The 57,339-nt window shown below is 49.4% G+C and carries 59 protein-coding genes (2 of these 59 only partly in view); 36 read left to right on the forward strand and 23 right to left on the reverse strand.

From position 1 onward, the window contains the following. The 5 genes from WN59_RS05665 to WN59_RS05685 all read right to left on the reverse strand — a co-directional run. Positions 1–558, reverse strand: the start of a protein-coding gene (locus WN59_RS05665) for a catalase (protein WP_046513965.1). It extends 1,434 nt beyond the left edge of the window; the window shows 558 of its 1,992 coding nt (coding positions 1–558); the start codon lies at positions 556–558; its stop codon lies beyond the left edge, outside the window. Between the two features lie 160 nt (positions 559–718). Further along, on the reverse strand, positions 719–1,828 hold the full coding sequence (locus tag WN59_RS05670) for a mannitol-1-phosphate 5-dehydrogenase (protein ID WP_046513968.1): 1,110 nt from the start codon (positions 1,826–1,828) through the stop codon (positions 719–721). A 2-nt stretch (positions 1,829–1,830) separates the two neighbouring features. Continuing rightward, positions 1,831–2,256: a PTS sugar transporter subunit IIA gene (locus WN59_RS05675; RefSeq protein WP_046513971.1), complete on the reverse strand. Its 426-nt coding sequence runs from the start codon at positions 2,254–2,256 to the stop codon at positions 1,831–1,833. Between the two features lie 6 nt (positions 2,257–2,262). Further along, on the reverse strand, positions 2,263–4,278 hold the full coding sequence (locus WN59_RS05680; protein WP_046513976.1) for a BglG family transcription antiterminator: 2,016 nt from the start codon (positions 4,276–4,278) through the stop codon (positions 2,263–2,265). A gap of 30 nt (positions 4,279–4,308) precedes the next feature. After that, a complete protein-coding gene (locus WN59_RS05685) occupies positions 4,309–6,084 on the reverse strand; it encodes a PTS mannitol-specific transporter subunit IIBC (RefSeq protein ID WP_046513979.1) in 1,776 nt (591 codons plus the stop codon). A gap of 183 nt (positions 6,085–6,267) precedes the next feature. Between WN59_RS05685 and WN59_RS05690 the strand changes: the two genes are divergently transcribed. The 4 genes from WN59_RS05690 (at position 6,268) to WN59_RS05705 (ending at position 9,764) form a co-directional block, all read left to right on the forward strand. Then, positions 6,268–7,278: a hypothetical protein gene (locus WN59_RS05690; protein WP_046513983.1), complete on the forward strand. Its 1,011-nt coding sequence runs from the start codon at positions 6,268–6,270 to the stop codon at positions 7,276–7,278. Between the two features lie 121 nt (positions 7,279–7,399). Continuing rightward, positions 7,400–8,317, forward strand: a complete 918-nt coding sequence (gene rarD / locus WN59_RS05695; protein ID WP_046513986.1) for an EamA family transporter RarD — start codon at positions 7,400–7,402, stop codon at positions 8,315–8,317. Positions 8,318–8,390: 73 nt separating this feature from the next. After that, positions 8,391–9,203: a hypothetical protein gene (locus tag WN59_RS05700; RefSeq protein WP_046513989.1), complete on the forward strand. Its 813-nt coding sequence runs from the start codon at positions 8,391–8,393 to the stop codon at positions 9,201–9,203. Positions 9,204–9,329: 126 nt separating this feature from the next. Beyond that, positions 9,330–9,764, forward strand: coding sequence for a MarR family winged helix-turn-helix transcriptional regulator (locus tag WN59_RS05705; protein ID WP_046513992.1), 435 nt, complete (start codon positions 9,330–9,332; stop codon positions 9,762–9,764). 40 nt (positions 9,765–9,804) lie between these two features. Here the strand turns inward: WN59_RS05705 and WN59_RS05710 are convergent, their stop codons facing one another. Genes WN59_RS05710 through WN59_RS05720 form a run of 3 tightly spaced genes read right to left on the reverse strand, consistent with a single transcriptional unit; the run spans position 9,805 to position 12,909 of the window. Then, positions 9,805–10,938 carry an ABC transporter permease gene (locus tag WN59_RS05710; protein WP_046513995.1) on the reverse strand — a complete coding sequence of 378 codons (1,134 nt, stop codon included), beginning with the start codon at positions 10,936–10,938 and terminating at the stop codon, positions 9,805–9,807. Beyond that, on the reverse strand, positions 10,925–11,980 hold the full coding sequence (locus tag WN59_RS05715; RefSeq protein WP_046513999.1) for an ABC transporter permease: 1,056 nt from the start codon (positions 11,978–11,980) through the stop codon (positions 10,925–10,927). The genes WN59_RS05710 and WN59_RS05715 overlap by 14 nt, the downstream gene beginning before the upstream one ends. Then, positions 11,980–12,909: an ABC transporter ATP-binding protein gene (locus WN59_RS05720; RefSeq protein ID WP_156172396.1), complete on the reverse strand. Its 930-nt coding sequence runs from the start codon at positions 12,907–12,909 to the stop codon at positions 11,980–11,982. Before WN59_RS05720 ends, WN59_RS05715 begins: the two co-directional genes overlap by 1 nt. A 116-nt stretch (positions 12,910–13,025) precedes the next feature. Here WN59_RS05720 and WN59_RS05725 point away from each other — a divergent pair, with 116 nt between their 5' ends. Both WN59_RS05725 and WN59_RS05730 read left to right on the forward strand, forming a co-directional pair. After that, positions 13,026–14,066, forward strand: coding sequence for a sensor histidine kinase (locus WN59_RS05725; protein WP_046514006.1), 1,041 nt, complete (start codon positions 13,026–13,028; stop codon positions 14,064–14,066). Then, a complete protein-coding gene (locus WN59_RS05730) occupies positions 14,067–14,666 on the forward strand; it encodes a response regulator (RefSeq protein WP_046514009.1) in 600 nt (199 codons plus the stop codon). Between the two features lie 39 nt (positions 14,667–14,705). Here WN59_RS05730 and WN59_RS05735 read toward each other — a convergent pair whose 3' ends face one another. Further along, the gene (locus WN59_RS05735) at positions 14,706–16,031 is read right to left on the reverse strand and encodes a 6-phospho-alpha-glucosidase (protein WP_046514012.1); all 1,326 of its coding nucleotides are present in this window, start codon (positions 16,029–16,031) and stop codon (positions 14,706–14,708) included. Positions 16,032–16,065: 34 nt separating this feature from the next. Further along, entirely contained in the window at positions 16,066–17,643 is a 1,578-nt protein-coding gene (locus WN59_RS05740; protein ID WP_046514015.1) for an alpha-glucoside-specific PTS transporter subunit IIBC, read from the reverse strand. Positions 17,644–17,795: 152 nt separating this feature from the next. Between WN59_RS05740 and WN59_RS05745 the strand changes: the two genes are divergently transcribed. Beyond that, complete coding sequence (locus tag WN59_RS05745) at positions 17,796–18,554, forward strand: MurR/RpiR family transcriptional regulator (protein ID WP_046514019.1); 759 nt, start codon at positions 17,796–17,798, stop codon at positions 18,552–18,554. A gap of 85 nt (positions 18,555–18,639) precedes the next feature. On the opposite strand, the gene WN59_RS05750 is transcribed toward WN59_RS05745, so the two are convergent. After that, positions 18,640–19,566 (reverse strand): VOC family protein, encoded by a 927-nt coding sequence (locus WN59_RS05750; protein ID WP_046514023.1) that lies wholly within the window; start codon positions 19,564–19,566, stop codon positions 18,640–18,642. A gap of 79 nt (positions 19,567–19,645) precedes the next feature. On the opposite strand from WN59_RS05750, the gene WN59_RS05755 reads away from it, so the two are divergent. Next, a complete protein-coding gene (locus tag WN59_RS05755) occupies positions 19,646–20,269 on the forward strand; it encodes an alpha/beta hydrolase (RefSeq protein ID WP_046514027.1) in 624 nt (207 codons plus the stop codon). On the opposite strand, the gene WN59_RS05760 is transcribed toward WN59_RS05755, so the two are convergent. Then, positions 20,264–21,103 (reverse strand): Cof-type HAD-IIB family hydrolase, encoded by an 840-nt coding sequence (locus WN59_RS05760; protein WP_046514030.1) that lies wholly within the window; start codon positions 21,101–21,103, stop codon positions 20,264–20,266. The two genes, WN59_RS05755 and WN59_RS05760, sit on opposite strands and share 6 nt — an antisense overlap. Positions 21,104–21,457: 354 nt before the next feature. Between WN59_RS05760 and WN59_RS05765 the strand changes: the two genes are divergently transcribed. The 8 genes from WN59_RS05765 to WN59_RS05795 all read left to right on the forward strand — a co-directional run bounded on the left by WN59_RS05765 (position 21,458) and on the right by WN59_RS05795 (position 28,448). Then, positions 21,458–22,381 (forward strand): AEC family transporter, encoded by a 924-nt coding sequence (locus tag WN59_RS05765; RefSeq protein WP_046514035.1) that lies wholly within the window; start codon positions 21,458–21,460, stop codon positions 22,379–22,381. Positions 22,382–22,451: 70 nt separating this feature from the next. Then, complete coding sequence (locus WN59_RS05770; RefSeq protein ID WP_046514038.1) at positions 22,452–23,483, forward strand: Rho termination factor N-terminal domain-containing protein; 1,032 nt, start codon at positions 22,452–22,454, stop codon at positions 23,481–23,483. 82 nt (positions 23,484–23,565) lie between these two features. After that, a complete protein-coding gene (locus WN59_RS05775; RefSeq protein WP_046514041.1) occupies positions 23,566–25,155 on the forward strand; it encodes a gamma-glutamyltransferase family protein in 1,590 nt (529 codons plus the stop codon). 9 nt (positions 25,156–25,164) lie between these two features. Next, the gene (locus WN59_RS05780; RefSeq protein WP_046514046.1) at positions 25,165–25,701 is read left to right on the forward strand and encodes a chromate transporter; all 537 of its coding nucleotides are present in this window, start codon (positions 25,165–25,167) and stop codon (positions 25,699–25,701) included. After that, positions 25,698–26,225, forward strand: coding sequence for a chromate transporter (locus WN59_RS05785; protein WP_046514049.1), 528 nt, complete (start codon positions 25,698–25,700; stop codon positions 26,223–26,225). Before WN59_RS05780 ends, WN59_RS05785 begins: the two co-directional genes overlap by 4 nt. Before the next feature lie 32 nt (positions 26,226–26,257). Then, positions 26,258–27,415 carry an aminotransferase class I/II-fold pyridoxal phosphate-dependent enzyme gene (locus tag WN59_RS05790; protein ID WP_082099181.1) on the forward strand — a complete coding sequence of 386 codons (1,158 nt, stop codon included), beginning with the start codon at positions 26,258–26,260 and terminating at the stop codon, positions 27,413–27,415. A 34-nt stretch (positions 27,416–27,449) separates the two neighbouring features. Further along, the gene (locus WN59_RS13605) at positions 27,450–27,593 is read left to right on the forward strand and encodes a hypothetical protein (protein ID WP_156172397.1); all 144 of its coding nucleotides are present in this window, start codon (positions 27,450–27,452) and stop codon (positions 27,591–27,593) included. Positions 27,594–27,614: 21 nt separating this feature from the next. Continuing rightward, positions 27,615–28,448 carry an aldo/keto reductase gene (locus WN59_RS05795; RefSeq protein WP_046514055.1) on the forward strand — a complete coding sequence of 278 codons (834 nt, stop codon included), beginning with the start codon at positions 27,615–27,617 and terminating at the stop codon, positions 28,446–28,448. A 56-nt stretch (positions 28,449–28,504) separates the two neighbouring features. On the opposite strand, the gene WN59_RS05800 is transcribed toward WN59_RS05795, so the two are convergent. From WN59_RS05800 to WN59_RS05825, 6 genes are all read right to left on the reverse strand, one after another. Next, positions 28,505–29,581, reverse strand: a complete 1,077-nt coding sequence (locus tag WN59_RS05800) for a glycerate kinase (RefSeq protein ID WP_046514060.1) — start codon at positions 29,579–29,581, stop codon at positions 28,505–28,507. Beyond that, entirely contained in the window at positions 29,578–30,498 is a 921-nt protein-coding gene (locus WN59_RS05805) for an acetamidase/formamidase family protein (protein ID WP_052747296.1), read from the reverse strand. The genes WN59_RS05800 and WN59_RS05805 overlap by 4 nt, the downstream gene beginning before the upstream one ends. A gap of 12 nt (positions 30,499–30,510) precedes the next feature. After that, the gene (locus WN59_RS05810; protein ID WP_046514063.1) at positions 30,511–31,542 is read right to left on the reverse strand and encodes an NADH:flavin oxidoreductase/NADH oxidase; all 1,032 of its coding nucleotides are present in this window, start codon (positions 31,540–31,542) and stop codon (positions 30,511–30,513) included. A 110-nt stretch (positions 31,543–31,652) separates the two neighbouring features. After that, positions 31,653–32,072 carry an arsenate reductase (thioredoxin) gene (gene arsC / locus WN59_RS05815; protein WP_046514066.1) on the reverse strand — a complete coding sequence of 140 codons (420 nt, stop codon included), beginning with the start codon at positions 32,070–32,072 and terminating at the stop codon, positions 31,653–31,655. 16 nt (positions 32,073–32,088) lie between these two features. Beyond that, positions 32,089–33,402 (reverse strand): arsenic transporter, encoded by a 1,314-nt coding sequence (locus WN59_RS05820; RefSeq protein WP_082099183.1) that lies wholly within the window; start codon positions 33,400–33,402, stop codon positions 32,089–32,091. After that, positions 33,393–33,737 (reverse strand): ArsR/SmtB family transcription factor, encoded by a 345-nt coding sequence (locus WN59_RS05825; protein ID WP_046514069.1) that lies wholly within the window; start codon positions 33,735–33,737, stop codon positions 33,393–33,395. Before WN59_RS05825 ends, WN59_RS05820 begins: the two co-directional genes overlap by 10 nt. A gap of 270 nt (positions 33,738–34,007) precedes the next feature. On the opposite strand from WN59_RS05825, the gene WN59_RS05830 reads away from it, so the two are divergent. The 3 genes from WN59_RS05830 (at position 34,008) to WN59_RS05840 (ending at position 36,707) form a co-directional block, all read left to right on the forward strand. After that, positions 34,008–34,949, forward strand: coding sequence for an agmatinase family protein (locus WN59_RS05830; protein ID WP_046514073.1), 942 nt, complete (start codon positions 34,008–34,010; stop codon positions 34,947–34,949). Positions 34,950–34,998: 49 nt separating this feature from the next. Further along, positions 34,999–36,216 carry an Nramp family divalent metal transporter gene (locus WN59_RS05835; protein WP_046514077.1) on the forward strand — a complete coding sequence of 406 codons (1,218 nt, stop codon included), beginning with the start codon at positions 34,999–35,001 and terminating at the stop codon, positions 36,214–36,216. Positions 36,217–36,290: 74 nt separating this feature from the next. Then, positions 36,291–36,707, forward strand: a complete 417-nt coding sequence (locus WN59_RS05840; protein ID WP_046514081.1) for an OsmC family protein — start codon at positions 36,291–36,293, stop codon at positions 36,705–36,707. Between the two features lie 46 nt (positions 36,708–36,753). Here WN59_RS05840 and WN59_RS05845 read toward each other — a convergent pair whose 3' ends face one another. Continuing rightward, positions 36,754–37,356, reverse strand: a complete 603-nt coding sequence (locus WN59_RS05845) for a hypothetical protein (protein ID WP_046514084.1) — start codon at positions 37,354–37,356, stop codon at positions 36,754–36,756. A 20-nt stretch (positions 37,357–37,376) separates the two neighbouring features. Beyond that, positions 37,377–38,867 (reverse strand): potassium/proton antiporter, encoded by a 1,491-nt coding sequence (locus tag WN59_RS05850; protein ID WP_052747298.1) that lies wholly within the window; start codon positions 38,865–38,867, stop codon positions 37,377–37,379. A gap of 73 nt (positions 38,868–38,940) precedes the next feature. On the opposite strand from WN59_RS05850, the gene WN59_RS05855 reads away from it, so the two are divergent. Continuing rightward, positions 38,941–39,651, forward strand: coding sequence for an ABC transporter ATP-binding protein (locus WN59_RS05855; protein ID WP_046514087.1), 711 nt, complete (start codon positions 38,941–38,943; stop codon positions 39,649–39,651). On the opposite strand, the gene coaW is transcribed toward WN59_RS05855, so the two are convergent. Beyond that, positions 39,646–40,443, reverse strand: a complete 798-nt coding sequence (coaW, locus tag WN59_RS05860) for a type II pantothenate kinase (protein ID WP_046514092.1) — start codon at positions 40,441–40,443, stop codon at positions 39,646–39,648. The genes WN59_RS05855 and coaW overlap by 6 nt on opposite strands. Positions 40,444–40,527: 84 nt before the next feature. Continuing rightward, positions 40,528–42,108, reverse strand: coding sequence for a BCCT family transporter (locus tag WN59_RS05865; protein ID WP_052747299.1), 1,581 nt, complete (start codon positions 42,106–42,108; stop codon positions 40,528–40,530). Positions 42,109–42,271: 163 nt separating this feature from the next. Between WN59_RS05865 and WN59_RS05870 the strand changes: the two genes are divergently transcribed. The 3 genes from WN59_RS05870 (at position 42,272) to WN59_RS05880 (ending at position 45,448) form a co-directional block, all read left to right on the forward strand. Then, positions 42,272–43,111 carry a GNAT family N-acetyltransferase gene (locus WN59_RS05870; protein ID WP_046514096.1) on the forward strand — a complete coding sequence of 280 codons (840 nt, stop codon included), beginning with the start codon at positions 42,272–42,274 and terminating at the stop codon, positions 43,109–43,111. 73 nt (positions 43,112–43,184) lie between these two features. Then, positions 43,185–43,715 carry a DNA-directed RNA polymerase subunit delta gene (gene rpoE / locus WN59_RS05875; RefSeq protein WP_046514099.1) on the forward strand — a complete coding sequence of 177 codons (531 nt, stop codon included), beginning with the start codon at positions 43,185–43,187 and terminating at the stop codon, positions 43,713–43,715. A 137-nt stretch (positions 43,716–43,852) separates the two neighbouring features. Continuing rightward, positions 43,853–45,448: a CTP synthase gene (locus tag WN59_RS05880; protein ID WP_046514103.1), complete on the forward strand. Its 1,596-nt coding sequence runs from the start codon at positions 43,853–43,855 to the stop codon at positions 45,446–45,448. Positions 45,449–45,956: 508 nt separating this feature from the next. Here the strand turns inward: WN59_RS05880 and WN59_RS05885 are convergent. Further along, entirely contained in the window at positions 45,957–46,469 is a 513-nt protein-coding gene (locus WN59_RS05885) for a DUF2529 family protein (protein WP_046514106.1), read from the reverse strand. A gap of 113 nt (positions 46,470–46,582) precedes the next feature. Between WN59_RS05885 and WN59_RS05890 the strand changes: the two genes are divergently transcribed. From WN59_RS05890 to upp, 13 genes are all read left to right on the forward strand, one after another. Further along, the gene (locus WN59_RS05890; protein WP_046514109.1) at positions 46,583–47,440 is read left to right on the forward strand and encodes a class II fructose-bisphosphate aldolase; all 858 of its coding nucleotides are present in this window, start codon (positions 46,583–46,585) and stop codon (positions 47,438–47,440) included. Positions 47,441–47,622: 182 nt separating this feature from the next. Then, positions 47,623–48,273, forward strand: coding sequence for a fructose-6-phosphate aldolase (fsa, locus tag WN59_RS05895; protein ID WP_046514113.1), 651 nt, complete (start codon positions 47,623–47,625; stop codon positions 48,271–48,273). 28 nt (positions 48,274–48,301) lie between these two features. Then, on the forward strand, positions 48,302–49,570 hold the full coding sequence (locus WN59_RS05900) for a UDP-N-acetylglucosamine 1-carboxyvinyltransferase (protein WP_046514116.1): 1,269 nt from the start codon (positions 48,302–48,304) through the stop codon (positions 49,568–49,570). A gap of 188 nt (positions 49,571–49,758) precedes the next feature. Next, a complete protein-coding gene (gene rho, locus WN59_RS05905) occupies positions 49,759–51,075 on the forward strand; it encodes a transcription termination factor Rho (protein ID WP_046514121.1) in 1,317 nt (438 codons plus the stop codon). A gap of 119 nt (positions 51,076–51,194) precedes the next feature. Continuing rightward, positions 51,195–51,410, forward strand: coding sequence for a 50S ribosomal protein L31 (rpmE, locus tag WN59_RS05910; protein ID WP_017549621.1), 216 nt, complete (start codon positions 51,195–51,197; stop codon positions 51,408–51,410). A 101-nt stretch (positions 51,411–51,511) separates the two neighbouring features. Next, positions 51,512–52,591 (forward strand): peptide chain release factor 1, encoded by a 1,080-nt coding sequence (gene prfA / locus WN59_RS05915; RefSeq protein ID WP_046514126.1) that lies wholly within the window; start codon positions 51,512–51,514, stop codon positions 52,589–52,591. Continuing rightward, the gene (prmC, locus tag WN59_RS05920; RefSeq protein ID WP_052747301.1) at positions 52,578–53,429 is read left to right on the forward strand and encodes a peptide chain release factor N(5)-glutamine methyltransferase; all 852 of its coding nucleotides are present in this window, start codon (positions 52,578–52,580) and stop codon (positions 53,427–53,429) included. Before prfA ends, prmC begins: the two co-directional genes overlap by 14 nt. 2 nt (positions 53,430–53,431) lie before the next feature. Continuing rightward, complete coding sequence (locus WN59_RS05925) at positions 53,432–54,478, forward strand: L-threonylcarbamoyladenylate synthase (protein ID WP_046514129.1); 1,047 nt, start codon at positions 53,432–53,434, stop codon at positions 54,476–54,478. Beyond that, entirely contained in the window at positions 54,475–54,882 is a 408-nt protein-coding gene (locus WN59_RS05930; RefSeq protein ID WP_046514134.1) for an arsenate reductase/protein-tyrosine-phosphatase family protein, read from the forward strand. Before WN59_RS05925 ends, WN59_RS05930 begins: the two co-directional genes overlap by 4 nt. A 63-nt stretch (positions 54,883–54,945) precedes the next feature. After that, complete coding sequence (gene rpiB / locus WN59_RS05935) at positions 54,946–55,374, forward strand: ribose 5-phosphate isomerase B (protein ID WP_046514138.1); 429 nt, start codon at positions 54,946–54,948, stop codon at positions 55,372–55,374. Next, entirely contained in the window at positions 55,343–55,888 is a 546-nt protein-coding gene (locus WN59_RS05940; RefSeq protein WP_046514143.1) for a TIGR01440 family protein, read from the forward strand. The genes rpiB and WN59_RS05940 overlap by 32 nt, the downstream gene beginning before the upstream one ends. A gap of 30 nt (positions 55,889–55,918) precedes the next feature. Continuing rightward, positions 55,919–57,154, forward strand: coding sequence for a serine hydroxymethyltransferase (gene glyA / locus WN59_RS05945; protein ID WP_046514147.1), 1,236 nt, complete (start codon positions 55,919–55,921; stop codon positions 57,152–57,154). A gap of 59 nt (positions 57,155–57,213) precedes the next feature. After that, positions 57,214–57,339 carry the 5' portion of a uracil phosphoribosyltransferase gene (upp, locus tag WN59_RS05950; protein WP_046514150.1) on the forward strand. Its footprint extends 504 nt past the window's final position, so only the first 126 of its 630 coding nucleotides appear in the window; its start codon is at positions 57,214–57,216; the stop codon falls past the right edge of the window.

Below are 57,339 nucleotides of genomic sequence, written 5' to 3' on the forward strand. Positions count from 1 at the left end.
TACAGAAACCCAGTCCCAGAAAGTGTTGTGCGCTGAAGCTGCCTGCGGCATTTCATTATGCGGTTCAGGTTTGACGGCATGCACGAAATCCGGAAATTTGATGGCGTCCTGCATGAAGAACACCGGCATATTGTTGGCCACCAGGTCATAGTTCCCCTCGTCGGTATAGAATTTGGTGGCGAATCCGCGCACATCCCGGGGAATATCCATTGAACCCCGGCTCCCGGCGACTGTGGAGAATCTTACAAATACAGGAGTCTTCTTGCCCGGTTCTGTCAGGAATTTCGCTTTAGTATACTTTTCCAGCGAATCATAGACTTCGAATTCACCGTGGACACCGAACCCCCGGGCGTGTACAACGCGTTCCGGAATCCGTTCATGGTCGAAGTGTGTCATTTTTTCGCGGAAATGGAAGTCTTCCATCAGGGTGGGGCCTCTTTCGCCGTTTTTCAGGGAAAATTCATCCTCGCTTACCGGCAGCCCCTGGTTTGTAGTCAGCGGAGCTTTCTTTGTATTGTCAATCGTATCTTTCTGCAGATCGTCCTTCTTCTTACTCATTCTAAAACAACCCCCCTTGAAAAGTATGGTAATGCTTTACTTAGAACAACGTAACATGGTTATATTCTGTTTGCATGTATTTGTGTTATACGGTTTTGCATAGACTTTACGGGGGTATAAGAAAAGGTCCGGCTGCTTTTGCAGCCGGACCTTTTTATGCCTATAGAGCATTTATGATTTCATCTGTGACATCGCGCTTCAGACCGCTGTGCTCCATCAGGAAGCCCCGGAGACCTTTTTCGGCGATGATTTCATTCATTTCGACCTGTTCCGGATCATCCCCATTATCGAACTTCACTGCATATAATGCAAGCTTTGATAATGCCCCGTGGCCCTTTCCTTCGTTGTGAAGATGGACGAGCGGTTTGATGATCCTGTCATTCGGGCCGAGTTTTCTCATTACACCGCGGCCGACACGGTTGAGGTCATCTGAAAGATGAGGGTTGGTGAAGCGCTCTGTGATCTTGCCAATGTAGGAGTTCTGCTCTTTGGCAGTAAAGCCGTAAACAGAAGTGATATACTCAAGCGTTTCCGCAAGTACGTCGCTCAGGAAGTTCTGGACCTTGCTGTCTGTCATCGCTTCATAGACAGTATCATAGCCGAGTGTCCTGCCGTAATAGGCTATCGCGGCATGCCCCGTATTGACCGTGAACAGCTTTCTCTCGATGTAGGGCATCAGTTCCCGCACATAGACAGGGCCTTCGAGACGTTTGTTGCTCTTCCACTCTGTTTCTTCAATGCCCCATTCATAGAACGGTTCGACTTTGACATCAAGGATGCGTTCGTTCTTCTGTACCGGTACGATCCGGTCCACTGCCGAGTTCGGGAAGCCGATATTCGGTCCCGCCAGTTCACCGGTTTCTTCCATGATGGCTTCTTTGAGTGTGTCTGTCGCCATCACAGCATTTTCACATGCGATGATATTGAGCGGACGCGGATCCTCAAGCCGCCCGGGCAGATGGGGAGCGATGCTTCTGCCGATAATCGGCAGAATATTCACTCCTACAGCTGTTGTGATGATATCGGCCTCAAGGATTGCCTGCTTCAGCTGCTCTGGATTTTCAGCTGTGTTGATGCCATTGACGCCGGTGATGTCGTAGGAAGCACCGTTTTCCTCGGCGATATGCACAGTATACCCATTCTCTTCGTTGAGTGCATCGATGATTTCTTTGCTGACATCTGCGAAAGTGACTTCATATCCATTATCGTGCAATACTTTGCCAATGAACCCTCTGCCAATGTTTCCTGCGCCAAAATGGATTGCTTTCATAATTATATGTCCTCGTTTTCAAAAAGTGAGATGATTTCATCAGCGGAAGATGCATTGATGACTTTCTCTGCATTATCCTCATCGGAGAATAGTACGGCAATTTTCTGAAGCATGTCCAGATGCTCATTTTCCTTGCCGGCAATGCCGAGGATCACTTTCGCTTCATTTCCGTCGAAATCCACACCGCCGGGAACCTGTATCAGGGACAGGCCGCTTTCGATGACGGATGTTTTACCTTCATCCGTGCCGTGCGGTATCGCGAGACCGTTGCCCATGAATGTGGAAACGACTTCCTCACGTGCGAGCATGGAGTCGATATAGGCAGGCTCCACGGCTCCCTGATCGACAAGGAGCTGGCCGGCCTGTCTGATGACATCCTCTTTGGCTCCTGCAGTCTGGTTCAGTACGATATTCTCTTTCTTCAACATGGTTCATCAATTCCTTCCTGTTACATAAATGTTTTGAATATAATTTTTGAATAGAACATCCAGCATGGATGGCTCTTTAAGCAATGATCCGATATCTTCATGGTGCTCACCCAGGAGTACGCTGATTTCACTGATCAGATCTGATATGAGTGATTCCTCCGGAACAAGGAGGATGATCTGATAGTTCACAGTGACAGCATCGCCATTATAATTCCTGTCGGTAATGCCGGCTGAATTATGGACGATGATCAGCTGGTGGCTTCGGATGAACGGCGACTTGATATGCGGATATGAAAAACCGGCTTCCCCTATGACATGGCCGGTTATTTTAAACCGTTCAGCCAGGCGGCGGACGGTATCGAGAGCCGCATGTCTTTCCAAAGAGGAATGTTCCGCGAGCATATTCCTGACGGAATCCATCGTCCCGAGAGGCGTATCCGATTCTGTGAAGGCGCGGTTGAGGTAGAGCTCGGATGCCTGTATGACCCGGTCGGGATCGACGTGTGAAAGCCCGGATACCGCGGACGGGGGTCTGTAGTCATAAGTTGTGGACCCGATCTTCGATATCGCTTCAGTGATTTTCTTCTCATCATGTTCATCGAGCAGGGGACTGACCAGTATATAGCCGTCCATGTCGAGCGGAACAGTGCTGAGGATGAGTTCATCCTCATGGATTTTCGTGTCGGACAGTTCGGATATGGACAGTTCCTGCCGGATGTACAGATTGTTGAACTTCGTTTTGAGCTGATTGGCAAGTATCCGGCTGGTGCCGATGCCGCTTGAACAGACAGTCGTGACCTCTATCCTCGGATTGGCATGCATGATGCCGCCGAAATGGATCGTCAAAAAGCCGATTTCGGATTCATCCAGCTCCCTGCGGTTGAAATGGCGGCGGAACTTTTCCCCGATGACTTCAAACAGGATAGGATAACTCTCCTTTATCGTTCCGACAAGCGGGTTGACGGTGATGATACCGGAATCCATGCGGTGGAGCATCGGCTCGATATGGAGCAGCAGGCCGTCCTTCAGTTCAGGGTAGGCATAGAAGGGATAATCCATGCCGCGGCTGACCTGGTCGATGAATGCAATGATCACGTTCTCGATGGAGTCCGGACCGAGTGCACTCTGGGACTTCCTTTTGCTCCCCCTCAGGTGCATGGTTATGAAATAAACTTCCTCCTCCGGGAACTTTATGCCGAATTCATCCTGCACTCTTTCCGTCAGTGACCGGGAGACTTCAAACTCCTGTGAATCCTTCATCTCCTCTTTCATTTCCTCTTTGATGGAAACATTCTGTTCATGCTCCGTACGGTCGATCGCAAGCACGATATGGAGCGTCAGGTTGAGGTATGCATTCTCGGTGAGTGTGTAGGGGAGGACAACGAGTTCATCCATGAGCAGCCGCTCCACTTTGAATATATTGTCCGCCTCCAGAATGCCGATGACTTTGTTGTTGACAAGGGAACTGAAGACGAAGTTATTCTCGATGACGGAATAGATGCTGTTTGAATTCAGTTCGCTGATCATCATGCTGGCGAGGAAATTCTGCTTGCCGAGCGGGTCGCCTGCAAGCTGTACACCGATTGCCCGCGTCTTCCTGATCTCAAGGCCGAAGGCGCGGAGCTCGTCTGCCATCTGGCTGATGAGCTCATCGACCGTATGCTCACCCACGCCGAGCTCGACGGCCAGGGCGCTTTTTTTGAGCCCCTCGGGGTTGAGCATCAGATTGTAGATGAGCGCCACTTTCTTTTCTTCACCACTCAGGTCCTTGTCCGCATTTTCTGTTATATATTTTGTCAGTGCGTCGATTTCGAGCTGCGCAAGATCCAGTTTGACACCCTTTTTGTATTCGCTGATCAGTTCGATGTTCAGCTTCCTGAGGGTCTCCCTCACATTTTTGAGTTCCCTGTGGACGGTCCTGGATGAGACACCCAGTTTGCCGGCAAGTTCTTTAATAAGCATAAAGGTGTCATTATGATATATTAGCTCGTTGATGATTTTCTTTTCCCGAGAACTGATCATAATGACACCCCTTCATATAATGCTATTTAATTATTGATGCTTTTTAAGTTCCTCGGTCAGTTCGTCGTAATGCGGACTGTTGAGGAAGTTGTCGACTGAAATGTGCTTGGCATCCGGAACTTTGTTCTCAGCGCGCTCTGTCAGCACTTTCTGTGTGATGATGATGTCCTCATCACCTTTGAGCTGGTTGATTGCAGAGTTCGTGACATCGATATCAAGACCTGCTTTTTTGAACTTATTCTTTAACATACCCGCACCCATGGCACTTGAACCCATGCCTGCGTCACATGCAAAGACGACTTTGCCGACTTTGGAATAATCGAAACCGGCAGGCTCGCTCTCTGCGGCCTCTTTTGTTTGGGCTGGGTCCTGCTCCTCTTTGAGCTCTTCAAGCAGCTCGTCATATTTAGGGCTGTTGAGGAAGTTGTCGACTGAAATGTGTTTTGCTGTCGGAACTTTATTCTCGGCGCGCTCTGTCAGAGTTTTCTGCGTGATGATGATGTCCTCATCACCTTTGAGCTGGTTGATGGCGGAGTTCGTCACTTCGATATCAAGACCTGCTTTTTTGAACTTGTTCTTGAGCATGCCTGCGCCCATGGCACTTGAACCCATACCTGCATCACATGCAAAGATGATTTTATCCACGTTCTTGTAGTCGAATCCCACTTCAGTCGCTTCCGCTTCTTCCGCTTTGGTCAGGGAGCCGGCGACAGAGGATTTTTTGCCCTTGGATTCCTCCATCTGTGCTGTTGCAGTTTCGAGATCCGCTTCGTCCTTCTGTTTGGAGAATTTTAATATTGCTGCTGCGACAAGGAATGAAACGAGTGTTGCCGCCAGTATACCGAGGAGCATCGTCAGATATTCACCGCGCGGTGTCATTGCGATGTAAGCAAGGATACTGCCTGGTGCAGCCGGACCTGAAAGTCCGAAATCTAGCAGTGAAAATGTCAGTATGCCTGACGCACCGCCGAGGATTGCAGCAACCACGAGTGTCGGTTTCATCAGTATATACGGGAAGTATATCTCATGGATACCGCCGACGAAATGGATGATTGCCGCACCCGGTGCGGTTGCACGGGCGGTACCTTTGCCGAATATCATGTAGGCGAGAAGGATACCGAAACCTGGGCCGGGGTTGGATTCGAGTGTGAAGAGGATTGAACGGCCCACTTCACGTACTTCTTCAGATGCGAGCGGTGTCAGTACACCGTGGTTGATCGCATTGTTCAAAAAGAGCACTTTTGCCGGTTCGATGAAGATGCTGGCAATTGGCAGCAGCCCGGCATCGACGATTACATCGACCAGTCTGCCGAGAAGCTGCGTGAGCCAAGAGACAACCGGTCCGAGGCCATAGTAGCCGAACAGTGCAAGGAAGAATGCAAGGAAACCGGCCGAGAAGTTATTGACCAGCATCTCGAGCCCCTGGCGGATTCTGGGTACGAGTACGGCATCAACCTGTTTCATCAGATAACCGCCGAGCGGTCCCATGATCATGGCACCGAGCAGCATCGGAGAATCCGGGAATGCCGCAATGACACCCATCGTGGCCGTCGCACCGACGACACCGCCCCGTACATCACTGATGAGCTTACCGCCGGTGTAGGCGATGAGCAGCGGCAGCAGGTAGACGATCATCGGATCGACCATGGTCGCGAGGTCTTCGTTTGGGAACCAGCCGACATCGATGAACATGGCTGTGATGAGCCCCCAGGCGATGAAGGCTGCGATGTTCGGCATGATCATACTGCTCAGAAATGAGCCGAACGCCTGTACTTTGCGGGAAATACCGCTTTTTTGTTCTGACATGTCTGTCACCCCTTGGAATATATTTATAAATATTTTATATGTAATTCAATCATAGTAAGGGTATAGTACTATTACAATAGGGACAAAATGCGAGTTTGGCACAGATTCAGTGACAAAAGGGGTTTTACGGCGCACCCCGTGCCGGAGCGCCGCATTAAAATTCTTGTAAGAAGAGGTGGCTTTATGTTCGAATACCAGTCTGTGTATAAGCGGAATGCTTCCGGGCTTCACGGGAAGACGTTCTGGTATACTGTCTTGACGTTCATTCTGATCTATGTGGCATTGATCGTCGTGGCATTACTGCTGATAAGCCCTGCGGCATTTTTCGATTCTGCGTGGGTGCTGCTTTGGATATTTCCGATGATCTTCGTCATTCTGCTGATTTCGGTCTTTGTAATCTATCCGGTCGGCATCGGTGTCCTGAGATTCTTTGCAAGTGCCTACAGGCAGAAAGAATATAAGTTCAAAGATGTCTTCATCACTTTCCAAAAAGGCAATTACAGCAAGGTGATCAAACTCAGTCTGCTGATGCTGCTCATCCATTTCGGATTTTCCTTAATCTATGGTTTCCTCGTGCAATTCATCGTGATGGCGATAAATACGCCGCTGATAGCAATCGGCGAGGGGATGTCGAGCGGAACCGGCCAGCCTTCAGGAGGGGAAATCGGTCTGATCATTTCACTGGTCCTGCTCAATGTCCTGGTCATCGTCATCTCGTATATACCCTATATACTGATGGGAATCTACATGTTTCTTGCGTTCATGACATACATCGACCAGCCGATGATCGCGACGCTGGATAAATTCAGGATTGCATGGGATGTGATGTTCAAAGCTGGCGGCGGCCTGATCCGTCTGATTGTGAGCAACTTCCTGCTGATGCTTTTGCCGACTGTCCTCTACGTCCTGATGTTTGCCGGAATTGCGATATTCGCAATAGCAGTGGATAATGAACAGACCCTTGGCTACATGATGATAATCCTTGTGCCGCTGGCGGCACTCATCATCATCGCCCTGTTCTGCTACGTCATGTACTACATGACCGGCAGTCTCACGGCCTATTATTTCGAGTGCCGTGATGCGCTGGACAGGAGATACAGCGAAAGGCCGCAGAATCCTGTCAGGGATGACGGCTATGAAAGCAATGAAGAGGCACAGCGATACGATGAGGACGATGGCCTGAGGCCGCTCTGACGATCGTGTCCATGGAGAGTTTTTTCAGATCGGGACTTCTTGGTCCCGATCTTTTTTAATTCCTTGAAAATAATCAATTTAGGAGTAAACTTGTTATAAATGCATGGGAAGAGGTGGTAGAGTGAGTGAAAATAACAAAGGCATCATTTTTACGCTTGGAGCATACATAATATGGGGGTTCCTCCCCATCTACTGGAAACAGGTTGAACATATATCCCCCTATGAGATCATCTCACACCGGGTTTTCTGGTCTTTCATATTCATGATTGTCTTCATCATTGCCACAAACAGGCTGCGTCTTTTCAAAAAAGACCTGAAGTTCATTTTCAAAGAAAAAAAGAAGGTGGCGGCCCTTTTCTTCGCCTCGGCTGTCATCACGTCAAACTGGCTGGTCTATATCATTGCGGTGAACACCGGTCATATCCTCGATGCAAGTCTAGGCTATTATATCAATCCTCTGATCAGCATACTGTTTGGTTTCGCGCTGCTCGGTGAGCGTTTCTCCAGAGTCCAATGGATGGCAATCATCATCGTATTCGCGGGAGTCGCATATCTTGCCGCAGGTCTCGGAGCAGCTCCGTGGATTTCGCTCTACCTTGCGACATCGTTCAGTGTTTACGGTCTGATCAAGAAAGTGATCAACCTGGATGCCATTTTTGCACTGGCAGTTGAGACGTTCGTACTGGCCCCTTTTGCACTGATTTTCATAGTCTTTCTGGAAGGCAGTGGGCAGGGGAATTTCGGATTCAACATCGACAGCCTGGTCATGATGGGCACGGGTGTCGCAACAGCGGTCCCGCTTCTGCTGTTTGCGCTGGGCGCCCAGCGGATAAGGCTGTCGCTGGTCGGTTTCCTGCAGTATTTTGCGCCGACGATCATGCTGCTCATTGGGGTGTTCATGTATGATGAGGCATTTACAGATATCCACAGAGTGGCATATATACTGATCTGGAGCGGGCTCATCCTCTATACGCTCAGCCGTTTCATGCAGATGCAGAAAAAAGCTGGGAAAAATCCACGGCGCCGCGTCTCCAGCTAGCATATCATTAGTTATGATGGGGGAATCGTGTTATGATTTATGGACAATTTGAGGTGTGAGGAGTTAAGAGGGAATGAAAGTTTCAAAATATTTACTTACCACATTGACTGTTTCGCTCATCCTCGCCGGGTGTTCCGGAGCGGGTAAGGTGGAAGATGATATAAATGAAACATCAGGAGAAGCATCTGAGGCAGGCGGGCCGGATGAAGAGGTTGTCCCGACACAGACTGTAAAGGAAAAGCTTTCGCACATGGGAGAGACAGATGATGAAATACTCAATGCCGTCATCGGGCAGTCGCAGGACATAGAAAGTTATCAGGCGCTTCTGAACCTCGAAGGAAAGCTTGATGACGCCCGTCCTGAATCTCTTGATGCAGATGTCCGCTTCAGGGAAGGGAAGGAAGACGGGCCGCCTTCGCTGCATTTGAAATCAGGAGGAGAAGACCGCACCTTCTCGAAGGATGGGGAAACCTTCTATTACAACGGCACAGACTGGGTAAATATTTCCGATTCCGCGGGGGCCCGTTCCCTGTATCAGGTAACCTACAACAACGCCGTGCTGTCACTTGCCGACATCAGGGATCATCTTGAGAAAGAAGAGGATGGCAATACGGTGACTTACAGTTACGACGGAAAGAGCGAGAAAGTGTTTGAGACGTTCAAACAGCTGTTCGCTGAAAATTTCGGCAATATCAGTCTCTCTGAAATAGACAACAATCTGGAAATTGAAGTGGATTCAAAAGAGCACACTATAAAGGAAATAGATTATGAAGCGGAGGGTGAGACGGAAACCGGTCCGTTCGAACTGACCGCCGATGTGGAATTCAGATCCTTCAACAGCATCGATGATGATGATATAGAAATACCTGAAAAAGTCAGGAATTGAGCAGAAGCAGGGCAATGATACATTGTCCTGCTTCTCTTATATGTAATTAAAATTGAAGAAATATTAGAAAAACAGTTTAAATTTAAATTGAGTATGTTTAAATAATATGAAAGGGGTGGAATAAAATTGGTAGAAAATAATCATTTCTATAATCTTTTCAATTTAAACGAATCACTGACGAACTTATCAATGAGGCACTGGAATAAGACATTCGGGGAGGATGTCTCGCTCACCCAGCTGATTGTCCTCAATGAACTACAGACATTCGGCAGGATGACACAGAATGAGCTTGCTGAGAAGATGGTGATCTCCAAGGGGGCGGTCAGCCAGATCATCAAAAACCTGGAAAACAAGGAACTTGTCAAAAGGGAAGTGGAGGAGACGGACAGGCGGAACCGGTACCTGGTGATTGAGGAAAAGGGACTGGAAACAATCGCCCGGGCAGAAAAGCACGCCGAGAAACTGCGTGAAGAATACATGGATCTGATTCCCGACCGGGAACTTGAAAATTACATCGAAACACAGAGGAAATTTACGGAGTACTTAAAATCACATATATGACATGAAAAAGGCGATTCGTCAGAATCGCCTTTTCGCATGTTCATGAGGATGTTTTCCGTTTGTTCTCAAGAATCATCCCTATGATCAGAAATGCAACCGTGTAGAGGACTGTGACCAGCATCGGGAATGCCGCTTCGCCCCATGTGATGTCCGGTTCCGCGTAGATCTGTGTGAAATGGTAGAGGGGAAGATACTGGGCGATATTTTGCGCCGTCTGCCCCATCACCTCGAACGGTATCATGATACCTGAGAGGAACGCCATGCCGATCGCGATAAAGTTTGCGAGCCCGTTGATGATGAATTTGTTTGTCGTAAAAGCAGCAATTACATAGTGAATTGACAGGGTGAATGCAGTGATCAGGAGCAGCGCTGTGAACATTTTGCCAAGCGGCACACCCGAAAGACTGTCCATGCGCAGTGCCAGTGCTCCGAAAAACATGAATGCGACGACGAACAGGCCGAAGACAATCTGTGACAGGATCATCTGGGACATGAAGGTGCTTGTCTTCATGGGAGAGACATTAATCCTCTGTTTCAGTTCAGGTGAATTGAACTCCGACATGATGTTGCCCACGAGTATGAGCAGGAAGAGCATAATCCAGTACCCGGCAAAGTTGGTGTAGTTTCTCATATACTCAAAATTACTCTGTGCCTCGACATCCACCGATTCATGAATTTCTACATCTATACTGTCTGAAAGCAGCTCTGTGACCGCATCTGTGTGAAGTTCGCCCGTGGTGTCAAAATCCGCTTTAAGAAATGTGAAATACTGCCGGATGGCGGTCTGCATCTGCAAATGTTGTGTCGACCGCTGGTCTGCCGTAGTCTCGACGACCGGGCTGCCGGAAGTGAACCTTGATTCTGCATCTTCGGGAATGGTTATGAAACCGTCTATGGCATTGAGGAATATCTTCTCCTCAAGCGCCTCAATATCCGGATTTTCCTCATTGGAGACCGTGACTTCGTTGTTTTCATCCAGGTAGTCGATCAGTCCCCGGCTGATTTCAGAACGGCTATTGTCGATGATGTCGATTCTCAGAGACTCTGAAGTATAGTTTTCACTTGAGTTGCCCAGTGAGAACATGACTGCAAAGATGAAAAATGCAGAGAGCAGAATAACAATTAGAATTCTGTATTTCCAGAAGTGGAGGAGAATCCCTTTAAATACTGTCATATTGTTTCCTCCTCAATGAAAGTAATGTGATGGAGAAAAAGACGGCCGCATACCCGATCAGCATGCCGATGGTCGCCCAGTAGTCATCATAGTTGCCGAGGAAATTGATTTTATACATCGTATCCGTAAGTCTTGCAAGCGGGTTGAGCGTATTCACCCATGTCAGGTTATTTTCTATGAGGATGATTTTTATGAAAGGCCCCATGAGTCCTGACAGTGCGGCAAGCCCGATGATGAATATTACTGACACCGTGGTTTTCATACCGGCGTTGATTTTCGGGAGAAGCCCGATGATCAGCCCGAGTCCGATCCCGGTCAGGTTGGCGATGAAAAGCAGTCCGAGTGTTGGCCCTAATTCCGTGAACAGATTGATCTTATACAGAATGATGATGACGGCCAATATTAAGAAATTCGTGGCCAGATTGAGAATGAGTGCGCCGAGTACGCTGGCTGACAGAAATTTGACTTTACTGTAGGGGCTCGCTGCGAAACGTGCTCCCATGGGATCCAGGTTCGGCTGCATCGACGACATGAATTCAATGCCGGAGAAGATGCCGTAGAACGCGATCATGGCAATCAAGGAATAGAAGAGCACAGCTTCCGGCTGGGCTTCCTGGCTGTTCTCTTCTATGAACTGGGCTTCAAAATCATAGTTTTCATAGGGTATGCCGGAGCCTGCGACCTTTTCAATCTGATTGATGACCATCTCGAGTACCGTCTGGTCGAAACCACTTTCGGTCACAAGCAGTGTGTTGTCTCCGTGTATATAACCTGAAATATCGCCCTGCTTCATTTCCGACACGGCTTCCTCTTCTGACATGACGGTCATATTTATGAAATCAATCTCTTCAATCACTTCGGTCAATTCCTGGTCTTCCTGGATACCGACATCAATGTTTTCAAGTTCTCCGACCGTCATGTTTGAAGTCGCCATGATGAACAGGCCGGTGAGCAGCAGCGGATAGCAGAGTGTCCAGAACCAGAAACCGAAATCCTTGAAACTGATACTGACCAGATAATAGGTCATGCGGAATATATTCATCAGTCCCTCAACTCCTTGCCTGTAAGCTCCAGGAAGATGTCACTCAGGGTGGCCCGTTCGCTTGTGAGGTCCGTATACGTCAGATTGTTGGATTCTATGAACTTGATGAGATTAGCCAGGTTGTTCTCCTGCTTTTCGAAGTGGATGAGGTAGTTGTCGTTTTTGTTCGTCACTTTGACAACATGGGGCAGTTCCGAAAGTCTTTTTTTCATCCCGGGGTCTTCTGTCAGAAAACCGACCTCCACCCTCTCCTGCGTGGAAATGGATTCCTGGAGCTGCCCGACTGTGCCCTGGGCGATATTGCGGCCCTGATCCATTATGACCATGCGGTCGCACAGCTGTTCCGCCTCTTCCAGATAGTGGGTCGTATAGATAACTGTCCTGCCGTCCGCCTTCATCTTTTTGACACCTTCAAGTATGAAATTCCTGCTCTGTGCGTCGACTGCAACGGTCGGTTCATCCATGAAGAGCAGTTCCGGCTTGTGGGCGATGCCGCAGGCGATGTTAAGCCGGCGCTTCAATCCGCCGGAGAGCTTGCCCGGGGTGAACCGACGGTATTTGTCCAGCCCCACGAAATCAATCGCTTCCTCCACCAGCTTTTTCCGCTCTTTGCTGTTTTGAATGTACAGCCCGCAATAAAAATCAATATTTTCATAAACATTCAATTTATCGAAAATCGCCAGTTCCTGCGGTACAATGCCGATACGCCGCTTGACGTCGTTATTGTTGGAATCAACTCTCCTACCGAAGATTTCAATGTCACCGCTGTCAAATCTGAGCAGTGAAAGCATGCAGTTTATGGCCGTGGTCTTGCCGCAGCCGTTGGGACCGAGCAGACCGACGATCTCTCCGTCCTGCGCGTTGAATGAAAAATGGTCCAGTGCAATCAGTTCGTTGTATCTTTTGACAACTCCATCCATCATGATCATTATGATTCCTCCCCGTTCAATCTTTGTTACATTAAGTTTATACTGTTATTGAATCAGTTGTTAGTGTATAAAATAATGATAAAGGGTGACAGATGTCATGAATCGGAGGTGAGGGTATGAGAGTGATCATAGAAAAACTGCTGCTGTACATAGTGCTGACCGGTTTCTATTTCGCGGATGCTGAGGGGGCAAGCCTGATCATCGCACTGTTTGCTTTCATACTGTTCTTTTCCCTGGACTTGTCGGAACACCGGTTCACCGTACTGGCCGCCACGGGGATTTTCACTTTATCCCTCCTGCTTGGCACGGGGTGGATCTATTATGTGCCTCTGCTCAGTTTCTCGGTGGCCGGCCGCTACAGAAAATGGGCCATTGCCACGTTCATCTTCCATCTGGCAGAACCGAAAATTTCACTGATTATGCTCTCGGGCATCGTCATATACATGGTCTATCTGCGGGAGGGGATGTCGTCGCTGGAACTGGAGAACAAAAAGGTTAGAGACCAGTTGACAAGCGATAACCTGCTGCTCAGGCGGCAGCATAACGAACTGCTCAAAAATCATGAAAAAGACATATACATGGCGGGGTTGAATGAGCGGAACAGGATCGCCCGTGACATGCATGATGCACTCGGTCATTCACTGAGCAGCAGCATCCTGCTGATCGAGTCTCTGCAGTATGTCAGGGATGAGGAGAAGCTGAAGGAATCGCTCAGCCTGTTGCAGGGCAGGCTGAAGTCGGGCATGGATGACATACGCATGAGCATCCACCATCTGTATGAAACATCCATCGATTTAAAATCGCGTATCGAAGACTATATGGAAGAGATGGAGCCGTTTGATGCAGAACTGTACTATGATGTGGATATGGAAATCGGACATGAGGTTAAAATAGATATCCTCTCCATAGTGAAAGAGGCACTTACGAACGTCAAAAAGCATTCTAAAGCGTCGGAAGTGAATGTTTTCATCAAAGAACAGAATGATTTTCTGACACTCTCCATAAAAGATAACGGCAGCAGGAAACCGGAGCAGAGCAAAGGCATGGGGCTTTTGTCCATGCGGGAAATCGTAGCGAAATACAGCGGGATATTCAATACATTCCATGACGGCGGATTTACGGTCCATATTACGCTTTACAAGGAGGGCATCAGATAGATGGATATAATAATAGTAGATGATGATGCACTGGTTGTTAATGCCCTCGGGACGATATTGGAGGGTTCCGGACACACTGTTGTGGCCACGGGCGGAAGCGGGCGGGAGGCGGTTGTCCTTTACCGGAAACACACGCCGGATCTCCTGATGACGGATATACGGATGGACGGCATGTCCGGGCTTGAAGCGAGCAGGAAGATACTGGATGAAGACAGCAGGGCGAACATCCTGCTGATCACTACCTTCAAGGATGATGAGTACATACACGAGGCACTTAGAATCGGCTGCCGGGGCTATCTGCTCAAAGATAATTTCAAAGGGATACTGCCCGCCATCCAGGCGGTTGCATCCGGCAACATGGTCTTTGACAGCGATATCGTAAAAAGTATGTCCACCCGGTCACATGGCCGGGCAATGGCAGATCTTTCCGAAAGGGAACAGGGGATACTCAGGGAAGTCGCCGACGGTCTGAGCAACCGGGAGATTGCAGAGAAACTGTATCTGAGTGAGGGGACTGTGAGGAATTACATCTCACAGATGCTGACAAAGCTTGAACTGCGTGACAGGACCCAGCTTGCCGTCTATTACTACAAAAACTAGAAAGAGGATGCCGGCCGGGCATCCTCTTTCTGTTTTGGATTATTTCAGTTTTGGCCAGTAGTCTCTGTTGGCTTCAATGAGATCATCCAGAATGTCTTTGGCAACCGAGGCACTCGGTACTGTCCTGGACAAAATCAGTGCCTGCCAGAGTTTCTGATAGGATTCTTCCTCGAACGCCTCCACCACAAGCTTTTCTACACCGGCCTGCTGCTCCATCAGGGACTTCTGGAATCTCGGAATCTCTCCGACCACGAGTTTTTCAGGGCCTTTGCTGCCGACGATGCACGGTATCTCCACCATTGCTGTCGGATCGAAGTTACGGATGGCGCCGTTGTTCTCAACGATCATCAGCATGCGTTCCTTCGTATTGAATGCAATCGCCCTGGCGAGGTCCACGATGTAAGAGGCGTGTTCATCAATCGTGAGCCTGGTATCCTCCGCAGTGCCTTTTTCGATGATTGCACGGCACTCGCTGAAGATAAATTTTTCACGTCCTTCCATCACTTCATTGGCGCGCGTGCGTTCTGAATTTGAATTTGCGACTTCGTAATCCGGGAAGAAGTAGTATTTCAAATATGTGTTCGGGATCGTATCCGGATCCAACGCCTGGATGTCCTTTGCCTTTTTCAGCGTGCTGTTCCAGCTTGCCTGCTGCTCGAGTTCGGAGCTGCCGTCCGTCGCATAGCCGTTTTTACTAACATGGCTGATGACTTCCGGCATAAGGGTATTGCCTTTTTTGTCACGTATATCCGTCCACCAGCCGAAGTGGTTCAGTCCGTAGTAGTCGACTTCAAACTCCTTGCGGGAAGAGAGGCCGAGGTTTTTGGCTATCAGCTCTTCGATGCCGATAGGCATATCGCAGATGTTCAGGATCCTTGCGTCCGGGCGCAGTTTGCGTGTCGCCTCGGCCACGATTGCTGCCGGATTGGAATAGTTGAGCATCCACGCATCCGGTGAATATTTTTCCATGTAGTCAACGAGCTCGAGCACTCCCGGGATGGAGCGCATGCCGTAGGCGATGCCGCCGGGTCCGCATGTTTCCTGGCCGATGACACCATGTTTGAGCGGAATCTTTTCGTCCTGCTCCCTCATCGCGTATTTGCCGACCCTGATATGGGCCATGACGAAGTCGACATCCGTGAAGGCTTCCGCAGGATCCGTACTGGCTGTGAGTGTCACCCAGGGCGCACGCTCTTCCAACAGAATGCCGCATGCATCAGCAATTGTCTGCTGGCGCTCTTTGTCGTTGTCATACAGTTTGATGGTATCAATCGGGAACTCATCGAGATAGTCGAGCAGCATCAGGATGATTCCCGGTGTGAAGGTGCTTCCGCCGCCTGCGATTGTAATATTGAATTTTTTCATTGTCATTTCCTCCTGAGTATCTTTTTTATTGTGTTCAGACCATTGCTTCGAAGTATTCCCTGACCTGGGGGACGCTCAGGCCCACGATGACCTGCACACTCGTGCCGCTCTTTGCGATGCCATGGGCCATCTGACCGTTTGTAAAGTAGTCGTTGTCCTTGACCTGGCCGGGGTCATTGACAGTTACCCTGAGCCGAGTGGCACAGTTTGTGACATCCTTGATGTTTTCACTGCCGCCGAGACCTTCCAGGTAATAGACAGCCTTATCTTCGTACTCATTGCCGGTGCTTTTGGCTGCAACGGCGGGTTCACCGGTTTTCTGATCAAGATAATCTTTTTTGGTATACAGTTTTGCTTCTTCACCGGTTTTTCTGCCGGGAAGGGCTATATCGAATTTCTCTATCAGGTACTTGAATGTGACGAAATAGATGCCCGTAAAGATGAATCCGATGACTGCCTGCGTGATATAGATGCCGCCGTGGCTCGCAGCAAGCGGTATCCAGTTGATTGCTGCGATATCTATCAGGCCGCCGCCCATGAGTCCGACGACGCCGAACATATTCATGATCATGATCATTGTTGCACCGAGCAGCGCGTGTATGACGAACAGATACGGTGCGATGAACAGGAATGTGAATTCCAGCGGTTCGGTGATTCCTGCAAATACTGCTGTAGCCGTTGCAGGCAGTACGAGCGCCAGCATCTTCTTCCTGTTCTCCTTCGGAGTGGAGTAGTACATGGCGAGACCGATGCCGAGGCAGCTGAATATCTTGATGTTGCCCTGGAGCAGGAAGCCGTAAGGGTACAGCTCACTGAGCGGCGCATCGGAGCTGCTGTACTCGGAGAGTTCTGAAATCCAGAGCGGCTTCAGCCCTTCATTTACAGCAGCAGGGCCGAATTCGAACGGCGTATAAATGAAGTGGTGCAGGCCGGTCGGTATCAGGATCCTCTCAAGGAAGTGGAATATCCACACGCCGATATAACCGGATTGGAGCATGACCTCCTGCAGTGAGGCGATGCCTGTCTGGACATACGGCCAGACGAATGCGACAAGGAAAGCCAGCGGAATCATCATGAAGAATCCGATGACCACAACGAATGACAGTCCCTGGAATATCCCGAGGACTTCAGGGAGTTTCGTATCATAGAAATTGTTGTGGATCCATATCACGATGGCCGAGATAAGTATCGCACCGATGATGTTCGTATCCAGCGTGGCGATGCCCGCAATCTCTTTGACCCCTGTGAGATTTTCAACGCCTTGTGACAGGTCGACGCCGAAAGTCTCCGGCCAGAGGGTCAGTATCGTATTTATATAGTTGTTGAACACCAGGTAGATCATCAGTGCTGCGAGCGTCGCCCTGGCCTGGGCTTTTTTCGCCAGTGAAATCGGCAGCCCGATGACGAAGGCGAGTTCCATGTGGTCAAAAATTGTCCAGCCGCCGCTTTCAATGATCGACCAGATGCTGTGCCACATCGTCCCTTCCACCGCGATATCCCCCATGATATTCGGATTTTTGAATAAAGTCGCAAGCCCTACGATAATCCCGAAGAAGGCGAACAACAGCACGGGAACTATCATGGCGCTTCCAAATCTCTTAACAGCATTCATAGGCAAAAACTCCTTGTATATGTCTTAATGGCCACTTTAAAGGAAGCGTTTTCAATTTCCAACACGTTTGACGCATTTAGGAATAGAATAGTACGATATGATTATATTTACAGGAGACGGAAATATTTTCATCAAGGACAGGGGATAGGATAATGGTACTGGATAAGCTCGTGAATCAGTATTATGATGCATTAAGTGACAATGATCTCTACGTCATCAAAGTGATACATGACAATATAGACGATATGAAGGTGATGAAGATACAGGAGTTGGCAGAGCTCTCGCATATATCGATATCATCGATACACCGGCTGGCAAAGAAACTCGGTTTCGACGGCTACAGCGATCTGAAGTCATACATCAAGCTGAATGATGCAGCGGGGGAGGACACCCAGGATCTGATGGAACTGCTTGAGCATGATATAAAACAGACATTGAAGCACCTGGACCAGCTGAACTTCGACAGACTCAACCGCATGATCGATGAAGCGCCCTTCATCTACATCTACGGTACGGGGACCGCCCAGCTTGAAGTGGCAAACGACGTGCAGCGCCAGCTCCTGTCTTTATACAAGCGGTCGATGGTTTTGAAAAATGAACGGGAACTGATGAACGGCATCGAACAGTTGGCGGATGGGGAGATTCTTCTGATCATTTCACTTTCGGGGGAGACGAAAAACTTCGAGGATATCATCCATCTGATCAGAGCGAGGAATGTACAGTACATCAGCGTCACGACGCTGAAAGACAACCTTCTTGCACAGAATGCGATGTTCAACATATATGTAAACAGCACGCCGTTCTATCTGTTCAACGGCATCAACAATTCCAGCTTCCTGCCTTACCACATCGTCTTCGACGTGATACTGCGGAAGTTCAGTAAATGGAAGAATGAACAGGCTGATGAATAGAAAATCTCCAGAACCGTGTTCTGGAGATTTTTCTTACGATTAGTCAATGCCGATATACCGCCGTCTTTATACAGCCCCGTCAAATTCAGTTGAGGGGATTCAGATAGGTTTCTATGAAGTCCCGCTGGTCTTCGATTTTAGGCGAAAGGGAGAGGGTTTCACCCAGGCTGTCCAGAGGTTCGTCAACAGTGAATCCCGGGCCATCTGTGGAGAGCTCGATCGTGATGCCGCCCGGCGCCTGGATATAGACTGCCTTGAAATAATGGCGGTCGACGATACCTGAGTTCGGCCACTTTTCCTCCTGCAGTTTTAAGAGCATCTCCTGCAGGTGGTCTTCATCTGCGACCCTGAGCGAGAAATGATGGACGCTGCCGTAGCCTTCCTTTTCAAGCTGGCTGTTCCTCTGTTCGACGACATGGACGGAGTCCCGGCCGACCTTGACTTCGGCCTCTGTGCTTTCGTCGGTAAGGTCTCCTGCTGTTTCCCCGCCGAGCAGTTCGAGCAGCTGGAGCGCCGCTTTCAAATACTGGACGGTGATTTCAACCGCACCGATTGAAGTGATGGCATACTCCTTCGGTATTTCATCGGTTGAATTGGGTTCGGAATCATCATATTCAGTATCGACCATGAGTGCCATGCGCTGTTTTTCATGATCTTCAAAAATCATGGACATATGGCCGAAACGTTCTGTGAAACCTTCGTGGTAGACACCTTTTTCATCGAAGCGGTTTCTGAAGAATTCCAGTGCTTCCATGGACGGTACCCTGAATATGGTCCTTGATATGCTGTTGGTGCCGGGCTGGAATTTTGGGGCATTGAATATCTCGAAGAACGTAATATCCGTCCCGGGCGTCCCTTTGTAATCGGCGTAGAAGAGGTGATACATGCCGGTGTCATCCTGGTTGACGGTCTTTTTGACGAGCCGGAGCCCTAATATATTTGTATAGAAATCATGGTTGTCGAGTATTTCCTTCGTGATGGACGATACATGGTGAATGCCTTTGACTGTCATGGCTATCGCTCCTTAAAGTCTATTACTATCAGTATATAATAGAGATGGGTTAAACTCTAATAAAGGAGGACGATCTTAAATGGAACATCTGTTTATAAAAAGCAGGAATGGAAGCGACCGGACGCTGGTCCTCTTCCACGGCACCGGCGGGAGGGAGACGGACCTGCTCGAAGTCTCAACCATGGTGAATGCTTCCGCCAACGTACTGGCTTTGCGCGGTGCGGTGGAAGAGAATGGACAGGCGAGATATTTCAGACGGCTGTCTCCCCGGGAATATGACCAGGAGAGCCTGCGTGAGGAAGGCATGAAGACCGCCTCTTTGATAAGGGAGCTCGCTTCTGAATATGAACTGGACATGGCGAAAGCGGTCTATATAGGCTACTCCAACGGCGCAAACATGGCGGCCCATCTGCTGCTCAACCACGATATCGCCGTGGCCGGGGCAATGCTCATGCACCCTGCCTACAGGAGTGAACTGATTGAGAGAGATATACTGCTCCAAAGCAGTGTACTGCTCACTGCGGGTGCCCGGGACATGACAGCCACAGCGGGCGAAGCCTACGAACTGAAGCAGTCCCTTGAACTGAAAGGTGCATCCGTTGAAGTGAAGCTCACAGATGGCGGCCATGAGATCGTTTCCGAAGAGCTCATGGAAGGCCATGTATGGTATTTGAAAGTGGATGGCATGATGGATGAACTATAGGTATGTTTTCCTGAGGTATTTTTCCAGTCCGTCTTCATCACATGTATAGTCTGTAATATCCCCGGCGGCGGATCTGATGTCATCATCGGCATTTTTCATCGCCGTTGCTTTGCCCGTCTTTTCAAACAAGGGGATGTCGTTCATCGAATCACCGATGGCATGCACATCTTCGAAGCGGATATCGAAATGCTCGAGCAGTGTCTCTATGCCGGTCGACTTATCAATCCCCTTCTGCATCACTTCGGCATTATGGACACTGGTCGTATAGAGCGCATAATCTCCTGAGTCCCGGTTCTGTTCCAGAAAATTGTACCAGTCGCCGATTTTCTTTTCATCCACGCTGAAGAAGAACATTTTGACGACATCTTCATAGGGCAGGGCATCGACCCACTGTTCATCCTGTTTCAGGCTTGTTTCAGTGAAGTCGATTTCAAAGGCTTTCAGTGAAGCCGGCCTTTCCAGCTGGAAATCCCTGATTATATAATCCCTGTCCTGCAGGTGGGTGCGTGAGGAATTCTCCAGGGTATGGACTTCATAATAGATTTCACGTTTCCGGGCTTCACCGATTATCTTTTCGACAGTGTCGGGACTGAACGAAGTGGCGTCAATCTGTACGCCGTCTACATATACCCCCATGCCGCTTGCGGCGACATATCCGTCAAGCGGACAGTTGTCCGGTGTGATGGATTGTATTTCGTGGCTTGTCCTGCCGGTGGCAAAAAATATATACATCCCTTTTTCTTTCAGCTCTGCAAGTGTATCAGGCAGGGTAAGGGGGAATTCTGCTTTATGGTTGAGTATTGTACCGTCCATATCCAGGGCGATTGCTTTCATTTCTGTCGTCTCCTCGTCAAAGTTATATATTAAAATCAGTGTATTTCCGCCGTAAACCGGATTGTTGTGCTAAAATATTCAGTATTATTTATCATTATAAATTGGGTGTTATGATACCAGCAGGCCGTTTTTTCGTACTTCAGATGCTGAACACCGGCGGTGCCGCGGCGGTCATCCCGGCAGTATCCATACTTAATTCTAGACATTTTGCCATGTCTTTTAAAGTGAATTATGAATCAGAAGCATGAATCTCTCCCGGACCGGCTCATCCTTTCTCCAAGGATTCCTCTGTTCTTCATCGTCCTGGGTCCGATCGTCTTCGTATATCTCATCATGCTGTAGGAGGGAAGTGGAATGGGCGGTTTCATCTTCATATTCATGAATGTCATACTCCCGATCATCATCATAGTATCCACGGGCTATGTCATCCAGCTCAAATTCAAGCTCGACCGCGGGACCCTGGCAAAGCTTGCGATCCATTATGTGATGCCGGCGTTCATATTCATGAGCCTGTATGAATCGGATATCAATTTTTCGCTGTTCGTGAAAATCCTGTTATTCCTCAGCCTGTATGCTTTCGTAACATTCCTGATTACGCGTTTCATCGCCCGGTTTCTCGGTCTCGACAGGGGGCAGCGCATCCTTTTTACAAATTCCAACCTGTTCTATAATGCGGGGAACTATGGTGTGCCGGTCAACGATCTCGTATTCAGGAGCGACCCGTACGCGATGAGCGTGCAGGTCATCATGGTCGTCTTTCAGAACATGTTCGCATATTCATACGGCATATTCTCGCTGAGTGCGGAAAATTCAGGGAGGGGCAGGGCACTTCTTGGCTATTTCAGAATGCCGATATTCTACGGGCTTGCCCTCGGACTCCTGTTCAACTATTTTGATATCGGCATGCCGCCCCCAGTCACATCCGCCCTCGATTACATGAGGAATGCGATGATCGGGATCGTGCTGTTCATACTCGGTGCCCAGATTGCCGGCATAAAATTCAGGCGTCTCAGGTTCAGTGCATTCACAGCAAGCCTCTCAAGGCTTGTAATCGGTCCGGCAGTGGCGTTTGCGATGCTGCTTCTGTCAGGCATTGAAGGAACCACAGCGCAGGCGATCCTTATCACCTCTGCAATGCCGGCGGCTGTGAACAGTTCAATCATTGCCCAGCAGTACAGTGATGATCCTGAGTATGCAGCTGAAATCGTCATGATGAGTACGCTTCTGAGTGCTGCGACAGTGTCTTTCGTCATATATGCCGCCATGAGCATATTCTGATGATTTATCAAAAGTGCCCCTGTTGTGGTAAAATGGAGGGAAGATAAACGGGACGAAGGAGATTTCCAGTATGGTCAGTATCAATGAGCACTTGAATGTGTATAATATGAGCGATCTGAAGCAGATGGCCCGCACGATTTCGGTGAAGAATTTTTCCAAATTGAAAAAAGAGGAACTGATTGATGCAATCGTCGAAAAACAGAAGCAGCCTGAAACCGCAGCGTATGCCTACCGTTACATCGATGATGCATCTTTTGAGAGCTGGCGAGATGCAGCAAAGGGCGGGAACGAAGATCACTACAGCCTCGAGCAGGTTTTCGGCCTCTACATCATGGGATATGCAGTCGAGGACATGGAGCAGGAGGACCGCTATTTCATTACGGATACGGCAGCGGGCCTGTTCGGCGGAGCCGATACAGAGGGGAACCGGGAAGTGCGCATCAGCGTACAGAGGAAACTGAATCTGATCCGGGCGTCACTGCATCTGTACGGCATTGTAACTTTCAAACAGCTGATCCATCTGTTCAAAAAATACTATGACATGGACATTACGGCCGAGGAGATTACAGACTTTCTTGGCGCATCCCCTTACGATATCACAATCAATGGGGAGAACGGGGAAATTGTCATAGATGACATGAATGACGAGCAGTATCAGATGGTGCGCAGACTGCAGGGAGACCGGCCTTACTATGAGCCTGAATTTGCGAAGTTCATCAAGTTCAGCGATCCGAATTTCATCGATGAATCCGTCCATCACACAGAGCTGAGGGACTGGATTGCAGAAAATACGGATGCACCCAAAGAGCAGCACCGCAATATCTATATCTCCCTGCTGCAGCTGATCATGAGAGGGGCAAACCAGGATGAAGTCATACAGTACCTGGTGTCACTCGGTGTGGAATTCAAAGATGACGGAGAGCGGCGCAGTTTCTTCGATAACATCGCTGGAATCGTGAATAATACGAGACATTTCAAATTCCGGGGACATAAGGAATCGGAACTGCAGACGAAAACGATCGTCAGAGAAATCAAAGTGGGCAGGAATGATCCGTGTCCATGTGGCAGCGGCAAAAAGTACAAGAAGTGCTGCGGAGCATAATCTTTTTCAGTGAAGCCCTGCGGGGAAGGCAGGGCTTCATTTATATTATTTCATGATTGAATTTTCAGAAAGGGGAAGAGGAATGGACCATTATAAATATCCCTATTTAAACAGACGTTTCAGTGTCTATGCCAAAAATGGGATGGTGGCGACAACACATCCGGTGGCAACTGAAGCGGGGATAGACATGCTGAAGAAGGGCGGAAACGCTATGGATGCGGCAGTCGCCACGGCGGCCGCACTTACAGTGGTGGAGCCCACCAGCAACGGAATCGGAGGAGATGCTTTCATGATCGCCTGGATGAACGGCAGACTGCACGGCATGAACGCAAGCGGCCGCTCCCCACAGGGATTGTCGATGGAGACGATCAGGTCAAAAGGTTACGCCGGCATGCCCAAGTACGGCTGGCTGCCCGTAAACGTGCCGGGGGTGCCTGCAGCCTGGGCAAGTCTTATAGACAGGTTCGGAAATCTGACATTGAAAGAGGTGCTTGCCCCCGCCATACGGGCGGCAAGGGATGGTTTTGCGATTACACCGACCGTTGCGAGATACTGGCGGGCGGCGTATGATAATTTCAGCAGGGAAGTGGAGAAGTTCGAAGAGATCCGGCCATGGCTCGAAATTTTCGGTACAGTGACAGCCGGGGAGATCAGGACACTTCCGCAGCATGCCGATACGCTCGAAGAAATTGCAGAGACGGATGCCCGGAGTGTGTATGAAGGAACGCTGGCTGATAAAATTGTGTCATACAGCAAAAAGTCCGGCGGACTGCTTACGCATGAAGATCTGAGAGGGTTTGAAGTGGATTATGTTGATCCAATCAGCGTGGCATATAAAGGTCACGAGATTCATGAAATCCCGCCGAACGGTCAGGGGATAACAGCCCTTATGGCACTCGGTATGCTCAAAGGAGATGTATTCAGCCATCTGGATGATGCAGCGTATCATTACCAGATTGAAGCCATCAAGCAGGCATTCGCCGATACGACGGCATTCGTGGCGGACGAAAACCATATGAAAGTGACGGCAGAAGAGCTGCTCGATGATGATTACCTGCAATCCCGCCGCGCGGAAATCGGTGAGGAGGCTGCCCTCAGGGGACACGGTGATCTCCCGCAGGGCGGAACGGTCTATCTGGCCACGGCTGACGGGGACGGGAACATGGTCTCCTATATACAGAGCAACTACATGGGCTTCGGATCGGGTGTGGTGGTCCCGGGTACGGGTCTTGCATTACATAACCGCGGGCATAATTTTTCGATGGATCCGGATAATCCGAACTATGTGGGCGGCGGCAAGAAACCCTATCATACAATCATCCCGGGTTTTATTACAAAAGGCGGCAGACCGGTCGGTCCGTTCGGTGTCATGGGTGCTTTCATGCAGCCGCAGGGACACCTTCAGGTGGCGATGAATCTGATCGATTACGGTATGAATCCGCAGAGTGCCCTGGATGCACCGAGGTGGCAGTTCAAATCGGGGCTCGAAGTTGAAGTGGAGGATCGTTTTGATCATGATGTTGCACGTGCGCTCGCAAGGCGCGGCCATAAAGTCAGCGTGAACCTGGAACCGAACAGCTTCGGCCGGGGGCAGATCATCATCCGCGGGGAGAACGGCGTCCTGATCGGGGGCAGCGAATCCCGTACTGATGGGTCAATTTCAATATATTAGGTGAAAATTATGCAGATGAAGATATTCTGGGCGTTTTTCAAAGTGGGCATGCTGGGATACGGGGGCGGCCCGGCCTCGATTCCGCTGGTCCATAAAGAAGTGGTTGATACATATGAATGGATGACGGATGAGGAATTCCAGGATTCACTGGCAATCGCCAATGTACTGCCCGGTCCCATCATCACCAAGCTCGCCGGCTATATCGGCTTCGTGAAAAAAGGGTGGCTGGGCATGATGAACGCAATCTTTGCAGCAATCCTGCCGACGATCATTCTGATGATTGTCCTGCTCAAACTGTTTGCGGAGTTCAAGGATCTGGACTGGGTGCAGGGGATGAGCCACGGAGTCATACCGGTCGTCGGTGTCATGCTCATCATACTGACGTATGAATTTCTGGAGAAGGCGAAAGCGAAGACGACATGGAAATTCATCATACTCTTCACGATCCTGTCATTCCTGCTGCTCGCCGTACTCGATATCCACCCTGCGCTTGTCATCCTGTTGATCATCGCATTCAGTCTGTTCAGGAAGGAAGGGAGAATATGATATACCTGCAGATATTCATTGCATTTTTCATCCCCGGCGTACTCGGTTACGGCGGCGGCCCCTCATCCATTCCGCTTGTTGAAGAAGAGGTGGTGCAGAACTACGGATGGATGACTTCACAGGAATTCGCGGAGGTGCTGGCACTCGGCAATGCACTACCCGGCCCGATTGCGACAAAGATGGCCGGCTATATCGGTTTTGAAGTCGGAGGCATCTTCGGCTCGGTGGTGGCAGTGGGTGCGACAGTGCTGCCATCACTTATGCTGATGGTGTTTCTGGCGAGCGTGCTGTACAAGATGAAAGGGACGAAGAAGTTCGACACACTGACGACGCTGATCAGACCGGTCATCGCCATACTGCTCGGTGTGATTGCTTTCGATTTCTTCGCCAGTTCGTTCGTTGAATCAGGGACAGTCCACACTGTCATTCTGATGGCTGCGAGCTTTGTCATGCTGAAGAAATTCAGGATACATCCTGCATTGGTGATTATTTTCGGTCTCGTGTACGGAGCAATATTGCTGTAAGAAGATATACTGAGTATTAAAGGAGAATGAACGTGCCTGAATTGAACAGACTATTGAAAAATGTGAGCGTGCCGGGAACGAGACAGATGGCGAACCGCGTGGCCGGCAAACCTGAAAGTATCGATCTGACACTTGGCCAGCCTGACTTCCCTGTGCCACAGGCAGTCAGAAATCGTGTGATGCAGGCAGTGGACAACGAGCCCATGAAATACTCGCATAACCGCGGGACACTGGAACTGCGCAAAGCAATCACAGATTTCTACAAAGATAAATATTCAGCGGAATATGAGCCGTCTAATGAAGTCATTGTGACTAACGGCGGAAGCGAGGCGCTCGATACGATTTTCCGGACAATCATCAATCCCGGAGATGAAGTCATCATGCCGGCCCCGATCTATACAGGCTACGAACCCATCGTCACGATGCTCGGTGGCACTGCGGTGCTGGTCGATACGACGGAGACGGGTTTTATCCCCACCGTCCAAAAGCTCGAAGCCGCTATGACACAACGGACTAAGGCGGTGCTGCTCAACTATCCGAACAACCCTACAGGTGCAGTATATCCGGAAGGAACGGTCGCTTCACTTGTGGAGTTGTTCAAAAGACACGACATTTTCGTCGTTGTGGATGAAATGTATGCAGAAAATACTCTGGACGGGGAACATCATTCGTTCACTTCCTACCCTGAGATCAAGGACAGACTGCTCGCTGTGAACGGGCTGAGCAAGTCTCATGCGATGACGGGATGGCGGATCGGCTGGCTGCTGGCCAGTGCCGAAATGATCGAGAAATTGACGCTCGTCCATTTGTACAACACACTGTGCGCCAGTATGCCGAGCCAGATAGCGGCGCTTGAGGCTTTGACGGGCGCTGCGGACGTACCGGCGGAAATGAATGCTGCATACAAAGAGAGAAGGGATTACATTTACAGACGCCTTGTGGATATGGGCCTTGAAACGGTACTGCCTGAAGGGGCGTTCTATATATTCCCGTCGATCAAAGAGTACAATGAAAGCTCATTCGATTTCGCGGTGGAACTGCTTGAAGAAGCAGGAGTCGCCGTAGTGCCCGGTGCCGCATTTTCAGAATACGGAGAGGGGCATATAAGAATTTCATTTGCGACAGGCATGGAGAATCTTGAAGAAGCCGCCGATCGCATGGAGAAATTTTTGAATGGTAAAAAGAGGTAAGAGACGGCTACAAACGAAGAGATGAAAAACACCTATGAATGATCTGTTCAGCATGCCGGCATCGCTGATGGAGGGTATTCCGCACGAAGAAACCCACAGAGCCGGTGATACGATCACAAGGATGCTAAAAGGAAGTTCAGTGAAGAAATTTCACGTCCGATCATTCAGGCTGGATTAAAATATGAAGGAGGATTCAAAAATGACGATTTCACAGCAGGATACTTATGAATTGAATAACGGCGTGAAAATGCCGGTAATCGGATTCGGCGTATATAAAATTCCGGAAGAGCAGATGGAGGCAACGATTGGAACAGCACTTGAGGCAGGATACCGCCATTTCGACACCGCCGCTTTCTATGAGAATGAAAGAGCACTGGGGGACGCCCTGAAGAAAACGGATGTTTCACGTGAAGAACTCTTCATCACGACAAAGGTGTGGAATGATGACCTGGGATACGAAGAAACACTGAAGGCTTTTGAAACAAGCCTTGAAAGACTGCAGATGGACTACCTCGACCTCTATCTCATCCACTGGCCGATTGAAGGGAAGTATACAGAATCATGGAAGGCCCTCGAAAAGCTCTACAAAGAAGGACGTGTGAGAGCCATCGGTGTGAGCAACTTCCACAGTCAGCATCTTGAGGAAGTACTCAGCTTCGCGACGGTAAAACCCATGGTCGACCAGCTGGAATATCATCCTCAGCTCGCCCAAAAGGAAATGCGGGCATTCTGTGATGAACATGAAATTCAACTCGAAGCATGGGCGCCGCTCAAACGCGGGGCGTTCTTCGACGATCCCGTTATCCGGGAACTCGCCGAAAAGTACGGCAAAACGCCTGCACAGATCGTGCTGAGATGGGACGTCCAGACAGGCGTATCCACCATACCGAAGTCAGTGACGCCTGAACGCATACAGCAGAACATCAATATTTTCGACTTCGAACTGACAAAAGAAGACATGGAGCGCCTGGACACCCTGGACACGCATGAAAGGCTGGGGAAAGATCCGGACAATTTCAGTTTTGATGACTGAAGCGCGCGTCCGTAGAAAAGTGGCCGGGACGAATATCCCGGCCACTTTTTTGGAATTCATCCAAATATTCTTCTGATCAGTTCTGCAAGGTGTTCTTCAGTATTCTCCATGACTTCATTGACGTCTTTGCTGTCATCAGCAAGGGACCAGGTCTGTGCGAAATGTGCCGACAGGTCTTCGGTGATCTGGCCGGATATAAGGTAGACCGGCACACCGTGCCTGGCTGCGATTTCGGCCACGATCGAAGGGGCTTTGCCATCCATCGTCTGGATGTCGCTCCTGCCTTCCCCTGTAATAATCAGATCAGCATTTTTGACAGCGTCTTCAAGACTGATCATTTCTGCAATCAGTGTGCCGCCTTTTTTCATGGTTGCACCCATGTTCATAAGCATCCAGCCGAGCCCGCCGGCTGCACCGGCGCCCGGTGTACTGCTGTGGTCTTCTGTGAATATATCCATTGCTTTATGGTGCAGATGGCCGAGCAGGTCTTCAAACTGGCTGAGCTGTTCAGGTTTCACACCTTTTTGCGGTCCGAATACGGCAATTGCACCGCAGTCACCGAGCAATGGATTGGTGACATCAGAGGCGATTGTCATCTCCACACCGTCCAGCACGCGCAGGCTGTCGGTGAGCAGTTCATCGATTTTTCCTATATCTTCATTCATCACAGATACAGGTTTCCCCGATGCATCCTTTGCCCTGCCGCCGAGGGCCATGAACATGCCGAAACCGCCGTCGTTGGTGGCGGAACCGCCGAGTCCGAGTATGATGCGGCGGGCGCCCCGGTCGCGGGCATGGAGTATGAGTTCGCCGACACCGAACGAGGTGCGGCGTCCGGGCTCCGAGCGTGTCAAAAGATGCAGACCGCACGCCTCTGCAGTTTCAAGGATTGCCATATCTGCCTTCATATAATAGACTGCCGGCACCGTACCGCCTTCAGGGCCGGTGACATTCAGGTCTATCTTTTCATATCCTTCATCGACAAAAGAATTCAGCAGACCGTCCCCGCCGTCACTCATCGGTTTGGTGACGGCGAGGTGGCCAATTTCTTTAAGTGTGCGTGCCATGATGTCCGCAGCTTCTTTCTGGTCAAGCGTCCCTTTATATGAATCCGGGGCCAGGACAATCTTCATGGTTTCAACTCCCTGCCAAGATCGATCGAGTAGTGTTCCAAAAGGTAATGGGGGACAAAAAAGCGTGCGGTTTTCAACGGATCGACGACCTGGTTGATCTGTGTTTCACCAATCAGACTCATCAGCATGGCGATCTCCGGCAGTGACAGACCGGTGTGTGGCCTGAGCAGCTTGATCATCTGTCTGACTGATTCATCGACCGCTTCGTCCAGACTTTCATGCGAAACCATCATGTTTATCCCTTCTATATCAATCAGGACAGGATGATTTGTACTGATGCCTGATGCTTTCTCCAGCCTGACTGTCACTCTGGCAGCCGTCTCCAGTCCGCTGATGCCGACTTCGCCGTCGCCCATCTTTGCGTGAACATCACCGAGCCCGAACAGCGCGCCCTCATGGAAAACCGGGAGATAAAGCACAGCGCCCTCATTTATTTTCCGGCAGTCCATATTGCCGCCGTGGGCGCCCGGTGTACTGTTTGGCACGTGACCTGTCGCGGGGGCGTTGCCGATCACACCGATCATGGGGCTGAGGGGCACTGTCATGCCGTTGAATTCCGTCGTATTATTCTCTGTGTCGAGGTCGAAAAATTTTACGTGGCGCTCCTCGATGTAATCCTTCATGACACCGCCCTGCGGTCCGACGGTTGCCAGGCCTCTGCCGTCCAGTTCGATTCTTTCGATGGTGGCCTTGAGAACATCACCGGCAGAGAGGCCTCTTACGAAAACAGGGCCTGTGGCCGGGTTCTGGCGCTCCCAGTCTACAGTGTCGAAATCCATATCGTTTGAGGTGATCTGATTTTCAAAACAGTCCACTGTATGGATATGGACAGTGTCGCCGGCATCGATTTCGAGTGCCGGTGCAATAGTTGCAGACATTTCATGGTAGAGACGGGAACTGTTCAATTGATGCTGCACGTAAACACCCCTTTAAATCTTTCTGAAACCTCTGTCGTACTGCTCGGGGATGAATGATCTGTCCGTCGGATTCTGTTTGCGGTTTGCATTCATCGCCCAGTAGGGGTCACGGAGCAGTCCGCGGCCGATTGCCGTAAGGTCAGCATCTCCGGAAGCGACGACATGTTCGGCGACATTGACATCTTCAAGCAGTCCGACGGCAATGACAGGGATGCCTGTCTCCTCTTTTATCCTTCTTGCATAAGGCACCATGTAGCCCGGGTAGGGACCCTGGAAGCGGTCTTTGGACGGTGCGCCTTCCCCGCCGGCGGAAACATCGATCATGTCCACGCCCGCCTCCTTATAGCGTTTGGCAAGTTCAATGCCGTGCTCGAGATCGTATCCGCCTTCAGCGTATTCCACAGCGGAAATCCTGATGACAAGGGGCATGTCCTCCGGCATGACGGATTTGACCGCTTCGATTACCCTGACGCCGAACAGAGCGTAGTCCTGTCCGTATTCATCATCCCTTTTATTGGTAAGGGGGGACTGGAACTGGTGGATCAGATAGCCGTGGGCCCCGTGAATTTCAATCGTGTCAAACCCTGCTTCGACTGCACGCACCGCACCCCATTTATAGGCATCGACCATCTCATCGACCTCTTCAGTCGTCAATTCATGGGGTGTTTTGAATTTGTCGCTGAAGGCAATCGCAGAACTGGAGACGGGTTCCGGAGCATCCTGGGCCTTACGTCCGGCATGGCCGAGCTGGATGCCTATTTTCGCACCCTGCCTGTGGCAGGCGTCGACCACCCGTTTGTAGTGGGGGACGTGGCCGTCCGACCATATGCCGAGACAGTGATCGGTAATCCTGCCGCGCTCTTCGACATTTGTCATTTCCATCATGATCAGGCCGGTGCCACCGACCGCACGGGAGGTATAGTGGGTGAAGTGCCATTCATTCGGAATGCCGTCCTCCGCGCTGTACTGGCACATCGGGGCCATGACCACACGGTTGCGGAGCTCCAGGTTCTTGATTTTGTAGGGCTCAAATAATGTTGACATCAGAGATTCCTCCTTTAATGTTAATTTTATTGTTACGGAAACTGGATTAAACATCAAAGATAAAGGCTCGATTCCAATAAAAAATCCCTTCAGATTGAAGGGACAAAGATTTATTTTCCGTTTTTCTTGAACTTGATGATTCTTTTCTCGATTGCATCCCTGACGCTCTCGAATACGTCATGAACCTCTTCATCCGTGCCGGACGCTTTTGCCGGGTCTTCGAATCCCCAGTGCATGCGCGTGACATGCGGAGGGGTCATCGGACAATTATCATCCGCATCTCCACAAAGTGTGATGACGTAATCCGATCTGTCGAGCAGTGTTTTATCAATGACACTCGACTCCTGCCCGCTAATATCGATGCCGGCTTCTCTCATGATGGAAACTGCTTTCTTGTTCATGCCATGAGCTTCAATGCCGGCTGAATATATTTCGTATTCATCTCCGAGATATTTACGGCCGAAGCCTTCTGCAATCTGGCTTCTGCAGGAGTTTCCGGTACATAGAAAATAAACGATTGGTTTTGACATATTCAGTCTCCTTTAATTAAGAAATTATCAACAGCCATGCAAACAGGCCGAGTAGAGTGATGAAAAGAACAGGGAGTGTAAGCAACAAACCTATTTTGAAATAATAGCCCCATGAAATACGGACACCTTTTTTCTTGAGGACATGCAGCCAGAGCAGTGTAGCGAGTGAACCGATCGGTGTAATTTTCGGTCCGAGATCCGAACCGATCACATTGGCGTAGATAAGTCCTTCTTTGACGAGTCCCGTTGCCCCCGATTCCGCAATGGCCAGTGCATCAATCATGACAGTGGGCATGTTATTCATTACAGAAGACAGTATCGCAGCGGTAAAACCCATCACCATCGTGCCGGCAAGCAGCCCCTGATCGGCAGCGATTCCGATGAACTTTCCTAGAAGAGTCGTCAGGCCGGCGTTTTGAAGACCATACACTACAACGTACATACCGAGGGAAAAGAACACAATGTCCCATGGAGCCCCTTTGATTACTTGCCGGACCGGAACCGCATCGCTTTTCCTGGCCATGACGACAAAGGATAAAGCAATGATTCCGGCGATGACCGACACAGGAATCTCAAGCGGCTCGCTCATAAAATAGCCGATGAGCAGAAGAGCGAGTACCAGCCATGACCAGTTGAAAAGCCTGCGGTCGCGGATCGCTTCAACAGGCTCTTTAAGTTCATTGACATTATAGTCAGATGGAAGGTCTTTTCTGAAAAAGATGTATAGTACAATGATGCTTGCCATAATGGAGAACAAGTTGGGGACAACCATCCTTGATGCATACTCCATAAACCCGATGCCGAAGAAATCCGCGGAGACGATATTTACAAGATTGCTGACAACAAAGGGCAGTGATGCGGTATCCGCGATGAAGCCGCTCGCCATAATGAATGGCATGACCATCTTTTCCGTAAAATTGAGGTTCCGGACCATCGCAAGTACTATCGGTGTCAAAATCAGCGCAGCCCCGTCATTTGCAAATAATGCAGCAACAACTGCGCCGAGGAGGATGATATAGACAAACATCTTCAGACCGCTGCCGTTGGCGATCCGTGCCATGTGAAGAGCCGACCATTCGAAAAATCCGATTTCATCCAGTACGAGCGAAATCAGGATCACAGCAACGAATGTAAGAGTTGCATTCCATACAATTCCCCAGACAGTGGCGACATCATCGAAACTGACAACCCCGAAAATCAGGGCGATGAGTGCACCAGCACAGGAGGACCATCCGATGCCGAGCCCTTTCGGCTGTCTGATGACGAGGAACAAAGTGACGAGAAATATGATTATGGCTATTACAGCAGTGAAATTATCCATCAGCAGCATGACGCCCCTTCACATTTTGAAAACAGCCGATCGACATGTTCATCAATTCCAGGTATGGCTCCAATGAGATAAGGCACCATGTCATAAAACCGGCTTTCTTCATCGAGTGAAAGATAGGTCCAGTATCCATCTCTTCTGGCTTTTACAAGTCCAATATTCCGCAGCTTTTTCAAATGCTGGCTTACTGCCGGCTGGCTCATTCCGAAGCATTCGGTAAAATCACATACACAACATTCTTTCCTGTTCATCATGGCGACCATGGAAAGCCTGGATGTGTCACCGAGGGTTTTAAACAGTTCCGCGGTTTCTGAAATATTGCTCTTTATTTTCTCCAATTTTCATGCTCCATTCTATACAGACCATATTCGTGCAACAAAAATATTATATAAGCGAATGGTTATATGGTCAATGAGCTAAAGTCAATTGTATTTTTTGGCATGAATTATCTTAAATGGAAACGCAGTGGAGCGTTCGCCTGATCAGCGGTTTGCTTCGTTTCAGATGAACGCATATTGAAGATGATCAAAATAAAGGTTTACATCCTGAGTGAAGAGGTTAGAAGTGTATCATGTTGTGTGAATATTTATTAAATGGAGGAATCATCAATGAGTTCGAATATTTATGGTAATACTCCCCCGATGCTCGGCGGAAAAAATCTGACCAGTGCGCATGTATATGATACTGATGTACTGGTATACGGTGTATCGTGGGAAGGTGCATGTACATGGGGAGATTACACGGGCAGTGAGATGGGGCCGAAACAGATCAGGCTGTCATCTGCAAGATACAGCACATATCTTCCGGAGCTTGACCACATCAATGTGGAAGATCATATGTCCATCGGTGATGTGGGGGATGTGAGCGTCATACCTCACGATGTCCCGGGGACAATGGAGCGCATTGAAGAATTTACTGAGGAATTGTGGAATTCAGGGAAGTTCCTTGTCGGACTCGGCGGAGATCACGGCATCACCTATCCTGTTGTCAAAGCACTGACAAACTCTGGTAAAAAAGTGGGCATCATCCACCTGGACTCCCACTATGACAATATGCCGCACCATGAAGGTGATAAATTTGCACGCAGTACGCCGTTCATGCGTCTGTATGAAACCGAAGGTGTGAGGAATGAAAGCCTCATCCATACAGGAATCAAAGGGCCGAGGAATAAGCCGGAGACAGGAAAGTATGCCGAGGAGAATGGCGCCGTCACACTGACGATCAATGATATCAGGGAAGCAGAAGACTTAAGGGCCTACGCCAATGAGATATATGACATGGCTGCAAAAGATGTGGATGTGGTCTATCTCACCATCTGCAGTGACGTCCTCGATTTTGCTTTCAATCCGGGTGGACCAGTGGATGGCAACGGCCTTACTTCATATGAGCTTTTGACGATGATCTATGAGTTTGCAAAACGCGGGCTCTGCGGCATGGATTTCGTTGAAGTCTATCCTCAGCAGGATGCCAATCAGAATTCGGCGCACTTCGTGTCCACTGCAGTGCTTTATGTACTTGCGGGGCATGTCCACGGCGGCCACAATAAATAAGTGCAGGAAGGGGAGACCCTTCCTTTTTAAAACTAGGGGTGAGGAAGAAATGCTTGCACAAATAAAAGAGAAATTGAAGGTATTCGGCCCTGGTGCCATCATTACAGCATCATTCATCGGCCCGGGGACAGTGACGACAGCGACCCGCGCAGGAGCTGGATTCGGTTTTGCGCTGCTCTGGGCCATAATCTTTTCAATCGTGGCAACAATTGTACTGCAGGAGATGGTCGCCAGAATCGGAATCATCACGAAGCAGGGACTGGGTGAGAACATCCGCGACCTTTTTGATAATGTCATTTTAAGGTTTGCTGCGGTCTGGATCGTGATGATTGCAGTCTGTGTAGGCTGTGCCGCCTATATCAGCGGAGACCTGCTCGGTACATCACTCGGCGTAGCATACTTATTCGGCATACCGGAAAATTATGTGGCACCGGTCCTCGGTGTCATCATCCTGCTGCTTGGTTTAAGCGGAAGCTATAAGATCATCGAGAAGCTCATGCTTTTCCTGATAGCAGTGATGTGTGTCACTTTCATCACGACAATGATCGTATCCGGGCCTGAAATCGCAGAAGTGCTGAAGGGGGCATTCATCCCCGGTACCCCGAACGGTTCGATTTTGATGATTATCGCTCTGATCGGCACGACTGTAGTACCTTATAATTTCTTCATACATGCAACGACCGTAAGTGAGAAGTGGGACAGTGCCGAGGGATTGAAGGAGTCCCGCTGGGATACGATCGTAACCATTACTGTCGGAGGCATCATTACCGCTGCAATCCTCATCACTGCCGGTGCTCTCATCCATGGCAGGGAAGTGACCAGCATCGTTGAACTGGCAGCTCCGCTCGAACCGCTGATGGGGGAGTTTGCTCCACTGTTCATCAGCATCGGCTTGTTTGCAGCGGGCTTTTCCTCTGCTACGGCCTCTCCCATGGGTGCAGCTGTCACTGTGAGCAGTTTCATGAGATGGGAGGGCGGCTTTGACAATACGAAGTATAAAATTGTGTTTGCACTGGTCATCGGCCTCGGTATCGTCACATCTGCGCTTGGTCTGGAACCGCTCGAGGTACTTTTGTTTGCCCAGGCCTTGAACGGTCTGATACTGCCGATCATCGCAATCCTCATCATGATCGTGATCAACAAAAAGAACTTCATGGGCGAGCATATCAATCCGCTGTGGCTGAACATAGTCGGCTGGGCGGTTGCGGCTGTCGTCTCATTCCTCGGGATATACAGTCTTGTGGATGCCGTGACTGTATTTCTGTAGGCTGAATCGATTCAAACCCGGGCCGTTTTGATTTATAATTCATGTAAGAACTTTTAGAAAGGGTGTCAGCAGGTATGAAAGTACAGGCAAAATGGACGGGCGGCATGGCGTTCAATTCGACAGGCGACAGTTCCGGCTATGATGTGACGATGGATGCTTCAGGGGAAGTGGGGGGCAATGACAGCGGCCACCGCCCGATGGAGATGGTCCTTCACGGCGTGGCGGGATGCATGGGTATCGATCTGTGTGTCATCATGCGCCGTGAGATGGAAAGAATAGAGTCCATTGAAATAGACATTGATGGAGACAGAAGGGACACTGAGCCCAAAAGTTTTACCAAAGTGGACCTGACGGTGAGGATCAAAGGCGATGTGACAGCAAAAGTTGCGCAGCGTGCAGTGGATCTTTCAGCGGATAAATATTGTTCCGCCATCAACTCCCTGAATGCAGATGTGGTCACCCGCCTTGAACTGAACGGTGAACTGCAATAGGAAAAACCGGTGCATCCGAATTTTCGGGGGCACCGGTTTCTTTATGTTAATTTTCATAGAAATCTGTTTCCGACAGCTCTTTGAACTGTATGATGATTTCTGAAATGCGGTCTTCCTGTGTATAGTTCATCATCACGTAATAGCCATTGTCCGTGTCACTGTCATAGATCATGCGGAAATCGGAGGTTTCATCCCTTGTCGGCCATCCGAAATTCTCAACAGCATCGGATTTGTAGAAATCGTCCGGGAAGATGATGATGCCGTCAACTTTCAGTTCCCCTGTATCCTCCGAGTCTTCGGCAGAAGTTGGGAAATTGAATCCGATGTGGTCATAGTGGTAATAGGTGCCGTCGACAATACTGCCTTTGCCGGAAGGCTCACCCAGCGTATTCACCATGTAGTCATAGCTTGAGTGGACGGTCACTGTCCTGTATTCATAACTGCCGTTAAAGAAGTTTGAAATGAAGGCGGGGCCTGTGACATCTATCGGCCTGATCTCAGGCGGCGTCTGAGATTCTTCGGAGGAAGTTTCCTCCTGGGTTTCCTCTGGGGGTTCTTCGTCTGTCCTGTCATCCGCCGGATCGCCGGACATGCCGAAGCAGGCGGTGAAAGCAAATGGTATGAACGAAAGCATCAGAAAAAATTTCATGTTATCAGGCTCCTGCTCCTTTAAGTGTTCTCTGTGTTCTGGCGGGGGTGTCTGTCCGTCTCCTGCTCCGCTGTCCTGCCGAGATATTCCTCTGTTTCCCCGCGCAGACGGCGGGGCATGATTACGTAGATGAAATCATCTGCCTGGAGCGAGGCTCCCTGTCCCGGAGTAATGAGCTCATCGTTGCGGAGAACTCCTATGAGCTGTATATTGGCAGACAGATCCAGATCTTCCGGTGCCGTGCCGGAGTGTGCGGAACCTTCCGGCAGCCTTATTCCGTATATATCTTTCCTGGACTCTCCGAGAGTCAGTAATTCCATGGATTCCGGCATAGCGCCGCCGTCTTTCTCAAAACCCAGCCATCTGGCCGCAGGAGTGATGGTGCTCCCCTGCAGCAGGGCGGAAAACATGACGATGAAGAAGACGATGTTGAAAATCATGTAGCCGTTTTCGATGTCATCGACAAGCGGATAGGTAGCCAGTACTATGGGGACTGAACCGCGGAGTCCCGCCCATGACAGGAACAGCTTCTCCTTGAAGTTGAACCGGGATGCCAGAAGGGTCAGAAAAACCCCGGCTGGCCTTGCGATGAACATCAGTATCAATGCCATTAATATGCCTTCAAAGGCGTAATTCAGAGATTCCTCGGGAAAAGCGAGCAGTCCGAGCATCATGAACATGACAATCTGCATCGTCCACGCCAGTCCTTCGCTGAAGCGCAGTATGGAGTATTTGTATGTCAGGGAACGGTTGCCCATGAAGACCGCCATGACATAGACGGCGAGCAGGCCGCTTGCGCCTGCAAGTTCTGTGATGCCGAATGCAAACATTGCGAAACCGAGGGACAGTACAGGATATAGTCCCGAAGACTCGAGGCTCACTTTATTGATGGCGTATATGCCGGCCATACCAATCAGGAGTCCCGCAGCAAGCCCCGCTCCCATCTGCCAGAAGAATGTGAGAATCAGGATCAGGACGTTGGTTTCCCCGGGCATCTGGATGACGGAAATGATGGTCACTGTCAGAAAGACGGCCATGGGATCGTTAGTTCCGGATTCTGTTTCCAGTGTAGAGGCCAATTTGTCTTTTATGCTTTTACTGCCAAAAGCCGCAAATACTGCTGCTGCATCTGTCGACCCCACAATCGCGCCGAGCAGGAAGGCGGTCATCAACTCCATATCAAGTATAAAGTAGGCGAAAATACCCAGGGTGAAGCTGGTAAGCAGTACTCCGACGGTGGCAAGCAGGAGCGCCGGGGCGGCCACCTTTGTAATGTTTGATATTTTCGTCTGCAGGCCGCCCTCAAAAAGTATGATGGTCAAAGCGATCATACCAATGGTCTGGGTGAGCTGTACATTATCATAGTAGATTATCTGGTTCAGCAGCATGCCGATGATGATGAAAAGGACCAGTGAAGGTACGCCGATACCCGACGCAAACCGTGTCATGACGACGCCGGCAATAAGGAGCACAGCAATCAGCAATATAGGGTGATCCAACATGAATGACATCTAAAACCCCCTCGGTCTCTTTAAGTATGATTATAGGGGACAGTTTCACAAAATACTAGCGGAGGTGACCCGCATGCTTACAATCGAAAAACTTGAAATGGATTATGGAAAATTTCAGATGACGGCGGAAAATATGGATTTTGGGCAGGGGCTGCATGTCATACTTGGTCCGAACGGCAGCGGCAAAAGCTCATTGATGAGGGGGATTATCGGTTACGGCGGCGCATCGATGACGAAACGGGCTGTATATTATGAAGGGGAACGGGTTCTGAAGACGCATCGGTTTTTGAGCTACCTCCCTCAAAACAACCCCCGGTTCCGCCTCAGTGTGAGAGAATATACCGGTCTGACTGCAGATGCAGGGAATCGTGCGCTTCAGGACAGCCTGCTTGAGATGTTTAATCTGAAACCTCTCTCAGAAAATACGGTGGAAGAGCTGTCGGGCGGTGAATTCAAAAGGGTGCAGTGCGCACAGATTGCGATGGAACAGAAAGCGGTCCTCCTGCTGGATGAAGTGGAGCAGGGACTGGATCTCAAATACCAGCACCGGATATTGAAATGGATGAAAGGCGAAGCGGCTAAAAAAACAGTCATCGCAAACATGCATGATGTGCCGCTTGCAATGACTTATGCCGATACTATAACGATGATGAGGGACGGTAAGGTCTTAGTACAGGGGATCGGGCCTGAAGATGTCACGTCGGCGATGCTTTCGGACTGCTACTCTATCCCACTGACGGTCGAAAGGCGGGAGGGGAGACCATGGGTGTTCCACGCCCTATAGTACCGCCCCCAGCGCACCGGAATACTCACCGTTTTCAATGATGTGTGGGGTTGCGCCCTTGAGACCCGCATACCTTTCTATGATTTCTATCATCACATCGTTGCCGAGCAGGGTGGAGCCGATGAAGACGATGTCTTTTGTGCCAAAACCGTCCGCCAGGCTGAGGCCCACCGCTGTGACCGTTTCAGCAATCAGACCGATGACCGCCTGTAATTTATCGGCATCATTCAGATTCCGGACGTCTCCCGAGAGGACGCGGCCGAAGTTGCTTGCAGTGAGATCACCCGGGATAGGGGTCGGATGTCCGGCATAGATATGGTGGACCTGGAGGTCCACCATATCCCTGCTGCCCTGTCCGGCGAGTCTGATGATGTCTTCATAGGAATCCACGCCTGTCAGGAGGTTGGACAGCCCCATGAGTGTGCCGCCGCCGACGCCGGACCCCCCGACCCTCTTCTGTCCGTTTTCATCCGCCTGGTGGAAACTCGTTCCAGTCCCTACATTAAGGTAGACAAAGCGCCCGATTGACAGCCCCTGTTCTTCCATGAGTCTCGAGAGCCCGCGGTATGTCGCATCGAATTCGACGGACATGCGGGTTGTGCAATTCAAGTTTTCGGCCATATATTCGGCCTTGCCGCCGGTCAAATATATTTCATCCTCTGAGTGACAGGTACCCAGATCTTCAATCAGTAAATCTATTTCTGAGGACGGTCTTTTCTCAAACCGTCTTTTTCCGTCTTCAATATAGACGATTTTTAACAGCGTCCCGCCTGCATCGATTCCGATTTTCATAGTCAGCCTCCAGCAAAAAAAGAATGTCATTGGCTTTTATTATACCAATGACATCCCTCTTTTTTAATACGAAATTAAGCGATTTTATCTTTGACCTTTTTTCTGTCTGCGGGTCATCGAGGTGTTCGGTTCACGTCTCATGGACTTGGAGACGGAGACAATCATGAGAATCAGAATGATGCCGAACGGAAGCCCTGCAAGCAATGAAGCTGCCTGGAGGCTGGTGAGACCGCCTGCGATGATCAAAGTGACAGTGAGCAGCCCGAGCAGCACTCCCCATATGATTTTGAGGCGTATGTCAGGACTTTCAGTATTACCTGATGTCATGCCTGCCACTATGAAGGTTGCAGAGTCGGCTGATGTCACAAGGAAAGTGAAGATCAACAGAATTGCCAGTGCCGAGAAGAGTGCTGTCATCGGAAGCTGGTCGAACAGTGCGAAAAGTGCTGCTGTGTCATTCTCCAGGACAAGCTCGCCGATGTTTGTTCCGTTGAACAGGTCAGAATAGAGAGCAGTTCCTCCAAGAGCACCTATCCACAGGAACGACAGCATAGGCGGTACAATCAGTATACCGAGGACATATTCACGGATGGTACGTCCTTTGGATACACGTGCAACGAAAGATCCTATGAACGGGCTCCATGCAATTACCCATGCCCAGTAGAAGACAGTCCATTCCTGAACCCATACCTCTCCGGAATAAGGCTGCATCCTCAGTGAGTACCCTACATAGTTTGAAAGATAGTCGCCGAGTCCCACAATGATGCTTTCCATAATAAAAGTAAAAGGACCGACTGCCATTACGAAAATTGTGATGACCGCAGCGAGAATCATATTCAGGTTACTCAGCCATTTGATCCCTCTCTTAAGACCGGTTGTTGTGGACAGTATGAAAAGCCCTGTCATGAGAGATGTGAGTATAATCTGGGTCAGAGCGCCTGATGGTGTGCCGAATGCAATGTTAAGACCGCCATCCATCTGCATGATGCCCAGCCCTACAGAAGTTGCCATACCTGTTACAGTAGCAATGACTGCGAGGACATCGATGGCTTTTCTCGCCCTCTGGTTATATTCACTTCCAAACAGAGGCTCAAGAGAAGTGGAAACAAGCCCGTTTTTCTGCTTTCGGTATTGAGAATAACCGATGGCAAGTCCTGCTACACCAAATATTGACCATTGTGATATACCCCAATGGAAGAAGGAGTATCCCATTGCCATTTTAGCTGCATCCTCATCTTCAACTGGCCCGCCCGTAAACGGCGAAATCATGTAGTGGCTCATCGGTTCTGCCACACCGAAGAACACCAGGCCGACACCGAGACCTGCAGAGAACAGCATGCCTATCCAAGAGCGGAATGAAAACTCCGGTTTTGACCGGTCTCCGCCCAATTTAAGACGGCCGTAAGGTGAAAGTGCAAGGAATATCAGGAATACACCAAAGCCAAAGACAGCAAGCATGAAAAACCAGCTGAAATAGTTTGAAATCCATCCATAGACAGATTCCGACGCTACCTGGAATCTTGCCGGGATCAGCATGGCAACTATGGCAGCTGCAAGTATGATGGTTGATGATGTCCAAAAGACGACTCCGAGTTTGGGTTTAGCCTTGGCTGGCTTTTTCGGGATTTCGTCGTCCGAGTTTTTTGTTAAATTGTCATTGTCCAAAATTTCTCCCCCTAAATTCCGTAAATTCTTTTTGCTTTACCCCCATCTACTGTATAATAAACGCAATCAATCACGTTTTTCATCTGGGTGACAATTGTATCTTCACAAGGGTATAGTTAGTATCATAACAAAATGATAAAACTTGTCAAAAAGGGGTTTCAATATGAATGACATCACAATTCGTGAGTATAGAAAAGAAGACAGGGAAAGTCTTGAGACATTTGAACTGAGTGTGAAACAGCAGGTCTATTCCAGCCTGCCGAAGGATGTGCTGGGGGATGCAGTCAATGACCCGGACCGTACGGCATGCGTTGTGGAAAACGAAGAAGGCGAGATTGTAGGTTTTTTCGTGCTTCATAAATACTATCAGCATGAAGGGTATGATACGCCGCATGAAGTCGTATACATCAGGTCTTTATCCATCAACGAGAAACAGCAGGGGAGGGGCTACGGCACTAAAGTTGCCATGGCACTGCCGCAGTATGTCCAGGGGAAGTATACATCGCTCGATCATCTCTACCTGGTGGTGGATGCAGAGAATCAGGGGGCGTGGAATCTGTATGAACGCGCCGGCTTCATGCATACTGCGACTAAAGAGGATGGGCCGATTGGCAAAGAGCGCCTTTATTACCTGGATCTGGATCAGAAGTACGTACATAATGTAAAGCTTGAACTTGATGAGTCTGTGGACCTGCCTCATGTCAGGGTGGACATCATTTTGAATAAAAAAGAAAAAGTGGGTTATATAGAGGGGGAAGCGGATAAAGAAGTATTGAGGATCATCCACCTTTATACTGAGGCAGCAGAGCGGAACCGGGGCATCGCTTCCACTGCACTGCGCCAGCTGGGGACGTTTCTCAGGAGGAATATGCCTGATATCCGGGAGTTGACTGTGAACGTGGATGATGCTGCAGAAAAAATAAGATTATTTGAACGTGTCGGTTTTGTTAAATTTGATGAAGATGAAAATGCCAGGCTTTACAAGAAGTATATAAACTATTAAATTAGTGCTTGATTCATACGGTGTTTAACTGTATGATATCTTTTGATATTCCAGACTTGAAAGGATGAATTGGATGCGACTGGATGAATACACGAAGGAAATGATGGATGAGAATTCTTTCATCGACATGTCCCATATTTATTTGGAGGATGAAGGCAAGGAAAAGAATCTCTACGATATTATTGATAAGTTTAAGAAAGTGGGCGGTTACACAGATGAGGAGATCGAGAACCGTATACTTCAATTCTATACAGATCTGAATACCGATGGACGTTTCCTGAGCACCGGCGACGGCGTGTGGGGGCTCCGGGACTGGTATTCTGTGGATGATATTTCAGACAAGATTGCACCGACGATCCACAAGATCGAGCTTGCTGTCGACGATGAGGATCCTGTGGTCTATGACGAAGAGGATGATGCATTCGATCAGGATAAAGAGCTGGTCGAGGATGATACGGAGAATATTGATTCACCGATCAATGAGAATGAAGTCGAGACTGAGGAAGATCTGGACGATGCGCTTGACGAATCAATCGATGACAATATCGAATACGATGATTCTGATGAACTGGAAGACAGCTACGAAGACGAGTCAGACCTCTAAAACAGAGTTTCCAGTTGACTTTCCTTCTAAAAGTGATATTATTTTTATTGGGCTCCCTGAAACAGGGATTGTAAAGAACGGCTCCTTTTCACCAAGTGTGGAAGGGGGCTATTTTTATTTTTACAGGAGGAAGTGCAATGACTAAATATATTTTTGTAACAGGCGGAGTAGTCTCTTCCCTGGGCAAAGGCATCACAGCTGCGTCACTGGGAAGACTGCTGAAAGACAGAGGATTTTCCATTACGATCCAGAAGTTCGATCCATATCTGAACGTTGATCCGGGGACAATGAGCCCGTATCAGCACGGTGAAGTCTTCGTCACTGAAGACGGGGCCGAAACCGACCTCGACCTCGGTCACTACGAGCGTTTCATCGACATCAACCTTCACAAGTATTCCAACGTCACAGCGGGAAAAGTCTATTCTGAAGTCATCAGGAAAGAGCGCCGCGGAGATTATCTCGGAGGCACGGTGCAGGTCATCCCGCACATCACGAACGAGATAAAATCCCGTCTGTTGCAAGCCGGTGAAGAGTCCAATGCGGATATCGTCATAACAGAAATCGGCGGTACGACCGGGGATATAGAATCACTTCCATTCCTGGAGTCGATCAGGCAGCTGAGAAGTGACCTGGGCTCTGAAAATGTAATGTTTATCCACTGTACTTTACTTCCATACATCAAAGCTGCAGGTGAAATGAAAACAAAGCCGACCCAGCACAGCGTAAAAGAGCTGAGAGGGCTGGGCATACAGCCGGATATGATCGTTGTCCGTTCAGAGTATGAAATGGCTGAAGACCTGCGCGATAAAATTGCACTTTTCTGTGATATTGATACCGAAAGCGTGATCGAAGCGCGTGATGAGGAGACCATTTACAATATCGTCATCCGTCTCCAGGAACAGCGCATGGATTCTCTCGTCATCGACAGGCTCGGTCTCAGGAGTACCGAGGAGGCGGAACTGGAAGACTGGAAACATCTTCTTGACAACCTGAGCAGGATAAACCGTACGGTCAAAATCGCCCTCGTGGGAAAATATGTTTCACTGCAGGATGCGTATCTTTCAGTGGCGGAATCACTCAGACACGCCGGATACGAGCAGCAGGCGGACATCGATATCAAATGGATCAATTCTGAACATCTCGATGAAAACAATTATGAAGATGAGCTTGCAGACGCAGATGGCATCCTCGTGCCGGGCGGTTTCGGCGAGCGCGGTGTCGAAGGCAAGATCCACGCGTTGCGTTATGCCCGTGAACATGCAGTGCCGGTTCTCGGCATCTGCCTCGGCATGCAGCTGGCAACAGTGGAATTCGCGCGTAATGTCGTCGGACTGGAAGGTGCGCATTCAAGCGAACTCGATCCCGAAACGCAGCACCCTGTCATCGATCTCATGCCTGATCAGAAAGATGTCGTAGACCTCGGCGGCACACTGCGCCTCGGCAGCTTCCCGTGCGACATCAAAGAAGGTACGGCCGCACGACGGTTGTACGGGGTGGCAAATGTGGACGAGAGACACAGACATCGTTACGAGTTCAACAACAAGTACAAAGAACAGCTGGAAGAAGCAGGCATGATATTCTCAGGAACATCCCCTGACGGTCGGCTTGTGGAAATGATCGAGCTTAAAGATCACCCATACTTCGTCGCGGTACAGTTCCACCCGGAATTCCAGTCCAGGCCGACAAGGCCGCACCCGCTGTTCCAGGGTCTGATCCAGGCAAGCATGAAATAGAATATATTATAGCTGACCCCGCGGCCGTAATGGCCACGGGGTTTTTCTGAGTGGATTTGAAGCTGCCTTATCAACGATTTTGGTTCGGGAATAAGAGGTGGAGGTCTCTTATCATGGATTCGGTTTCGATGATAATGGAAGGGCTGCTCTTATTGTCGATTGCGAATCAATGAGGAGAGGGCACAGGGCTCCCATCAATGATTTCAAATCAATGATAAGGCAGGGTGTTCTCTTGTTATCGATTTTAATTCGGTGATAAGAGATGGTTCCCCTCTTATTGTCGATTCCTTTTCAATGATAACCTGGGCGGTTCTTTTATTATCGATTGTGGATCAATGATAAGAGAAGCTCACCGCTTATCATCGATTCCGGAACGATAACAGGAGGATGCGCATCATCGCACAAAAATCATTGATGCGAGCTGCATCTCCTCACCTCAATGAATGTCGGCCATTGAGGTGCAAATGCTCCCACATACAAAAACCGGAACGGTTTCCCGCTCCGGTATTCAGTAATCTTCGTTTGTCATCTCGTCTATAAGTACATACAGGTGATTATAGATATAAAGGAAGGCACTCATGTAGGGATTGACGATCTTATCAAAATTCGGCGTCGGGATGAGGGGGCGGGGGGATGACAGGTCTATATAATGATGGATCTGGTTCAGCCTTTCAGATTCATGCTTGTTGAAGTTGCATATGAGGACGAATTCGACACCCGCGGATTCAAGTGATTCGGTAAATGCTTTGACTTCCTCATCGAACATGTCGGCGGCAACGAGTACGCGGTCGGGAGTCCCGACCCGGGAGATATCATCGAGCCGCTTTGCTTTCGCCAAGGACAGTGTGCCTTCAGTCAGGTAGTTTTCCATCCCTGCAATATCGTGGAATGTTTTCATGAATATTTCGCCTTCGGAGTGGATGGCCTGGGCGAGGAGTCTTGCAGCCATTTCTATCTCCTCTGACTGGGCATCGATGTGATTGTAAATATTTACGAGTTGAGTCTGTAGAATCTTATCCATGACGCTCTCTCCGTTCTTTTTAATAGTACAGCAATATTACCAAAGGATTGCTAATAATTAAATGCTTTTGCTATAATCAATTAGAAGTAACGAATTTTAGGAGGAAATTTACAATGCCTTTAGTATCAATGAAAGATATGCTCAATAAAGCAAGGAAGGAAGGTTATGCTGTCGGACAGTATAACGTGAACAACCTTGAATTCGCCCAGGGCATCCTGATGGCGACACAGGAAGAGAATGCTCCGGTCATCCTTGGTGTATCCGAGGGTGCCGCAAGATACATGAGTGGTATGAAGACGGTTGTCAAAATGATCGAAGGTCTGATTGAAGACCTCGGCATCACTGTACCGGTGGCAATCCACCTTGATCACGGTTCCAGCTATGAGAAATGTGTCGAAGCGATTGAAGCGGGATTCACTTCCGTCATGATCGACGCTTCCCACGGTCCTTTTGAGGACAACATCGCAACAACCAGAAAAGTTGTTGAATATGCGCACCCTAAAGGTGTTTCCGTTGAAGCGGAACTGGGTGTTGTCGGCGGCCAGGAAGACGATGTAGTCGCAGACGGCGTCATCTATGCGGATCCTGAAGAATGCCGTGAGCTTGTGGAACGTACAGGCATCGACTGCCTGGCGCCTGCACTTGGTTCAGTGCACGGCCCTTACAAAGGTGAGCCGAATCTCGGATTCAAAGAAATGGAAGAGATCGGCAACCAGTCCGATATCCCATTGGTTCTCCACGGGGGGACAGGAATCCCGACACATGATATCCAAAAGGCGATTTCCTACGGAACTGCCAAAATCAACGTCAACACTGAAAATCAGATTGCCTCTTCAAAAGCTGTAAGGGACACTCTGAACAATGATTCCGAAGTTTATGATCCACGTAAATATTTCGGACCTGCACGCGAAGCTGTCAAAGCGACTGTACAGGGTAAAATCAAGGAATTCGGTACTTCAAACAAGGCATGATTTTCTGCCGGTTGTGAGTCTGTCCCATGGGGGACAGACTTTTTTTATTGCCACGGGATCTAAAAATGCCGTCATCATGCATGGGAAACGGATACACAGAAGAAAGCCGTCAAATTCGTTGCCCATTCCATCCCAACTACTTTATAATGGAATAACCAATAAATTTCGGAGGTGCCCGATTAATGAAATATTTTATTGATACAGCGAATATGGATGAAATCAAAGAAATAAATGAGTGGGGTGTACTGGCCGGTGTCACGACCAACCCGTCACTTGTAGCCAAGGAGAAAGGGATCTCTTTCCATGATCGTCTTGTTGAAATATGCGAGCTTGTCGGCGGTCCGGTCAGCGGTGAGGTCATCGCACTCGATGCGGAAGGCATGATTTCCGAAGGACGGGAGCTTGCCAGGCTCCATCAGCATATCGTCGTTAAGATCCCCATGACTGCAGAGGGCATGAAAGCTGTCAAAGTGCTTGCATCAGAGGGTATCAAAACGAATGTCACGCTTGTTTTCAATACAGTTCAGGCGCTGACTGCAGCACGTGCCGGTGCGACTTATGTATCACCTTTCATCGGAAGGCTGGATGACATCGGTCTGGAAGGGCTGGACCTGATTGAAGATATCCATTACATTTTCACGCTTCACGAAATAGATACGGAAATCATTGCAGCATCGATCAGGGATGAAGGTCATATCCACGGTGCTGCGCTGCGCGGTGCGGACATTGCGACGATTCCGTATAAAGTGCTGAAGAAACTCACAAGGCACCCGCTTACAGACAAAGGGATCGACCAGTTCTTAAACGACTGGAACAGCATCAAGGACCAATAGACGGGCCTACCGTATAAGGAGAAGGATTATGGGTAAAGAAGTGATAAAAGTCAGGGGAGGCAGAACACTCTCCGGCGAAGTCGAAATCAGCGGCGCAAAGAACAGTGCAGTAGCACTCATCCCTGCTTCACTGATGGCTGAAAAAGGAGAGGTGGTACTGGAGGGGCTTCCGGAAATCTCGGATGTCGAGACATTGATGAGCCTCCTGAATGACCTCAATATAAAAACGGACCTCGAGGGTACCGTGCTGAAAATCAATGCTGAAGAGGCTGAGAACATGCCTCTGCCGAACACGAAAGTGCAGTCATTGCGTGCATCCTATTATATGATGGGGGCAATGCTTGCGCGTTTCAAGAAATGTGTAATCGGCCTGCCGGGAGGGTGCCCGCTCGGCCCGCGCCCAATCGATCAGCACATCAAAGGGTTCGAAGCACTCGGCGCCAAAGTGACCAATGAGCACGGTGCGATGTATCTGGTGGCTGAAGAACTGAAGGGTGCAAAGATCTTCTTCGATGTGGTGTCCGTCGGTGCAACAATCAACCTGATGATTGCGGCCAGCTGTGCCAAAGGGCGTACGGTCCTTGAAAACGTGGCGAAAGAACCTGAAATCGTGGATGTTGCCTCCCTGCTCAACAATATGGGAGCTGACGTACGTGGAGCAGGCACGGACACTATCAAGATCAACGGTGTCGAAGAGTTGCATGGTACTACACACAATATCATCCCCGACAGGATCGAAGCCGGCACCTACATGATCGCCGGTGCAGCTGCAGGGGACAGCTTCACCGTCCGCAATATCATTCCGACACACATGGAGTCACTGACTGCAAAACTCGAGGAGCTCGGTGTCAAGATTGAAATCGGAGATGATTATGCGACGATTACAAAACCGGACGAATACAGGCCGGTATCGGTAAAGACCCAGGTCTATCCGGGGTTTGCCACAGACCTCCAGCAGCCGCTCACCCCATTGTTGTTCAAAGCGGATGGCGTGAGCAAAATAACAGAAACAATCTATCCGGCGAGATTCCGGCATGTCGATGAATTGAACCGGATGGACGGCAAAATTGAGCAGAAAGGCGGTTCAGCGCTTATCTATCCGTCAGAGCTCAAAGGCGCAGATGTCTACGCAAGCGATCTGAGGGCAGGGGCATGCCTCCTCATCTCAGGACTGCTTGCCGACGGGGTCACTACAATCCATAACGTCAACCATATCGACCGCGGCTATACGGACATCGTTAAGAAACTGGATACACTCGGTGCCGATATATGGCGCGAGGAAATCTCCGCAGACTGATCATGAACAGCCGGCTCACTTTGGATGAGCCGGTATTTTTTGTATAAATTTTGTCCATCTCCGCCGCTTCTTTCATTTTAAATGTTTATGGTGTAGAATATGAAATTGTCAAAAACGCAAAAGTTTCCACTTGTTTAAAACCTCTGGATTATCCGAGGGTCCCTACTATATGAAAGTGAAGTGAATTTATGGCAGAGCGAGAAAAGAAAGGGTTGAAATATGAATCCTTCGATGCACTCTATAAAAAGAACAATACGAAAGAACTGACAGCACGTGCCAAAGAATTGGGACTCACCAATTACAGCAGGCTCAATAAAAAAGAGCTGGTCCTGGCAATAATGGAAGCCGAAATGGAAAAGGAAGGCAACTATTACATGGAAGGGGTTCTGGATGACATACAGCAGGACGGCTACGGATTCCTGAGAACAGTGAACTTCTCAAAAGGGGAGAAGGATATCTACATCTCGGCATCACAGATCCGCAGGTTTGAACTGAAAAAAGGGGACAAGGTCACCGGCAAGGTGCGCCGCCCCAAAGACAGTGAAAAATATTACGGGCTGCTGCAGGTCGACTTCATAAACGACCAGAACGCAGAAGATGTGAAGAAAAGGCCCCACTTCCAGGCACTGACTCCGCTCTATCCGGATACGCGCATCCACCTGGAAAACAAATCGAATGATCTGTCCACACGCATAATGGACCTCGTCACCCCGATCGGTTTTGGTCAGCGTGGTATGATCGTTGCCCCGCCAAAAGCAGGCAAGACTTCTTTGCTCAAGGAAATCGCCAATGCAATCACTGAAAATCATCCGAATACGAAGCTTTTCATACTGCTGATCGGCGAGCGTCCCGAAGAGGTGACGGATCTTGAACGATCGGTTGAAGATGCCGAAGTGGTGCATTCGACCTTTGACGAGCCGCCGGAACACCATGTGAAAGTTGCTGAACTGCTGCTTGAACGGACGAAAAGGCTTGTGGAAATGGGTGAGGATGTCATTGTCCTGATGGATTCTATCACAAGGCTTGCCCGTGCATATAACCTGGTAATCCCGCCGAGCGGCAGGACACTCTCCGGCGGATTGGATCCCGCAAGCCTGCACCGTCCTAAACATTTCTTCGGTGCCGCGCGTAACATCGAGGCGGGCGGAAGCCTGACAATCCTGTCCACAGCACTCGTGGACACCGGAAGCCGCATGGACGACGTCATCTATGAGGAATTCAAAGGGACAGGAAACATGGAACTCCATCTGGACCGGAACCTGAGCGAGCGCCGCATCTATCCGGCGATCGATATCAGGCGCTCCAGCACAAGGAAGGAAGAACTGCTGCTTGATAAAAAAGAGCTCGATGTACTCTGGCAGCTGAGAAATCTGTTTACTGATGCGCCGGACTTCACTGAAAGGTTCCTCAGGATACTGAAGCAGACAAAGACCAACGAAGAGTTTTTCGACGTCCTGAGGCAGCGCATGCTGTCTTCCCAGAATACAGGGAAACCCGTCATTTAAAAATGAAATGCATCTCTTGATTTTTTACACTGCAGGGTGTATAATGTATTAATGTCGAAGTGGCGGATGCCACTAATCAACTCTGTTCCAGATGGTTCAGGGCAAAGGAGCTGAAAGTAATGAAACAAGCAATTCATCCGGAATATAACAAAGTTAAAGTTGTGTGCTCTTGCGGTAACGAATTCGAAACAGGTTCAGTGAACAACGAGGATATCAAAGTAGAGGTATGCTCTGAATGCCATCCATTCTACACTGGACGTCAGAAATTCGCATCTGCAGATGGCCGTGTTGAGAGATTCAACAAAAAATTCGGTTTCAAAAGCGCAAACGAATAATAGCGGAAATCACTGCATTGAAGTTGTACTTCAATGCAGTTTTTTTATGCCTGAAATATGATATAATTAACAGGATTAAAGGACGAAAAAGGTGAAAATTTATGTATGATCAACTTGAAATCATAGAAAATCGTTACGAGCAGCTTAATGAACTGCTGAGCGACCCGGATGTAGTCAGTGATTCAGATAAGCTGAGGGAGTATTCCAAGGAACAGAGCGATCTTCAGAAAACTGTGGATATATACAGGGAATACAAGCTCCAGAAGGAAACGATTGAAGAGTCCGAAGAGATGATGAATGAAACTGATGATAAAGAAATGCTCGATATGCTCAAAGAGGAACTTTCGGGAGCAAAATCCCGGATTCCAGATCTGGAGGAAAAACTGAAGCTCGAGCTCATCCCGAAAGACCCGAATGATGATAAGAACGTCATCATGGAAATCCGTGGTGCTGCAGGCGGCGATGAGGCGCAGATTTTTGCGGGCAACCTGTTCAGGATGTATTCGAGGTTTGCTGAAGACCAGGGATGGAGAACGGAAGTCGTCGAAGCACATTCAAACGACCAGGGTGGCTATAAGGAGATCAGTTTCCTGATCCAGGGCCAGGGCGCATTCTCAAAGCTGAAGTATGAGAATGGTGCACACCGCGTGCAGCGCGTACCCGAAACGGAATCAGGAGGAAGGATCCATACTTCGACCGCAACAGTCGCAGTTTTGCCGGAAGTTGAGGATGTTGAAGTGGACATCCGCAATGAAGACCTGAAAATCGATACGTACCGTTCAAGCGGTGCTGGCGGCCAGCACGTCAATACGACCGATTCCGCCGTCAGGATTACACACCTTCCGACAGGGCTGGTTGTGACATCACAGGATGAAAAATCCCAGATCAAGAACCGTGAGCGCGCGATGAAAGTGCTGAAGGCACGCGTATATGATCTGAAAGAACAGGAAGCCCATGCGGAATATGCAGAAAAGAGGAAAAGTGCTGTAGGGACGGGGGACCGCTCGGAACGCATCAGGACATACAACTATCCTCAGAACCGCGTTACAGACCACCGCATCGGACTGACCATACAGAAGCTCGACCAGATCATTGAAGGGAAGCTTGATGAAGTGATCGATGCGCTGACCATCGAGGAGCAGACGAGCAAGCTGGAAGAGTTGAACAATGCAACACTATAGTTACAAAAGAATGATCAAAGAGGCGGAAGCCTCTTTAATTTTATCTGACAGAGAACCGAGGATTGCGTCACTTCTGCTCGAAGATCTATTCGGTATCGACCGCACATATCTTATGCTGCACGGTGATAAGGAAGTCCCAAGGGAGCGACGCGGGATGTTTGAAAAGGCGGTCGCAAGGGCTGCTGCCGGTGAGCCATATCAATATGTGACAGGTTTCTGCTGGTTCTGCGGATATAAAATGAAAGTGGATGAAAATACGCTGATACCGAGGAATGAAACAGAGGAACTGGTCGAGTTTGTGCTGCAGCAGGAGCCGGACGACGGCAGGACTGTTGCAGATATCGGGACGGGTACAGGCGCCATCGGCCTCCTGCTGCAAAAACACTGGCACAAAAACCGGGTGGTACTGACGGATGTATCGCTCCGGGCGCTTGAAGTGGCAGAGGATAACGCGGGGGCATTGGGAGTGTCGACGGAAATTTTTTGCGGCAGCCTGTTTGAACCGCTGACAGAGAGAGGGATCACGGTTGACTGCATCGTGTCCAACCCGCCGTATATAGCGTATGATGAAAAGGGTGAGATGGATGCTTCTGTCTACCGGCATGAACCGCATCTGGCGCTCTTTGCGGATGACAGCGGCCTGGCGCTCTATAAACAGATGATAGACGGGCTGCCCGCTGTACTGGCCAAGGGCGGCACAGTCTATTTTGAGATTGGCTGGCGGCAGTACACGGCACTCAGCAGCTATATTAAAAAGGTCTGGCCGAAGACCCGGCCGCAGCTTAAAAAAGACATGAACGGGCAGGACAGGATACTTTTCTTCAGGTGGGAGGATTGAAAATGGATACAAAAGTTTGGGAAATCTATATTGACCAGCTAAAAGACAGGGACACAAGAGAGAAACTCGATGAAATCAGAACAGCCTTCACCTATGGTGAAGTTGTCGGCATTCCCACCGAAACAGTATACGGCCTCGCAGGAGATGCGAGAAACTCTGAAGCCATCCATAAAATATTTTCGGCAAAAGGGCGTCCCGGCGACAATCCGCTCATCGTCCACATACACAGCATGGAACAGCTGGAAGACTTCACAGAACCGCTCGACCCCAAAGTCCAGTCCCTGATGAACCATTTCTGGCCGGGGCCGATCTCGTTCATACTCCCATTGAAGGGCAGCATGCTCGCAGGCAATACTGTGGCGGAGCTGGACTCTGTGGCTGTGAGAATGCCGAGCCACCCCGTGGGCCATGCGATACTGGAGCACGTTGGATTCCCGCTTGCGGCGCCGAGTGCAAACCTGAGCGGCAAACCATCCCCCACAGACTACCGGCATGTCATTGATGATTTGAACAGAAAAGTCTACGGTGTCGTGGAAAGTGACCCGGCGACATACGGTCTGGAGAGCACGGTCCTCGACTGCACGCAGTATCCCTACCGTGTGGCGAGGCCGGGCAGCATCACCAAGGAGGCGCTTGAAAACGTGCTGAAGGAAACAGTGGACCGGCATGTATCAGATTCGGAGAAACCGATATCCCCGGGCATGAAATATAAGCATTATGCCCCCCGCCAGCCCCTTGCAGTCATCGAGGGCGGCCTGAAGAACAATACGCATATTGAAGCGGATGACGATAAAAAAATAGGAATCATCGCTCCGGAGAACTGCAGGGGCTTTATCCCGGAAGGCTCCTATTTCATAAGTCTCTGCTCGAGTGATGAAAATTACCGTGAGGCGGCAAGGAACCTCTACGCTGCACTCAGGCGGATGGATAAATCGGATGTCGATCTGATCTATATACACGGTTTCCCTAAAAATGATGAAACCGAGGCGCTGATGAACCGGATATACAAGGCCGCGGGCGATGAAGTGATTAAGGATGATCATCTATGAAGATAATATTCATATGTACCGGAAATACATGCAGAAGCCCGCTCGCTGAAAGTTACGCCAGGACAAAATTTGATGGCGGAGAGTTTGAATCGCGGGGACTGATGGCGTTTTCCGGGGAAACAAGCAGTGAGACTATTGATATAATCGAACGTGAATCGCTTGTCCCACCGTCTGGCCCTTCACAGCTGAGGCCGGAAGATGTGGCGGACAGCCTGCTTCTGACAATGACGGAAGAACACAAGATGATGGTCATACAGCGCTATCCGGGCGCTGATGTGAGGATGATCAGTGAGTTTGCGGAAGGGACGAAAAAACCGATCGCGGATCCCTATGGCGGCTCTGCGAAGGAATACGAATTAGTGTACAATCAACTTAAGTCATATATCGATAAATTTAATCTGTAGAAATTTATAAATTATTTGGCTGCATGCACATTTGATATATAATATCAGCAAAGAGGTGAATTTATGAAAATAGTCATTGCTTCGGACCATGGTGGTATAAATCTCAAAAGGGCGATTGTTGAAGCCCTTGTGCAAAAAGGAGTCGACATTACGGATTTCGGTCCGGATTCGGGTGAATCTGTTGACTACCCCGATTACGCAAAACCGGTCGCGGAGAAAGTTGCAGACGGTGTTTTTGACCGCGGGATCCTCATCTGCGGTACAGGCATAGGGATGAGCATAGCGGCGAATAAAGTAAAGGGCATCCGCTGTGCCCTTGTACACGACAGCTTTTCGGCAAAAGCGACAAGACAGCATAACAACTCGAATATGCTGGCTATGGGGGAGAGAGTGATTGGCTCCGGGCTGGCAAATGATATTGTCGATATTTGGCTGAATACTGAATATGAAGGTGGCAGACATGAACGGAGAGTTTGCAAGATTGAAGAATGATATCGATACTTTGATTGAAAATCTTAAAGATGCAGATTTTTTTGTTCCGGGAGAAGACCTGCTCATCGGATGCTCGACATCCGAAGTGGTCGGTCACCACATCGGAAAGCAAAGTTCGATGGAAGTCGCAGAATTGATATTTGATGCGTTCAGCGAAGTTGCAGCAAAGTTTGATGTCAACATCATGTTCCAGGGGTGCGAACATATTAACCGTGCCGTGACCCTCGACCGCGATGTTGCAAAAAAACGTGGTTACGAGATTGTAAATGTTGTGCCGTACAGGGCAGCCGGGGGGAGCCTGAGTGAATACGCATATGAACACCTTGGCAACCCGGCAGTCGTCGAGCATGTGACGGCGGACCGCGGCATTGACATTGGACAGACATTGATTGGCATGCATGTGCGCCATGTTGCTGTTCCGTTCAGGACGGAGCAGAAGACGGTGGGCAGCGCGAATGTAACGATAGCATTTTCCAGACCGAAATTAATTGGTGGACCAAGAGCCCACTATTAATAATAAATTTCAAGTTCAAGGAGAGAGAATATGTCACATATCGAGTCACAGGACCCAAAACTTTTTGAAGCAATGGAAGCAGAATTTGATCGTCAGAACAATAATATTGAATTGATTGCATCGGAGAACTTTGTATCAAAAGCTGTTTTCGAAGCGCAAGGTTCAACATTGACCAACAAATACGCAGAAGGCTACCCGCATAAGCGCTATTACGGCGGCTGTGAACATGTGGATGTAGTCGAAGACCTCGCACGTGAACGTGCAAAAGAACTATTTGGAGCAGACCACGCCAATGTGCAGCCGCACTCCGGCTCACAGGCAAATATGGCTGTTTACTTCTCAGTGCTTGAGCCGGGGGACACGGTGCTCGGTATGAAACTGGATCATGGCGGACATCTCACACACGGCAGTCCGGTCAACTTCAGCGGTAAACTTTTCAACTTTGTCGATTACGGGGTGAAGGAGGAGGATGAGCAGATCGACTATGCTGATGTGCTCGCGAAAGCGAAGGAACACAAACCGAAACTGATCGTTGCCGGTGCAAGTGCTTATTCAACAGCGATCGATTTCAGCAAGTTCCGTGAAATCGCAGATGAAGTCGGTGCCTATCTGATGGTGGACATGGCGCATATCGCCGGACTGGTTGCGGCAGGGCTTCATCCGAATCCGGTACCGCATGCAGATTTCGTCACTTCCACAACACATAAGACGCTTAGGGGGCCGCGCGGCGGGCTGATTCTCACAAAAGATGAATTTGGCAAGAAAATCGACAAGAACATCTTCCCGGGTATCCAGGGCGGACCGCTGATGCACGTCATTGCAGCGAAAGCTGTGGCGTTTGGCGAAGCATTGAATCCTGACTTCAAAGTCTACCAGGAACAGGTCATCAAAAATGCCCGTACGCTTGCTGAAAGGCTGACGGAGAAAGGATTGCGCGTCGTCTCCGGCGGCACGGATACACATCTGTTACTCGTTGATGTGAAGACTTTCGGCCTGACAGGCAAGCAGGCGGAGGAAGCATTGGATGAAGTCGGCATCACATGCAACAAGAACACTATTCCTTTTGATGAGGAATCCCCGTTCGTCACAAGCGGTATCCGTCTCGGTACACCGGCGATGACAACGCGCGGTTTCAATGAAGAGGACATGAGAGAAGTGGCAGATCTTATGGCAGAAGTACTCACTGCTGTCAAAAATGGCCAGGAGTTCGCTGAACTCAAAGAAAGAGTATCTGCTCTGACCGGCAAATACCCACTATACCAATAAAAAGGATGCCGGAATAAGATCACTTATTCCGGCACAATTGAGAAGACAGGAGGAACACTATGTCCAAAGTGCAAGTAATGGACCATCCGCTGATCCAGCACAAAATGAGTTATATCCGTGATGAGAAGACATCTACAAAGGAGTTCAGGGAACTTGTCGATGAAGTCGGCATGCTGATGGCATAT

Source organism: Salinicoccus sediminis (assembly GCF_000986795.1).
Classification (GTDB): Bacteria; Bacillota; Bacilli; order Staphylococcales; family Salinicoccaceae; genus Salinicoccus; species Salinicoccus sediminis.

What these genes read in the sequence shown, in the direction of transcription:
- WN59_RS05700 (WP_046513989.1), top strand. Translation starts at nt 8,391, where the DNA reads ATGAAAGTTTCAAAATATTTACTTACCACATTGACTGTTTCGCTCATC.
- WN59_RS05765 (WP_046514035.1), top strand. Translation starts at nt 21,458, where the DNA reads ATGGGCGGTTTCATCTTCATATTCATGAATGTCATACTCCCGATCATC.
- WN59_RS05715 (WP_046513999.1), bottom strand. Translation starts at nt 11,980, where the DNA reads ATGAATATATTCCGCATGACCTATTATCTGGTCAGTATCAGTTTCAAG.
- WN59_RS05685 (WP_046513979.1), bottom strand. Translation starts at nt 6,084, where the DNA reads ATGTCAGAACAAAAAAGCGGTATTTCCCGCAAAGTACAGGCGTTCGGC.
- WN59_RS05770 (WP_046514038.1), top strand. Translation starts at nt 22,452, where the DNA reads ATGGTCAGTATCAATGAGCACTTGAATGTGTATAATATGAGCGATCTG.
- WN59_RS05780 (WP_046514046.1), top strand. Translation starts at nt 25,165, where the DNA reads ATGCAGATGAAGATATTCTGGGCGTTTTTCAAAGTGGGCATGCTGGGA.
- WN59_RS05810 (WP_046514063.1), bottom strand. Translation starts at nt 31,542, where the DNA reads ATGTCAACATTATTTGAGCCCTACAAAATCAAGAACCTGGAGCTCCGC.
- glyA (WP_046514147.1), top strand. Translation starts at nt 55,919, where the DNA reads ATGTCACATATCGAGTCACAGGACCCAAAACTTTTTGAAGCAATGGAA.
- WN59_RS05925 (WP_046514129.1), top strand. Translation starts at nt 53,432, where the DNA reads ATGGATACAAAAGTTTGGGAAATCTATATTGACCAGCTAAAAGACAGG.
- WN59_RS05840 (WP_046514081.1), top strand. Translation starts at nt 36,291, where the DNA reads ATGAAAGTACAGGCAAAATGGACGGGCGGCATGGCGTTCAATTCGACA.
- rpoE (WP_046514099.1), top strand. Translation starts at nt 43,185, where the DNA reads ATGCGACTGGATGAATACACGAAGGAAATGATGGATGAGAATTCTTTC.
- WN59_RS13605 (WP_156172397.1), top strand. Translation starts at nt 27,450, where the DNA reads ATGAATGATCTGTTCAGCATGCCGGCATCGCTGATGGAGGGTATTCCG.
- rho (WP_046514121.1), top strand. Translation starts at nt 49,759, where the DNA reads ATGGCAGAGCGAGAAAAGAAAGGGTTGAAATATGAATCCTTCGATGCA.
- WN59_RS05800 (WP_046514060.1), bottom strand. Translation starts at nt 29,581, where the DNA reads ATGAAGATTGTCCTGGCCCCGGATTCATATAAAGGGACGCTTGACCAG.
- WN59_RS05725 (WP_046514006.1), top strand. Translation starts at nt 13,026, where the DNA reads ATGAGAGTGATCATAGAAAAACTGCTGCTGTACATAGTGCTGACCGGT.
- WN59_RS05845 (WP_046514084.1), bottom strand. Translation starts at nt 37,356, where the DNA reads ATGAAATTTTTTCTGATGCTTTCGTTCATACCATTTGCTTTCACCGCC.
- WN59_RS05730 (WP_046514009.1), top strand. Translation starts at nt 14,067, where the DNA reads ATGGATATAATAATAGTAGATGATGATGCACTGGTTGTTAATGCCCTC.
- WN59_RS05885 (WP_046514106.1), bottom strand. Translation starts at nt 46,469, where the DNA reads ATGGATAAGATTCTACAGACTCAACTCGTAAATATTTACAATCACATC.
- WN59_RS05710 (WP_046513995.1), bottom strand. Translation starts at nt 10,938, where the DNA reads ATGACAGTATTTAAAGGGATTCTCCTCCACTTCTGGAAATACAGAATT.
- WN59_RS05940 (WP_046514143.1), top strand. Translation starts at nt 55,343, where the DNA reads ATGAACGGAGAGTTTGCAAGATTGAAGAATGATATCGATACTTTGATT.
- WN59_RS05880 (WP_046514103.1), top strand. Translation starts at nt 43,853, where the DNA reads ATGACTAAATATATTTTTGTAACAGGCGGAGTAGTCTCTTCCCTGGGC.
- WN59_RS05830 (WP_046514073.1), top strand. Translation starts at nt 34,008, where the DNA reads ATGAGTTCGAATATTTATGGTAATACTCCCCCGATGCTCGGCGGAAAA.
- coaW (WP_046514092.1), bottom strand. Translation starts at nt 40,443, where the DNA reads ATGAAAATCGGAATCGATGCAGGCGGGACGCTGTTAAAAATCGTCTAT.
- WN59_RS05795 (WP_046514055.1), top strand. Translation starts at nt 27,615, where the DNA reads ATGACGATTTCACAGCAGGATACTTATGAATTGAATAACGGCGTGAAA.
- rpiB (WP_046514138.1), top strand. Translation starts at nt 54,946, where the DNA reads ATGAAAATAGTCATTGCTTCGGACCATGGTGGTATAAATCTCAAAAGG.
- prmC (WP_052747301.1), top strand. Translation starts at nt 52,578, where the DNA reads ATGCAACACTATAGTTACAAAAGAATGATCAAAGAGGCGGAAGCCTCT.
- WN59_RS05750 (WP_046514023.1), bottom strand. Translation starts at nt 19,566, where the DNA reads ATGACAGTCAAAGGCATTCACCATGTATCGTCCATCACGAAGGAAATA.
- WN59_RS05900 (WP_046514116.1), top strand. Translation starts at nt 48,302, where the DNA reads ATGGGTAAAGAAGTGATAAAAGTCAGGGGAGGCAGAACACTCTCCGGC.
- WN59_RS05930 (WP_046514134.1), top strand. Translation starts at nt 54,475, where the DNA reads ATGAAGATAATATTCATATGTACCGGAAATACATGCAGAAGCCCGCTC.
- WN59_RS05755 (WP_046514027.1), top strand. Translation starts at nt 19,646, where the DNA reads ATGGAACATCTGTTTATAAAAAGCAGGAATGGAAGCGACCGGACGCTG.
- WN59_RS05820 (WP_082099183.1), bottom strand. Translation starts at nt 33,402, where the DNA reads ATGCTGCTGATGGATAATTTCACTGCTGTAATAGCCATAATCATATTT.
- WN59_RS05675 (WP_046513971.1), bottom strand. Translation starts at nt 2,256, where the DNA reads ATGTTGAAGAAAGAGAATATCGTACTGAACCAGACTGCAGGAGCCAAA.
- WN59_RS05690 (WP_046513983.1), top strand. Translation starts at nt 6,268, where the DNA reads ATGTTCGAATACCAGTCTGTGTATAAGCGGAATGCTTCCGGGCTTCAC.
- WN59_RS05670 (WP_046513968.1), bottom strand. Translation starts at nt 1,828, where the DNA reads ATGAAAGCAATCCATTTTGGCGCAGGAAACATTGGCAGAGGGTTCATT.
- WN59_RS05740 (WP_046514015.1), bottom strand. Translation starts at nt 17,643, where the DNA reads ATGAATGCTGTTAAGAGATTTGGAAGCGCCATGATAGTTCCCGTGCTG.
- WN59_RS05785 (WP_046514049.1), top strand. Translation starts at nt 25,698, where the DNA reads ATGATATACCTGCAGATATTCATTGCATTTTTCATCCCCGGCGTACTC.
- WN59_RS05760 (WP_046514030.1), bottom strand. Translation starts at nt 21,103, where the DNA reads ATGAAAGCAATCGCCCTGGATATGGACGGTACAATACTCAACCATAAA.
- WN59_RS05735 (WP_046514012.1), bottom strand. Translation starts at nt 16,031, where the DNA reads ATGAAAAAATTCAATATTACAATCGCAGGCGGCGGAAGCACCTTCACA.
- WN59_RS05870 (WP_046514096.1), top strand. Translation starts at nt 42,272, where the DNA reads ATGAATGACATCACAATTCGTGAGTATAGAAAAGAAGACAGGGAAAGT.
- WN59_RS05720 (WP_156172396.1), bottom strand. Translation starts at nt 12,909, where the DNA reads ATGATCATGATGGATGGAGTTGTCAAAAGATACAACGAACTGATTGCA.
- prfA (WP_046514126.1), top strand. Translation starts at nt 51,512, where the DNA reads ATGTATGATCAACTTGAAATCATAGAAAATCGTTACGAGCAGCTTAAT.
- WN59_RS05855 (WP_046514087.1), top strand. Translation starts at nt 38,941, where the DNA reads ATGCTTACAATCGAAAAACTTGAAATGGATTATGGAAAATTTCAGATG.
- arsC (WP_046514066.1), bottom strand. Translation starts at nt 32,072, where the DNA reads ATGTCAAAACCAATCGTTTATTTTCTATGTACCGGAAACTCCTGCAGA.
- WN59_RS05850 (WP_052747298.1), bottom strand. Translation starts at nt 38,867, where the DNA reads ATGTCATTCATGTTGGATCACCCTATATTGCTGATTGCTGTGCTCCTT.
- WN59_RS05745 (WP_046514019.1), top strand. Translation starts at nt 17,796, where the DNA reads ATGGTACTGGATAAGCTCGTGAATCAGTATTATGATGCATTAAGTGAC.
- fsa (WP_046514113.1), top strand. Translation starts at nt 47,623, where the DNA reads ATGAAATATTTTATTGATACAGCGAATATGGATGAAATCAAAGAAATA.
- WN59_RS05680 (WP_046513976.1), bottom strand. Translation starts at nt 4,278, where the DNA reads ATGATCAGTTCTCGGGAAAAGAAAATCATCAACGAGCTAATATATCAT.
- WN59_RS05835 (WP_046514077.1), top strand. Translation starts at nt 34,999, where the DNA reads ATGCTTGCACAAATAAAAGAGAAATTGAAGGTATTCGGCCCTGGTGCC.
- WN59_RS05775 (WP_046514041.1), top strand. Translation starts at nt 23,566, where the DNA reads ATGGACCATTATAAATATCCCTATTTAAACAGACGTTTCAGTGTCTAT.
- WN59_RS05890 (WP_046514109.1), top strand. Translation starts at nt 46,583, where the DNA reads ATGCCTTTAGTATCAATGAAAGATATGCTCAATAAAGCAAGGAAGGAA.
- rpmE (WP_017549621.1), top strand. Translation starts at nt 51,195, where the DNA reads ATGAAACAAGCAATTCATCCGGAATATAACAAAGTTAAAGTTGTGTGC.